The sequence below is a fragment of the Martelella sp. FLE1502 genome, from assembly GCF_053484255.1.
Genome location: NZ_JBAKFQ010000004.1, coordinates 228,554 through 273,850, shown reverse-complemented (window position 1 = coordinate 273,850; position 45,297 = coordinate 228,554). Strand labels below are relative to the sequence as shown.

At 62.1% G+C, this 45,297-nt stretch carries 44 protein-coding genes (1 of these 44 running past the window's edge); 17 read left to right on the top strand and 27 right to left on the bottom strand.

What is annotated here, in order from left to right:
• Nucleotides 1-149: 149 nt before the first annotated feature.
• The 3 genes from V6767_RS05955 to V6767_RS05945 are packed head-to-tail and all read right to left on the bottom strand — an operon-like array spanning nt 150 to nt 3,319.
• Nucleotides 150-1,355 carry an ABC transporter permease gene (locus V6767_RS05955; protein ID WP_448472604.1) on the bottom strand — a complete coding sequence of 402 codons (1,206 nt, stop codon included), beginning with the start codon at nt 1,353-1,355 and terminating at the stop codon, nt 150-152.
• Nucleotides 1,345-2,076 (bottom strand): ABC transporter ATP-binding protein, encoded by a 732-nt coding sequence (locus tag V6767_RS05950; protein WP_448472603.1) that lies wholly within the window; start codon nt 2,074-2,076, stop codon nt 1,345-1,347. Before V6767_RS05950 ends, V6767_RS05955 begins: the two co-directional genes overlap by 11 nt.
• 1 nt (nt 2,077) lies before the next feature.
• A complete protein-coding gene (locus V6767_RS05945; protein ID WP_448472602.1) occupies nt 2,078-3,319 on the bottom strand; it encodes an efflux RND transporter periplasmic adaptor subunit in 1,242 nt (413 codons plus the stop codon).
• Between the two features lie 226 nt (nt 3,320-3,545).
• Here V6767_RS05945 and V6767_RS05940 point away from each other — a divergent pair, with 226 nt between their 5' ends.
• Nucleotides 3,546-4,070 (top strand): invasion associated locus B family protein, encoded by a 525-nt coding sequence (locus V6767_RS05940; RefSeq protein ID WP_448472601.1) that lies wholly within the window; start codon nt 3,546-3,548, stop codon nt 4,068-4,070.
• Between the two features lie 482 nt (nt 4,071-4,552).
• On the opposite strand, the gene V6767_RS05935 is transcribed toward V6767_RS05940, so the two are convergent.
• The 6 genes from V6767_RS05935 to V6767_RS05910 all read right to left on the bottom strand — a co-directional run bounded on the left by V6767_RS05935 (nt 4,553) and on the right by V6767_RS05910 (nt 9,959).
• Nucleotides 4,553-5,560: a rolling circle replication-associated protein gene (locus tag V6767_RS05935; RefSeq protein WP_448472600.1), complete on the bottom strand. Its 1,008-nt coding sequence runs from the start codon at nt 5,558-5,560 to the stop codon at nt 4,553-4,555.
• A gap of 151 nt (nt 5,561-5,711) precedes the next feature.
• Nucleotides 5,712-6,206, bottom strand: coding sequence for a M15 family metallopeptidase (locus V6767_RS05930; protein ID WP_448472599.1), 495 nt, complete (start codon nt 6,204-6,206; stop codon nt 5,712-5,714).
• Complete coding sequence (locus V6767_RS05925; RefSeq protein WP_448472598.1) at nt 6,178-6,810, bottom strand: hypothetical protein; 633 nt, start codon at nt 6,808-6,810, stop codon at nt 6,178-6,180. The genes V6767_RS05930 and V6767_RS05925 overlap by 29 nt, the downstream gene beginning before the upstream one ends.
• A gap of 1 nt (nt 6,811) precedes the next feature.
• Nucleotides 6,812-8,296, bottom strand: a complete 1,485-nt coding sequence (locus V6767_RS05920; RefSeq protein ID WP_448472597.1) for a hypothetical protein — start codon at nt 8,294-8,296, stop codon at nt 6,812-6,814.
• A gap of 317 nt (nt 8,297-8,613) precedes the next feature.
• Entirely contained in the window at nt 8,614-9,771 is a 1,158-nt protein-coding gene (locus V6767_RS05915; protein WP_448472596.1) for a hypothetical protein, read from the bottom strand.
• Nucleotides 9,771-9,959, bottom strand: coding sequence for a hypothetical protein (locus V6767_RS05910; RefSeq protein WP_448472595.1), 189 nt, complete (start codon nt 9,957-9,959; stop codon nt 9,771-9,773). The genes V6767_RS05915 and V6767_RS05910 overlap by 1 nt, the downstream gene beginning before the upstream one ends.
• Before the next feature lie 148 nt (nt 9,960-10,107).
• Between V6767_RS05910 and V6767_RS05905 the strand changes: the two genes are divergently transcribed.
• On the top strand, nt 10,108-10,647 hold the full coding sequence (locus tag V6767_RS05905; protein WP_448472594.1) for an AAA family ATPase: 540 nt from the start codon (nt 10,108-10,110) through the stop codon (nt 10,645-10,647).
• On the opposite strand, the gene tgt is transcribed toward V6767_RS05905, so the two are convergent.
• The 6 genes from tgt to gyrA all read right to left on the bottom strand — a co-directional run bounded on the left by tgt (nt 10,640) and on the right by gyrA (nt 17,717).
• Nucleotides 10,640-11,773 carry a tRNA guanosine(34) transglycosylase Tgt gene (tgt, locus tag V6767_RS05900; RefSeq protein WP_448472593.1) on the bottom strand — a complete coding sequence of 378 codons (1,134 nt, stop codon included), beginning with the start codon at nt 11,771-11,773 and terminating at the stop codon, nt 10,640-10,642. The genes V6767_RS05905 and tgt overlap by 8 nt on opposite strands.
• Complete coding sequence (queA, locus tag V6767_RS05895) at nt 11,770-12,840, bottom strand: tRNA preQ1(34) S-adenosylmethionine ribosyltransferase-isomerase QueA (RefSeq protein WP_448472592.1); 1,071 nt, start codon at nt 12,838-12,840, stop codon at nt 11,770-11,772. Before queA ends, tgt begins: the two co-directional genes overlap by 4 nt.
• A 248-nt stretch (nt 12,841-13,088) precedes the next feature.
• Nucleotides 13,089-13,598, bottom strand: coding sequence for a peptidylprolyl isomerase (locus tag V6767_RS05890; protein ID WP_448472591.1), 510 nt, complete (start codon nt 13,596-13,598; stop codon nt 13,089-13,091).
• A gap of 57 nt (nt 13,599-13,655) precedes the next feature.
• Nucleotides 13,656-14,219, bottom strand: a complete 564-nt coding sequence (locus V6767_RS05885; RefSeq protein ID WP_448472590.1) for a peptidylprolyl isomerase — start codon at nt 14,217-14,219, stop codon at nt 13,656-13,658.
• A 33-nt stretch (nt 14,220-14,252) separates the two neighbouring features.
• Nucleotides 14,253-14,747 carry a pantetheine-phosphate adenylyltransferase gene (gene coaD / locus V6767_RS05880; protein WP_448472589.1) on the bottom strand — a complete coding sequence of 165 codons (495 nt, stop codon included), beginning with the start codon at nt 14,745-14,747 and terminating at the stop codon, nt 14,253-14,255.
• Between the two features lie 153 nt (nt 14,748-14,900).
• Nucleotides 14,901-17,717 (bottom strand): DNA gyrase subunit A, encoded by a 2,817-nt coding sequence (gyrA, locus tag V6767_RS05875; protein ID WP_448472588.1) that lies wholly within the window; start codon nt 17,715-17,717, stop codon nt 14,901-14,903.
• 227 nt (nt 17,718-17,944) lie between these two features.
• Here gyrA and V6767_RS05870 point away from each other — a divergent pair, with 227 nt between their 5' ends.
• Entirely contained in the window at nt 17,945-18,595 is a 651-nt protein-coding gene (locus V6767_RS05870) for a MarC family protein (RefSeq protein WP_448472587.1), read from the top strand.
• Nucleotides 18,596-18,662: 67 nt separating this feature from the next.
• Here the strand turns inward: V6767_RS05870 and V6767_RS05865 are convergent, their stop codons facing one another.
• The gene (locus V6767_RS05865; RefSeq protein ID WP_448472586.1) at nt 18,663-19,166 is read right to left on the bottom strand and encodes a single-stranded DNA-binding protein; all 504 of its coding nucleotides are present in this window, start codon (nt 19,164-19,166) and stop codon (nt 18,663-18,665) included.
• 252 nt (nt 19,167-19,418) lie between these two features.
• Here V6767_RS05865 and uvrA point away from each other — a divergent pair, with 252 nt between their 5' ends.
• Together uvrA and V6767_RS05855 are read left to right on the top strand one after the other, a co-directional pair.
• Nucleotides 19,419-22,340, top strand: coding sequence for an excinuclease ABC subunit UvrA (gene uvrA, locus V6767_RS05860; RefSeq protein ID WP_448472585.1), 2,922 nt, complete (start codon nt 19,419-19,421; stop codon nt 22,338-22,340).
• A gap of 10 nt (nt 22,341-22,350) precedes the next feature.
• Nucleotides 22,351-23,151 (top strand): DUF72 domain-containing protein, encoded by an 801-nt coding sequence (locus V6767_RS05855; RefSeq protein WP_448472584.1) that lies wholly within the window; start codon nt 22,351-22,353, stop codon nt 23,149-23,151.
• Nucleotides 23,152-23,192: 41 nt separating this feature from the next.
• Here the strand turns inward: V6767_RS05855 and V6767_RS05850 are convergent, their stop codons facing one another.
• On the bottom strand, nt 23,193-24,656 hold the full coding sequence (locus V6767_RS05850) for an NAD(P)H-hydrate dehydratase (protein ID WP_448472616.1): 1,464 nt from the start codon (nt 24,654-24,656) through the stop codon (nt 23,193-23,195).
• Nucleotides 24,657-25,017: 361 nt separating this feature from the next.
• Between V6767_RS05850 and V6767_RS05845 the strand changes: the two genes are divergently transcribed.
• The 3 genes from V6767_RS05845 (at nt 25,018) to hspQ (ending at nt 27,293) form a co-directional block, all read left to right on the top strand.
• Nucleotides 25,018-25,356: a P-II family nitrogen regulator gene (locus V6767_RS05845; protein WP_018063299.1), complete on the top strand. Its 339-nt coding sequence runs from the start codon at nt 25,018-25,020 to the stop codon at nt 25,354-25,356.
• Between the two features lie 69 nt (nt 25,357-25,425).
• Complete coding sequence (gene glnA / locus V6767_RS05840; RefSeq protein ID WP_448428826.1) at nt 25,426-26,835, top strand: type I glutamate--ammonia ligase; 1,410 nt, start codon at nt 25,426-25,428, stop codon at nt 26,833-26,835.
• A gap of 128 nt (nt 26,836-26,963) precedes the next feature.
• On the top strand, nt 26,964-27,293 hold the full coding sequence (gene hspQ / locus V6767_RS05835) for a heat shock protein HspQ (protein ID WP_448428824.1): 330 nt from the start codon (nt 26,964-26,966) through the stop codon (nt 27,291-27,293).
• 74 nt (nt 27,294-27,367) lie between these two features.
• Here the strand turns inward: hspQ and V6767_RS05830 are convergent, their stop codons facing one another.
• Nucleotides 27,368-28,015 carry an invasion associated locus B family protein gene (locus V6767_RS05830; protein ID WP_448472583.1) on the bottom strand — a complete coding sequence of 216 codons (648 nt, stop codon included), beginning with the start codon at nt 28,013-28,015 and terminating at the stop codon, nt 27,368-27,370.
• Between the two features lie 246 nt (nt 28,016-28,261).
• Between V6767_RS05830 and V6767_RS05825 the strand changes: the two genes are divergently transcribed.
• Entirely contained in the window at nt 28,262-30,079 is a 1,818-nt protein-coding gene (locus V6767_RS05825; RefSeq protein WP_448472582.1) for an extracellular solute-binding protein, read from the top strand.
• A 150-nt stretch (nt 30,080-30,229) separates the two neighbouring features.
• On the opposite strand, the gene V6767_RS05820 is transcribed toward V6767_RS05825, so the two are convergent.
• From V6767_RS05820 to miaA, 4 genes are all read right to left on the bottom strand, one after another.
• Complete coding sequence (locus V6767_RS05820; protein ID WP_448472581.1) at nt 30,230-31,180, bottom strand: mitochondrial fission ELM1 family protein; 951 nt, start codon at nt 31,178-31,180, stop codon at nt 30,230-30,232.
• A gap of 359 nt (nt 31,181-31,539) precedes the next feature.
• Nucleotides 31,540-32,112, bottom strand: a complete 573-nt coding sequence (gene ilvN, locus V6767_RS05815) for an acetolactate synthase small subunit (RefSeq protein ID WP_448472580.1) — start codon at nt 32,110-32,112, stop codon at nt 31,540-31,542.
• A 17-nt stretch (nt 32,113-32,129) separates the two neighbouring features.
• A complete protein-coding gene (locus tag V6767_RS05810; protein ID WP_448472579.1) occupies nt 32,130-33,902 on the bottom strand; it encodes an acetolactate synthase 3 large subunit in 1,773 nt (590 codons plus the stop codon).
• 268 nt (nt 33,903-34,170) lie between these two features.
• Nucleotides 34,171-35,076, bottom strand: coding sequence for a tRNA (adenosine(37)-N6)-dimethylallyltransferase MiaA (gene miaA / locus V6767_RS05805; protein WP_448472578.1), 906 nt, complete (start codon nt 35,074-35,076; stop codon nt 34,171-34,173).
• Between miaA and serB the strand changes: the two genes are divergently transcribed.
• Nucleotides 35,075-35,962 (top strand): phosphoserine phosphatase SerB, encoded by an 888-nt coding sequence (serB, locus tag V6767_RS05800; RefSeq protein WP_448472577.1) that lies wholly within the window; start codon nt 35,075-35,077, stop codon nt 35,960-35,962. The two genes, miaA and serB, sit on opposite strands and share 2 nt — an antisense overlap.
• Entirely contained in the window at nt 35,959-36,513 is a 555-nt protein-coding gene (locus tag V6767_RS05795) for a GNAT family N-acetyltransferase (RefSeq protein WP_448472576.1), read from the top strand. Before serB ends, V6767_RS05795 begins: the two co-directional genes overlap by 4 nt.
• A 3-nt stretch (nt 36,514-36,516) precedes the next feature.
• Here V6767_RS05795 and V6767_RS05790 read toward each other — a convergent pair whose 3' ends face one another.
• The 5 genes from V6767_RS05790 to V6767_RS05770 all read right to left on the bottom strand — a co-directional run bounded on the left by V6767_RS05790 (nt 36,517) and on the right by V6767_RS05770 (nt 41,060).
• Entirely contained in the window at nt 36,517-38,019 is a 1,503-nt protein-coding gene (locus tag V6767_RS05790; RefSeq protein ID WP_448472575.1) for a Do family serine endopeptidase, read from the bottom strand.
• A gap of 93 nt (nt 38,020-38,112) precedes the next feature.
• Nucleotides 38,113-38,298, bottom strand: a complete 186-nt coding sequence (locus V6767_RS05785) for a DUF2065 domain-containing protein (protein WP_448429853.1) — start codon at nt 38,296-38,298, stop codon at nt 38,113-38,115.
• 9 nt (nt 38,299-38,307) lie between these two features.
• Nucleotides 38,308-39,255 (bottom strand): protease modulator HflC, encoded by a 948-nt coding sequence (hflC, locus tag V6767_RS05780; RefSeq protein ID WP_448472574.1) that lies wholly within the window; start codon nt 39,253-39,255, stop codon nt 38,308-38,310.
• Nucleotides 39,255-40,400 carry an FtsH protease activity modulator HflK gene (hflK, locus tag V6767_RS05775; RefSeq protein WP_448472573.1) on the bottom strand — a complete coding sequence of 382 codons (1,146 nt, stop codon included), beginning with the start codon at nt 40,398-40,400 and terminating at the stop codon, nt 39,255-39,257. The genes hflC and hflK overlap by 1 nt, the downstream gene beginning before the upstream one ends.
• Before the next feature lie 144 nt (nt 40,401-40,544).
• Nucleotides 40,545-41,060 (bottom strand): dihydrofolate reductase, encoded by a 516-nt coding sequence (locus V6767_RS05770; protein WP_448472572.1) that lies wholly within the window; start codon nt 41,058-41,060, stop codon nt 40,545-40,547.
• A gap of 165 nt (nt 41,061-41,225) precedes the next feature.
• Between V6767_RS05770 and V6767_RS05765 the strand changes: the two genes are divergently transcribed.
• The 6 genes from V6767_RS05765 to V6767_RS05740 all read left to right on the top strand — a co-directional run.
• Nucleotides 41,226-41,507 (top strand): acylphosphatase, encoded by a 282-nt coding sequence (locus V6767_RS05765; protein WP_448472571.1) that lies wholly within the window; start codon nt 41,226-41,228, stop codon nt 41,505-41,507.
• Between the two features lie 166 nt (nt 41,508-41,673).
• A complete protein-coding gene (locus V6767_RS05760) occupies nt 41,674-42,321 on the top strand; it encodes a Rieske 2Fe-2S domain-containing protein (protein WP_448472570.1) in 648 nt (215 codons plus the stop codon).
• Nucleotides 42,318-43,151 carry an aromatic ring-hydroxylating dioxygenase subunit alpha gene (locus V6767_RS05755; protein ID WP_448472569.1) on the top strand — a complete coding sequence of 278 codons (834 nt, stop codon included), beginning with the start codon at nt 42,318-42,320 and terminating at the stop codon, nt 43,149-43,151. Before V6767_RS05760 ends, V6767_RS05755 begins: the two co-directional genes overlap by 4 nt.
• Complete coding sequence (locus tag V6767_RS05750; RefSeq protein ID WP_448429040.1) at nt 43,148-43,810, top strand: glutathione S-transferase family protein; 663 nt, start codon at nt 43,148-43,150, stop codon at nt 43,808-43,810. The genes V6767_RS05755 and V6767_RS05750 overlap by 4 nt, the downstream gene beginning before the upstream one ends.
• The gene (locus tag V6767_RS05745) at nt 43,811-45,190 is read left to right on the top strand and encodes an amidohydrolase (RefSeq protein WP_448472568.1); all 1,380 of its coding nucleotides are present in this window, start codon (nt 43,811-43,813) and stop codon (nt 45,188-45,190) included.
• A gap of 26 nt (nt 45,191-45,216) precedes the next feature.
• Nucleotides 45,217-45,297, top strand: the beginning of a protein-coding gene (locus tag V6767_RS05740; protein ID WP_448472567.1) for a BMP family ABC transporter substrate-binding protein. The gene runs 1,017 nt beyond the window's last position; the window shows 81 of its 1,098 coding nt (coding positions 1-81); it begins with the start codon at nt 45,217-45,219; its stop codon lies beyond the right edge, outside the window.

Below are 45,297 nucleotides of genomic sequence, written 5' to 3'. Positions count from 1 at the left end.
GGATGGGACGATGCCTTCCTAATCTCAATGATCGCTCATATGCGATAGCCCTGCCTCAAGGGGGGAGATTGTGGGCTGAGAGTCCGGCAAAAAGCCGCTCAGCAGAACTCAACTGCACCAAACTGACACCGCGCGACGCTGGTCCGCATTCACTCGAACCGCAACGCATCGATCGGGCTCAGCCTCGCTGCCCGTCTTGCCGGGAAATAGCCGAAGATCAGGCCGATCAGGGCCGAGAAGCCGAAGGCACCGGCGATCATCCATGGGTCAATGACGAAGGGCAGGGAGAGATACTGCACGGCCGCATAGGCAAGGCCGAGGCCGATGACGATGCCGGCCACGCCGCCCGATATCGACAGCACCAGCGCCTCGACGATGAATTGCAGCAGCACCTGCCGTTCGAGCGCGCCGACCGTGAGGCGCAGGCCGATCTCGCGGGTGCGCTCGGTGACTGACACCAGCATGATGTTCATGATGCCGATGCCGCCGACCAGCAGGCTGACGCCCGCGATCGCGGCCAGCATGCCCGTGAGGTGGCTTCTGGTGCCGGAGACGGCGTTGGTGATCTCGGTCATGTCGTTGACCTCGAAATCATCCGGCCGGCCCGGCAGGATGTTGCGGCGTTCGCGCAGCACATCGCCGACCTCGGCCTTCAGATCCTGTGTGGAAACGCCGTCTTTCGCGGCGAGCACGATGCTCTCGATGTAGCTGTCACCGCCGAGACGACGCTGGAAGGTGGCGATCGGCATCAGCACGATATCGTCCTGGTCGCGGCCCATGCCGGCCTCGCCCTTGGCGCCGAGCGTACCGATAACAGCACAGGAAATAGTGCCGACGCGGACATTCCGGCCGACGGGATCGTCATCGGCAAACAGCGTCTGCTTCACGGTCGCGCCGAGAATGCAGGCGGTGTCGCCCGGGGCCGCTTCGGCGCCGGCGAAATCGCTGCCGCTTTCGATGGTCCAGTCCTGGGCATCGAGAAACGCGTCGCTGGTGCCGATGACCACGGTCTTGCGGTTGTTGCCGCCGGCCACCACGGTCGCATCTGCGATGTTCTGAGGCGCGACCGCGCGTAGATCGGGTATCTGGTTGCGCAGCGCCGCGATATCGCGTTCGGTGAAGCCCTTGGCGGCCTCGGAGGCAGCACCCGGCGCGCGCTGGCCGGGCCGCACAAACAGGACATCTGTGCCAAGCCGGGCGATTTCGGTGCGCACCTGTTCGGCCGTACCGTTGGCCACCGTGACCATGACGATCACCGCCGAAACGCCGATGATGACGCCGAGCACGGTGAGGAACGAGCGCAGCAGATTGCGCCTGACGGCCCGCAGCGCGAGTTTCAGCATCTCAAGAAACATGGTCGTCCTCCCGCCGTTCGCCGCGGCCCGGCCGATAGCTGCCATCAACCCTGCCATCGAGGAAATGCATGCGCCGGCTGGCGTAGCGCGCCACATTCTCGTCATGGGTGACCATGACCACGGTGATGCCGATATCGACATTGAGGCTGGTGACCAGTTCCATGATTTCGTTGCTGGATTTGGTATCGAGATTGCCGGTGGGCTCGTCGGCGAGCAGAACGGCGGGTTCGGTGATCAGCGCGCGGGCAATTGCCACGCGCTGCTGCTGGCCGCCGGAAAGCTCCATGGTGCGCTGGTGCAGCCGGTCGCCGAGGCCCACCTGATCGAGCGCGTTTTCAGCCCGCTCGCGGCGCTCGGTGCGGCTGATGCCGCGATAGAGCAGCGGCAGTTCGACATTCTCGATCGCCGAGGCGCGCGGCAGAAGATTGTAGCGCTGGAACACGAAGGCGAGCAGATGACGGCGCAGCAGGGTCAGCTTGGGGCCGGGCAGTTCGGTCGTGTCGACGCCCTGGAAGAAGAACTGGCCGCTGGTCGGCCGATCAAGCCAGCCGAGAATGTTCATCGCCGTTGACTTGCCCGAGCCTGACGGGCCCATGATCGAGAGGAATTCGCCGGCCTCGATCGAGAAATCGACGCCGTTCAGGGCCGCGATTTCCGCTTCGCCGGAGCCGTAGATCCGCGAGACCTTGCGGAATTCGATGAGAGGAGGAGCCGCGTTCATATCATCGAACCTCCCGGCCATTACCCGTGATCACCATGTCGCCGGCGCGCAGGTCGCCATCCACGACGACGGTATAGCGGCCGTCGCTGGCCCCGACCGTGATCGGAACCGGCAGCGGCTCGCCATTGCGAAGCAGCCAAGCGGTACGCTCGTCGCCCGAAGAGGTCGGCGCATCGACGCCGGCCGGCATGAAGCGCAGCGCCGCTGTCGGGACCAGGATCACGTCCTCGGATTCGCTCACCAGAATATCGGCCGTGGCGGTCATGCCCTGGCGCAGCAGGCGCTCGGAATTGTCGACCAGAAGCACCGCCTTGTAGGTCACGACATCGCTGTTGAGCTCGGAGGCATAGCGGATCGAATCGATCTCGGCCGGAAAGCGCTTGTCGGGAAAGGCCTCGACGGTGAAGCTTGCCTTCTGTCCCGGCTCGACCTTGCCGACATCGGCCTCGTCGATATCGACGCGCAGCTCCATCTGGCCGAGATCGCCGGCGATGACGAAGAGAGTAGGGGCCTCCAGCGAGGTCGTGAAGGTCTGGCCGACATCGACATTGCGGTAAAGCACGACGCCGTCGATCGGCGAACGGATGGTCGCCTTGCTGAGCCGCAGTTCCGCCAGCGCCAGTTCGGCCTTGGCGACATCGAGCCGCGCCTCCGCGCTCTGGCGGTCGGCGACGGCGGCCGCATAGGCAAATTGCGCGTCCTCGAAATCCTGGCGCGGCGCGACGTTGCGCTTTACCAGGGTCTCTGTGCGATCCATCGTCGCCTTGGCGGATTCGACATCCGAGACGCTCGACGCGACATCGGCATTGGCGGCGGCAAGCTTGGCCTTGGCGCTCAATATATCGGCCGTCAATTCGTCGGTCTCGAGCTCCAGCAGCACGTCGCCGGCCTTGACCTCGCTGTTGAAATCCACAAGCACATCCTTCACCGTGCCGGAAAGCTCGCTCGAAATCTCGACACGGTTGATCGGCTCGATCGCGCCGGTGGCGCGCACGGTGATGTTCATCGGTCCGCGGATCACCTCGGCGGTCGCGTAGCCCGGCCGGGCCGCGACCAGTTGCAGGTCGCCACTCTGATAGAAGCGGTAGCCGCCATAACCTGCGGCAATAAGGACGATAACGAGCGCCAGCCAACCCCAGGGGAAGCGCCGGCGCGGCTTGTTCTCGCCGAGAATCGCCATGATATCGGGAACGGGCGGCCGCGCATGGCCTTCCTGTTCATCGCGCCTTCCGTGCGAGGACATCGGGAATTCTCCTGTCTGTACGCCTTACGATTTGCCGGCGACTATGGCGAGGAACCGGCGGCCATGCAAGCATTGCTGCGGATTAAACCGGGCGTCGCGGCATCGCCGCACACATCTTTGCGCGGAACCCGAAAACATGCGTATCGCGCCAGCGTGTTGCCGGTGTTGGCCTCCGGCGAATCATGCTAGTTTCACGCGAAAATCAGACGGATTTGGGAGATTCCTGGTGAAACCTCGTCACATTGCAGCCGGCATCGTTTCGGCTTTTCTTTTCGGCGCAGCCGCGAGCCCAGCCATTTCGGCCTTGCCGGAAGGCGCGAGCTCCATCAACGAGACCTATCAGGACTGGCGCGTCACCTGCATCTCCAACGAAGGCGTCGACCGTTGCGCGATGATCCACAATCAGGTGGCCAAGGACAGCGGCCAGCGGGTGATGACGGTCGAGCTGTCGGTGACGCCGGATGACAAGATCCAGGGCGTCGTCATCATGCCGTTCGGCCTGGCGCTGGCCCAGGGCGTGACGCTGACGATCGACGACGCCACCGAGGGCAAGACGTTCGGCTTCTCGACGTGTCTGCCGCAGGGCTGCCTCGTGCCCGTTGAATTCGACGCGGCGATGGCCGACCGGATGAAGAATGGCGGCGCGCTGAACATCATCGCCCAGCCGATCGATGGCAACGAGAAGTTCAGCATCGGCGCTTCACTGAAAGGTTTCACTGCTGCGCACAAGCGGCTGATGGAACTGCGTTAAGCGCCGTTCGTGAAAGCGAGAATGCGAGCACCGGCGACTGCACAATCAGGTCGTCGGTGGTATCCAGAAGTTCCATAATCCACATTATGCGATCCTACGTTAACCACGTTTTTCTGATTTGCCGCCCTTTGTCAACGGCTTTTTACGTTTATCCCCTCCCCTCTCACAGGGAGGTGTAAATAACCCGCATTTTGCGGGTCATCTATCACTTGCACCACGGGATATAACGCCTTGACGTTCCATTGCCTTTTTTAGGTTCCGGGCGTCGTTTGCAGTTCACACGTTCGCGCAACTTAGTTGACTGATTATGATCAGGCTTATTCTGTGTGCCTGCTTCAGCGGTGACTACCGCTTCTATACGCCGGTTAATCGGCTCGCGCCGTATTATGGAACTTTTAGCCGCTGGCAGAGCCATGCGGGCAGGCTTATTTCTTACAACCCGTGGTTTCGCCGTGTACACGGCGGGCCGCGTCGCGGGGAGGCTAAACGCCTGACCCCGAGCGACAGACGGCCTTAACGAAAAGCTCGTTTTCGGTTTCTGAGGTGTCACCGTACGTGATGACAGTATGGTCGCGACAGAGCGCGACCGCCTCACGTCCCGCGCCGCAAGATGGGAGGTATATTTTGATGCCTCCAAACGGCGCAGCTCTTTTTTCCAAGACGTCCTTTTTGAACGCTTCGACGATCGTTTCGCCATATCCCTTTTCCCTCATCCATTTTTCTTGCTCGAAATACTCCGCGTACCGCTTATCAATGAACTCCTCGACAAGCTCAGAGCCGGGCATGCGGGTATGGCCTTTGACGTGAACGAAATGGCGGCAATATTCCTGAAGGAAATTATCCGCCGTCACGCCTTGCATGTAGAACTCTTTTGCCTTGCCGTCCTTATGTCGGACATCGGCGAAACTGTAGTGCAGCGAGCGCGGAGCAAGCCCTTGCTCGACATGCTGCCGCGCCCATTCCTGAAACCATTCATGGCCGAGCGGCGGCTTTTTGGACATACGGAGCATAGCCTCGCCTTCATCATCGCCCTGGGGCTTTTGAAGGTACTTGCACACATAGAGAACAGACCTATAGGTCATCGGTTCCCAAAAGGTATGGCCATGCGGCCAATACACATGTTGATGATTTTTGTTCAACTCGACTTCAGGGGCCGGGCCATCCCAAAACAGGATGACATGCCAATGGGCGCGGCGCTTTTTGCTGCCATATTCCCCGGCGCAAAGGTACTTGAATTTAAAGCCCGCCCGGCGCAGCGATTTGAAATATTTCTGAACATCCGAGTAGACGAGAACAGCGGCGTGAACGTGATCCTCATTGCCGCTTTCGTCCCGTCCGTATGTCAGGGTGACACTGTGCGTAGTTGAGGCGTGGCGGCTTTCTGCGATGCAGCGCCCTACCCAATCATTGATGCGTACCCGCCTGCAACGTTCGCACTTGCGACACCAGATCGTGTTTCCGTCATGGTCGATAACTGGATTATTGCACATGCCGCCTCACGATCTGGTGTCACTAAATGTATTATTAATCAAGGATGGTGTGGCCGGCTTTCCCACAGGGGTTCTCTACAGCGCGTTGGGAAGCGCGTTCACCCCTGTGGAAAAGCCTACGCAGCCCCGGAGCACGGGGCTACGCATTTAGTTAGACGAGTTTCCGCCAGCCGGTGATTTCCCAATGGGCTGCATCCCAGCCCCAATCACCGCCCCACGTAACATCGACTTCAGCAGCCTTTGCCGCCTCTTTACCGAGCGCACCGACAAGCTGCCATGCGCGGGACACGTCCGGTTCATCCGGTCCGCGCGGCAACTCCCACCCATAAACCGAGTGGATCAAATCGACGGCATACCCATGTTGATGCGGGCTCTTACCGGGCGGCGCTTTACTACGCCCCGCCCGGAACCGCTCCAACTGCTCTTGCTCCGACCGCATAACGCAGTGGGCGAAGAACGGTATCCCAACTCGTTGCAATCGCCGGACAAATGCCCTTTCGAACTCAAGGATTTCCAGAGACGCGCCGACCCTATCGGCGCGAAGTTTCTGGTCCATCCATTTTTGAGTTGCGAAGTAGTCCGGACGGCGAAGTGCTTGACGGGCTTGGGAATAGGTATCAGCCCTTTGGCTGATTTCCGCTTCCATCGCCCTCGCCTCCCTTTGCTGCCTTTTCAGCGGGTGCCCCTCCGTCAGAGGCCGGTTTCTGTTTTCCGGCCTCGCCAGCATCGCCGCTATCGCCCTTTCGGCTATCGTCCTTCTTAGGCTGCTCACGGGGCTTTTCCTCCGCCTTCTTCAGAGCTCGCATCGCCGCATCGTGACTGCGGTTCTGAGTTTGCAGGATTTGCTGCATCTGCCGCATCATGGCGCGCTGATTGGCATTCGCGCGTTGCATGACCTCGGCGACCTCCGGCGAGACCACGCGCCGCTCGACGATCCGCGTGAAGCTTTCCGACGCCTTTGGCGGCTCAATGCGAACCCCGGCGTTCGTTTCGATAAACGCCTCACCATCCGGCGCTATCGCCATAGCAAACGGAGCGTGAAGCCGGATTTCATCCAGCCCTTCCACACGGGCGAGGAAATAGCCCTCGCCCCCATAGCTGCCGTCCGGCTTGACCAGCCAATAATAAAGGCCCACCGCCTTCGGCGCGTTGACACGAAGCGTCACGCGCCCCGACGCGGATCGCGGCACAAGCAGGTGCTGGCCTTTCTTCCAGTGTCCCCAGTCGGTCAATTGTCCAAGGTTTTGCATATCAGGCTTCCTGTTCGATCTGATCTTCGCGCCCGGGAATGCGCTCGTTGATTTTCTCGTAATCGTCCGCGCCCTCGATGAGCTCGCGACCGAATACGGTGTTGCCGGAAATAGCGAGTTCGAGCATCCCGGACGCTTCGAACGGCTCACGATTGGAATAGGCGAAAACGCCCTTGTCGATTTCCGAGCAAAGATACCAATCCTCGCCAAGGGCCGGATCGGCGGGGCTGGTGTCCCATATGCGGGCCCGGTCTTCATCGAACGACGTTTGAGGGACCGACTGGAAAAAGCCCGTCCCGATACGCGGGCCCTCGATACGCCATTTGTGATTAAGAGGCGTATAGCCGAACAGGCCGTCGGGATCGGTATGCGCGGTATCGATTTCCCAGTTCTTGACGAGATCGACTTTCTGCTCGTCGCCGTCGTCGCGGATGAACTGGGGATACTGATCGACGTCCGTGACCGTCAAAAACGGATCGGCCTGCCGCTCGAAAATCTGTTCAGGCTGAATTTCGGCCACGAACATAAGCACCCCACCGGGATTTACCCGAGGCGTTGCAATCTGCATTGAAAGCATGGCGGCACCGGAGACCGCCGCCTGATCGAGGTTCACGGCGTCCGTCGCGAAGCGCTTCGAGAACCCGAACCCGGCAAGCCTAGACCCGAGTTCAATGGGCTGCTCGAACATCTGATCCGGCATGCGAATACCGTCCATGAGCTTCGCAATGATCGCATCATCATCGAGGCCGGAATACCGCTTCCGCAACTGGGCAAAAAGCCGCATCTTTTTCGCCCGGTCGATAGACGCCAGCGAGAATTGCATTTCCGCGCCGTCCATCTTGGCGAACACCATCGGAAAGCCGTTCTCATCCGCACGGATGTCGAACGACCGATCCAACAAACTGTCATCGGTCGTAAAGAACTTATCCCAGTGCTCTATAGAGCCGTCCGACTGCCGCCAGTTGAAGGACGGATTAGCATCAATCGGGAAATCGCCGACGCCGCTTTCCTGATAGGGTCCGATGCCGACGACCGGAACAGCGTCCGCATTCAGCACATCGATACCAACAACGCCTTCCATCGCTGCCTCATCGAACGAGGGAACGATATTGCGATGGCGACCGCGTTCGCGGATCGCCTTCGCGAGCGAGGGATCAAGTCGGTCCCGCTCAGGAAGATCGAGCGAGACGTTTTTGTTGCGATAGTTGATGATGGCGTTATAGGCCTCGATATACATGCTCGAAACGTCCTGATCGGACGCCGCATGCAGGCCCAGAGCATCCATAACGGGCCAATCGCCCTCAACTCCGCGCGCCATAGTTTCGATGAAGGGGATAACGTCCGCCCCTTCCCTCACCGGCTTTTTCGAGTAGCTCGCCTCGAATTCATCGCGTCCGGCGAAGCGCTCGAATGCGAGCCACGGGACGAGATAGGCTGTCACCCGGAGCATCACCGGGTTCAGCAGGACTTCCGCCGTTTCGTCCATCTCGATTGAGACGTTGAGCCGCCCGGCCGTAACGGCGTCCTCACGATGGAGGCCCGCCGCTGCAATCGGCACGACATAGCCGGGGTCCATGCGAAGCAGGATCGGATTGCGATGCGGCCGCATCGTGCGCGGCACATTCAAGGCCGTCGTAGACTGCCTTTGCATGCGCATGTGCTGTTGAACTGCATTTCGATTTTTCATCGTATTTTGCTCCTCTTAGCTTTGATGAAACTACGGAGCTTCGCCGCGCGCCGGGCACAACCGGCACACTTGCGGACGCGTTTAAGCGCACGGCGAAGCTTATTCTTCGCCATGGCTTACCAGCCACCACCACCGCCACCGCTAACGCCAGCGGGACCAGGTGTCTTTGTTGCAGGGAGACCTAGCGGTCGTCCGTTACTGTCCAAGTATTGATGGGCATTGGTGTTCCGGTCGCCCAATTTACCAAGATAATGGTCGGCCCAATAACCAGCGGTGCCAATGAGATCAAAAGCGCCGCTACCAAGACCCAATACAGAAGACGCGATTTCGCCATACGCCTGTTCCCAGTTCTCCATGTCGCCGAACACCTGATACCGCCGCAGCCAGCTAGGCGCGGGGTTGGTAATAGTCGGCGTTTGGGGCTCATAGCCCCAGTCGGTCAGCCCATCCGACCCGTAGGAGTTACGATTACCAGTTCCCCACGTGGTGGACAAGTTGCCACCGGTGACAACGTTGGGAGAGGCAAAGCGCGTTACTCCCGTTCGCTGATTGCGCTGGATTTCCGACACGAGCAGCGCATTTTCAAGCTGCCGCCGTTCTTCGGCTTGCGCCATCACGGTGGGATTGTAACTCTGCGCGAAATTCGCGACGGCACCGCCCATGCCAGAGACGAACCCGCCGAGCCACTGACGGTTAGCGGTATCGTTCTCCCACTCGACCTGTCGAACGTTGTTCTGCCAGTTGTACTCGGCGCGCGCGTTCTCGTTTTCGGTATTGTAGGCATTAACGAGGTTCTGATTGGACCAATTATAACGGTCCATCTCGCCCTGCACGTACCAGTCATAGGTATCGCGCACATGCTGCGTATCCTGTGCATGCTGCGTCAGCGCGCCATTAAGGCGCGTTTCCCAATCGACATATTCCGGATTGGTCGCGAGAAACGGCGCGTTGGTGTACTGGTACCCCGCCGCTCCACCAGCGCGAAGAACGGTAAGCGGATTAAATCCCGCCGCCTCGCTCTCAGCGACAAGGCGCTTAAGGTCAATCGCCGAATACTGATTGACTGTCTTAATGACCGTAGGGTCAGGCGCGGCCCCGACCCCATCGATATAACCGGATATCGACGGCCCCTTAAACGGAGCCGCCAATGTCGGAGGTGCCGGAAGCACCAACGGCGAAGCCTTCGCAGGCGGCGGCGGCGTCGGCTGCTTCTTCGGCTTAGATATAAGCCCGCCGATAAGAGAGGCACCCAGACCGAGGAGCGCGCCAAACATTAGCGCCCTCCCCGGTTCATCCACGCCGAGACGGCAAAATCAACGCCGACCAATGCCAGCGCGACCAGCGACGTCTGGACGGTAACGGCGTCCTGATGCTCCATACCATTGGCAACAAGCCACGTCGCAGCGGCTGTTCCCAACCTGCTTACTGCGGGTTGCAATATCTGCTTGATTAAGGTATCCATGTCCTACCCCCTTTCAGAGCGAAAAGCGTAGGACCATCAGGCGGTTAGCATAATCCACATTATGTGATCTTTGTTGTAGTGAGGCCGCCCTGCGCTGTTCTCTGCGGGACACCTAGAAACAATCTGCAAAACAGAACTGCGTATACTCATGCTTGATCTCGATTCGCTCGGGACGCGGATCGTCGTCCTCGGCCCCTCCAATGCGGGTAAATCGACCCTGGCCGTCGCCTTGTCCAGAAAGCTGGATGTCGCGGCGATCCATCTTGATCAGTTCCAGCATCTGCCCAACACCGACTGGAAGCCGCGTCCCGAGGCCGAGTTCGCGAGACTGCACGATGACGCCATCATGGGCGAGCGCTGGGTCATGGATGGCAATTACAGCCGACTGATGCCGCAGCGCCTTGCCCGCGCGACCGGCGCGATCCTCATCACATCCAGCCGCTGGCGCCGGCTGGCGCGCTATATCAGACGAACAACGGTCAATCGCGCGGAACGCGCCGGCCACCTGGAAGGCGCGCAGGACAGCATAAAATGGGAGATGATCGACTGGATCCTGTTCAAGACCCGAAACAGCGCGACCAAATACGCCGAGGCCTTACGCCGCTCCGGCCTGCCGACGGTCGAATGCCACAGCGCGAAGGCGCTTGACGAGCTTTACCGGCGCTGGGAGTTGCCGCCGGTCAGATAGCGGCGACATCGCCCCTCGCCCAGCCTTCCTGGGTTTCCGCCACGAAATCGTCGTAGCGACCCTCGGCGATCGCCTTGCGAATGCCCTGCATGAGCATCTGGTAATAATGCAGGTTGTTCCAGGTCAGCAGCATGCCGCCCAGCGACTCGTTGGACCGCACCAGATGGTGCAGATAGGCCCTTGAGTAGTCGCGGGCCGCCGGGCAGTCGCTTTCCTCGTCCAGCGGGCGTAGGTCCTCGGCATGGCGGGCGTTCCTAAGGTTGGCCTTGCCGCGCCGTGTGAAGGCGAGGCCGTGGCGCCCTGCCCTTGTCGGCATCACGCAGTCGAACATGTCGATGCCGCGCGCCACCGATTTGAGGATATCGTCCGGCGTGCCCACGCCCATCAGATAGCGCGGCTTCTCAGTCGGCAGTTCGGGCAGCGTCGTCTCCAGCATCGCCAGCATCACCTCCTGTGGCTCGCCGACGGCAAGCCCGCCGACGGCATAGCCCTTGAGGTCGAGACCGGCGAGACCGCGCGCGGAGCGAATGCGCAGATCCGGAATATCACCGCCCTGCACAATGCCGAACATCGCCTTGCCCGGCTGATCACCAAAGGCTTCCCGGCAGCGCTCTGCCCAGGCAAGCGACATCTCGGTGGATTTCTCGATTTCGGCGCGCTCTGCGGGTAGCCGGACGCATTCATCGAGCTGCATCTGGATATCGGAGCCCAGCAGCCCCTGGATTTCGATCGAGCGTTCCGGGCTCATGTGATGGACGCTGCCGTCGATATGCGATTTGAACGCCACGCCCTTCTTCTCGTCGATCTCCCTGAGCGCTGCCAGCGACATCACCTGAAACCCGCCGGAATCCGTCAGGATCGGGTGCGGCCAGCGGATCAGCGAATGCAGGCCGCCAAGCCTTGCCACGCGTTCCGCGCCCGGGCGCAGCATCAGGTGGTAGGTGTTGCCGAGGATGATGTCGGCGCCGAGGTCGCGCACCTGGTCGAGATACATCGCCTTGACCGTGCCGGCGGTTCCAACGGGCATGAAGGCCGGCGTGCGGATCTCGCCGCGCGGCATGGTGATCGCGCCAAGCCGGGCATTGCCGTCGGTGGCCTTCAGGGTGAAACGGAAATCGTCGCTCATCTATCTTTCCTGAACAGCAGGCTGGAATCGCCGTAGGAATAAAAACGGTAGCCGGTTTCGATCGCATGGGCATATGCCGCGCGCATGGTCTCCAGACCGGAAAAGGCCGAAACCAGCATGAACAGCGTCGATTTCGGGAGGTGAAAATTGGTCATTAGCATGTCGACCGCGCGGAACCGATAGCCGGGGGTGATGAAGATGCCGGTCTCGCCCTCCCACGGCGCCATCTCGCCGTTTTCGCCAGCCGCGCTTTCGAGCAGTCGGAGCGAGGTGGTGCCGACGGAGACGATCCGCCCGCCCCGCGCCTTGACCGCGTTCAGCGCCGCCGCGGTTTCCGCCGAGACGATACCGCGTTCGAAATGCATCACGTGGTCGTCGGTGTCATCAGCCTTGACCGGCAGGAAGGTGCCGGCGCCGACATGGAGCGTGACGAAATGCTGCTCGATGCCGGCCTCTTCCAGCGCCTTCATAAGGCGCGGCGTGAAGTGCAGGCCGGCCGTGGGCGCGGCCACAGCGCCGTTTTCTCGGGCATAGATGGTCTGGTAGTCGTCGCGATCCTTGCCGTCCTCGGCGCGTTTGGAGGCAATATAGGGCGGCAACGGCACGTGGCCGACGCGCATCATTGCCTCGTCTAGAGCGCCGCCGCGCGCGTCGAAACTCAGCACGACCTCGCCGCCGTCGCGCTTTTCCTCCACCGTCGCCGAAAGCGTCGTCGCGCCATCGGCGGAAACGAAACACAGCTCATCGCCCGGCTTGATCCGCTTGCCCGGCCGGGCGAAGGCGTGCCAGACATTGTCTGCCTTCCTCAGATGCAGCGTCGCCGAAACCGGCACCTCTTCACCGCCCTCGCGCAGCCGAACGCCCTCAAGCTGGGCCGGGATCACTTTCGTGTCGTTGAACACCAGCGCATCGCCGGGCCGCAGAAAGGATGGCAGTTCGGAGACGACATGATCGGCGAGCCCCTCGCCCGGCCGCACCACCAGAAGCCGCGCGCTGTCGCGCGGGCTTGCGGGCCGCAAGGCGATATTTTCGTCCGGCAGGTCGAAATCGAAGAGGTCTACGCGCATTGTATCAGGACATTTCTCAAATTCGAAAACCCGCCGGCCTTGGCCGTACGGGTTTGTTGCTTAACGGCGTTGCGCCCAATAATCTCCCCCCTTGAGGGGGAGATGTCGCGAAAGCGACAGAGAGGGGTAAAGGGCGTAAGCCCTAAAAGCCGCAAACACTGTGCTCTCGGAGAGGTTTCACCCCTCTCTGCCCCTGCCGGGGCATCTCCCCCTCAAGGGGGGAGATTGAAGGGCGTTCCCCTTCGCCCTCAAACGTCCGCGGCGACCTTCATCGTGATGATGTGGTCGGGGTTGCGGACCGGCTCGCCCTTTTCGAACTTGTCGACGGCGTCCATGCCTTCGATCACCTGTCCCCACACCGAATACTGCTTGTCGAGCCAGGGGGCATCGGTGAAGCAGATGAAGAACTGCGAGTTGGCGGAGTTCGGGTTCTGCGAACGGGCCATGGAGCAGGTGCCGCGCACATGGCGGGTGGCGGAGAATTCGGCCGGAAGATCCGGCTTGTCGGAACCGCCCGTGCCGGCGCGGCCGGGGTTGAACGTGTCCGAGGTCTTCTTGCCGTGCTGGACGTCGCCGCCCTGGGCCATGAAATCGGCGATCACGCGGTGGAAGACGACGCCGTCATAGGCGCCCTCGCGCACCAGTTCGCGGATGCGATCGACATGTTTGGGGGCGACGTTCGGAAACGCTTCGATCACGACCTTGCCCTTGGTCGTTTCCATGATGAAGGTGTTTTCCGGGTCCTTGATTTCGGCCATCATTTTCTCCTGTGGCGGTTTGCCCGCCCCGCCGGTCCGGGAAGGCGGGCGCAATACTTATTGTCCGACGGTGACGTCCAGGATCCGGTCCGGATCGCTGACCTTGCCGTTCTGGGCCTGATCGCCCTTCTTGATCTTGTCGACATTGTCCATGCCGTCGACCACTTCGCCGATCACGGTGTACTGGCCGTTCAGGAACGGACCGTCTTCGAGCATGACGAAGAACTGCGAATTGGCCGAGTTCGGGTCCTGCGCGCGGGCCATGCCGACGACGCCGCGCTTGAACGGCACGTCGGAGAATTCGGCCGGCAGGTCCGGCATATCAGAACCGCCCATGCCGGCGCGGTTGAGGTCGTAGCCGTCCTCGGTATCGCCGAACTGAACGTCGCCGGTCTGCGCCATGAAGCCGTCGATCACGCGGTGGAACACCACGTTGTCATAGGCGCCGCTTTCGGCAAGCTCCTTGACGCGCGCGGCATTCTGCGGCGCCAGATCTTCGAAAAGCTCGATGGTGAAAGGGCCTTCGGTGGTGTTGAAGGTCAGCGTGTCGGCAGCCATGGCCGCACCCGCGAATGTCGAAATCAGCGTTGCCGCTGCCAGTCCCGCAATCATCTTGCGCATGTCGTTCTCCTTGAAAAAGGTTTCCTCATCGGGCTACCGCGAGTGCTTTGCTCTCAATGCCGCCGCCACATAATCCGGCACGAAGCGCGCCACATCGCCGCCCATGGCCGCGACCTGCCGCACCAATGTGGCCGATATCGGACGCGAGGCCGGTTTTGCCGGGACAAATACGGTCTGGATATCCGGCGCCATCTCGCCGTTCATGCCGGCCATCTGCATCTCGTAGTCGAAGTCCGTGCCATCGCGCAGTCCGCGAATGATCAGGCTGGCGCCTGCCTCGCGCGCGGCATCCACGGCAAGGCCGCTGAAAGCGATTACCTCGATGTCCCCTGCCCGCTCCGGCAGGTTTTCAGCCACGCCGCGCTTCAGAAAGTCGGCCCGCTCCTCGAAGGTGAACAATGGCGTCTTGCCGGCATTCACGCCGATGCCGATCACGAGCTTTTCCGCGACGTTCAGCGCCTGTAGCACGACGTCGAGATGCCCGTTGGTCATCGGGTCGAATGAGCCTGTGTAAAATGCCTTCGCCATATGCTTCGTCGCGTCCTCGGCCCCGTTTCCGGTCACGGCCTTTTGTCATGGAAAGTGCCGGGCTGCAAGCCGGTTCAGGCCGTAAACGAAGCGGTGAAACGAAGAAGCCGGGCGCGAGGCCCGGCTCCAGTCTTTATTCCCGTTTTTCGCCGATCAGGTCTCGTCGGTTCCGTCGTCAAGGGCGTCCGTCGCCTCGGCCGCGCCTTCGCTGCCGGCCTCGACATCGACACCGGCTTCGACAGCGTCCTCGATCACCTCATCGTCGTCCGGCTCGCTGATGACCTCGACCGAGACCACCTTCTCCTCGGCGCCGGTCTTGAACACGGTGACGCCCTTTGCGGTGCGGCTGGCGATGCGGATGTCGTAGACCGGCACCCGGATCAGCTGCCCGGCATTGGTGACCAGCATGATCTGGTCGCCGTCGAGAACCGGGAAGGCGGCAATCAGCTTGCCGATTTCGTCGGTCTTCGAGGTGTCGGTGGCGCGAATGCCCTTGCCGCCGCGTCCGGAGATGCGGAAGTCGTAGGACGACGACCGCTTGCCGAAACCCTTTTCGGTCACGGTCAGGATGAACTGCTCGCGGAACTTCAGCTCCTCGAAGCGGTCATCGCTGAGCACGCCCTCTTCCGCAACGTCCTCGCCGACAAGCGCGATATCCTCGCCCTCCCCGGTCTCGGTGCGGCGCTCGAGCGCTGCCCGCTTCAGATAGGCGGCGCGTTCCCACGGCTCGGCGTCAACATGGCTGACGATGGTCATCGAAATCACCTCGTCGCCCTCGGCAAGGCCGATGCCGCGCACGCCGATCGAGTTGCGGCCGGCGAAGACGCGGATGGCGGGAACCGGGAAGCGGATCGCCTGGCCCATGGCGGTCGTCAGCAGCACGTCGTCATCCGGCGTACAGGTCCAGACCGACAGGATGCGATCGTTCTCGTCGTCGAGCTTCATCGCGATCTTGCCGTTGCGGTTCACCTGCACGAAGTCCGAGAGCTTGTTGCGGCGCACGGTTCCGCGGGTGGTGGCGAACATCACGTCGAGTTCGGACCAGCTTTCCTCGTCCTCCGGCAGCGCCAGGATCGAGGTGATCGCCTCGCCCTGCTGCAAAGGCAGCATGTTGATCAGCGCCTTGCCGCGCGATTGCGGCGTGCCGATCGGGAGCCGCCAGACCTTTTCCTTGTAGACGATGCCGCGGGAGGAGAAGAACAGCACCGGCGTATGCGTGTTGGCCACGAACAGCCGGGTGACGAAATCCTCGTCGCGGATCGACATGCCCGAGCGGCCCTTGCCGCCGCGCCGCTGGGCCCGGTAGCTGGTGAGCGGCACGCGCTTGATATAGCCGTTGCGCGACACGGTGACGACCATGTCCTCGCGGGCGATCAGATCCTCGTCGTCCATGTCCGGACCGCCTTCGAGGATTTCGGTGCGCCGGGGCGTGCCGAACTCGTCGCGGACCGCGATCAGCTCTTCCTTGATGATCGCCTGGATCTTCATCCGCGATGACAGGATTTCGAGATAAGACTTTATTTCATCGCCGATTTTGTTCAACTCATCGCCGATCTCATCGCGACCGAGCGCGGTCAGACGCGACAGCCGCAGTTCGAGAATGGCGCGGGCCTGTTCCTCGGACAACTGATAGGTGCCGTCCTCGGAAATCTTGTGGCGCGGGTCGTCGATAAGGCGGATCAGCGCCTCGACATCCTGGGCCGGCCAGTGGCGCTCCATCAGCTGCTCGCGCGCCGTCTGCGGATCGGGCGCGCGGCGGATCAGGTTGATGATCTCGTCGATATTGGCAACGGCGATCGCGAGACCAACCAAGACATGGGCGCGCTCGCGGGCCTTCCTCAGCAGATATTTGGTCCGCCGGCTGACGACGCTTTCGCGGAAAGCGACGAAGGCCCGCAGGATATCGAGCAGGGTAAGCTGTTCCGGCTTGCCGCCATTGAGCGCCACCATGTTGCAGCCGAACGAGGTCTGCAGCGGGGTGTAACGATAAAGCTGGTTGAGGATGACCTCGGCATTGGCGTCGCGCTTGAGTTCGATGACGACGCGATAGCCTTCGCGGTCGCTTTCGTCGCGCAGATCGGAAATGCCCTCGATACGCTTGTCGCGCACCAGTTCGGCCATCTTCTCGATCATCGTCGCCTTGTTCACCTGATAGGGAATCTCGGTGATGATGATCTGCTCGCGGTCGCCGCGCATCGGTTCGATCGTGGCCCTGCCGCGCATGATCACCGAGCCGCGCCCGGTCTCATAGGCCGATTTGATGCCCGCGCGGCCAAGAATCTGCGCCCCGGTCGGGAAATCCGGCCCCGGAATAATCTGCATCAATTCCGGCAGTTCGATCGCGGGATTTTCCATCACCGCGATACAGCCGTCGATCACCTCGCCCAGATTGTGGGTCGGGATATTGGTGGCCATGCCGACGGCGATGCCGCCCGCGCCGTTGACCAGAAGATTCGGGAACTTCGCCGGCAGAACCGACGGCTCCGACAGCGTGCCGTCATAGTTCTCGCGGAAATCGACGGTCTCCTTGTCGAGATCATCGAGCAGCGTATGGGCGACCTTCTGCAGCCGGCACTCGGTATAGCGTTCGGCCGCTGGCGGGTCGCCGTCGACGGAGCCGAAATTGCCCTGCCCGTCGATCAGCGGCAGGCGCAGCGACCAGTCCTGCGCCATGCGCGCGAGCGCGTCATAGATCGCGGCGTTGCCGTGGGGGTGGTATTTACCCATGACATCGCCGGTGACGCGGGCGCATTTGACGTATTTCTTGTTCCAGTCCACGCCCATTTCGGACATGCCGTAGAGAATGCGCCTGTGCACCGGCTTCAGGCCGTCACGAACATCCGGCAGCGCGCGGCTGACGATCACGCTCATGGCGTAATCGAGATAGGAACGCTGCATTTCCTCCATGATGGAGATGGGCTCGATGCCCGGCGGCAGGCCGCCGCCCGAAGGTGTCGTTTGATCAGTCAATGTGAATCACGATCTCAAGCTAGAATCATCTGGTTTTTTATAGCCGAATCCGATGGCTGACGCCAATTGCGCAAGCCTCCTGACAGTGGACAGACGGCGGATTCCAAGTTTTTATTCGTGTCAGGTGGTGATCTTGTGGCAAGCTGGCAAGAGCACTGCGAATGCCACCTGCGGTTTGCCGCGGCGGCGTGGCCCATGAAGAAGAAAAAACAGGCGGAAACGGGCGGATGAACGAACTGGCAACGCTGATAAACGGCTTCACCACCTTGATGGTGACCATGGATCCGCCCGGCATGGTTCCGATCTTCCTGGCGCTGACCGTGGGCATGACTCAGGCGCAGCGCCGCAAGGTGGCGATCCGGGGCAGCCTGATTTCGTTCTTTCTTCTCCTGGCCTTTGCCCTGCTGGGCGATGACATCCTCAGCGCGCTCGGTATTTCCATGAGCGCGTTCCGTATCGCCGGGGGCATTCTTCTGTTCTGGATCGGCGTGGAAATGATCTTCGAAAAACGCGTCGAAAGAAAGGAGAAGACCACGGAAACCGCCATCACGAAGGATGGCCTGGCCAATCTCGCCGCCTTCCCGCTGGCCATGCCGCTGATCGCAGGCCCCGGCGCGATCTCCGCGACGATCCTGCTCGGCTCCAAGATGGAAACGGTGCTGGACAAGTTGGCGCTCGTTCTGGTGATCTTCGTCGCATCGCTGGTCGTGCTGCTGGCAATGCTCGCCGCCGGCCTGATCGACCGGCTTCTCGGCGAAACCGGTCGTAACATTCTCACCCGCATTCTCGGCATGATGCTGACGGCGCTGGCCGTGCAGTTCGTGATCGACGGCGTTACGACCGTGATGCACGCTCCGCCGCCCGCCGTCGCCGGGTGAAATCTATGCTCTGCCGCCGATGGCGGAAAACGGCCTCACCGCCCTCAAGAAGGGGATGCGCGGTTGATCAGAACGGAATGTCGTCGTCGAGATCCTGCGAGAAGCCGCCGCCGCTGCGACCGCCGCCGCCGGAAGACGGCTGCGAGCCGTAATCGTCATAGCCACCGCCGCCCTGGCTTCCGCCAAAGTTACCGCCCTGCCCGCCGCCGCCGCCTTCGCCGCGGCCGTCAAGCATGGTCAGCGTGGCGTTGAACCCCTGCAGCACAACCTCGGTCGAATAGCGCTCCTGGCCACCCTGGTCGGTCCATTTGCGGGTCTGCAACTGACCTTCGATATAGACCTTCGAGCCCTTGCGCAGATATTGTTCGGCGATCTTGCAGAGACCTTCCGAGAAAATCACCACGCGGTGCCATTCCGTGCGCTCCTTGCGCTCGCCGGAATTGCGGTCGCGCCAGCTTTCCGATGTGGCCACCCGCAGGTTGGCGATCGGCCGGCCATCCTGTGTACGCCGGATTTCCGGGTCCGCTCCGAGATTGCCGACGAGGATGACCTTGTTTACACTACCTGCCATGACTACCACCTGTATAACCGCGTTGCGGCGCTTTAGAGAATTTTCGGCAGCATAGACGATCTCTCCAAAAGCGATCAACCGATACGGGACAATCCACAATTAAAAATGTTCTTTATTTGTTCTATCGCTCTGCTATGATCGAGTCAAGCGATTCAACGTTGGACATTCAAGCTGTCTGTTTTGCTGCACCTCGACAGAGCCGCGGCGCGAACTACATAGGAAGCAAATTCCCTTCTCGAGAAGCCTGATCCCATGAGCGAACTGAAGAATATCTCCATCCGCGGTGCGCGCCAGCATAATCTCAAAGGCATTGACGTGGACCTGCCGCGCAACAGCCTGATCGTAATGACCGGGCTTTCGGGCTCGGGCAAATCCTCGCTGGCCTTCGATACGATCTATGCGGAGGGTCAGCGGCGCTATGTCGAGAGCCTTTCGGCCTATGCGCGCCAGTTCCTGGAGATGATGGAGAAGCCGGATGTCGACCGGATCGAGGGCCTGTCGCCCGCGATCTCGATCGAGCAGAAGACCACCTCGAAGAACCCGCGTTCCACCGTCGGCACGGTGACCGAGATCTACGACTATATGCGGCTTCTGTTCGCGCGCACCGGCGTGCCCTATTCGCCCGTGACCGGACTGCCGATCGAAAGCCAGACCGTGACGCAGATGGTCGACCGCATTCTGGCGTTTCCGGAGCGCACGCGGCTTTACATTCTCGCCCCGCTGGTGACCGGCCGCAAGGGCGAGTTCCGCAAGGAACTGGCGGAGCTGATGAAAAAGGGCTTCCAGCGCGTCAAGATCGACGGTGAATTCTACGAGATTGCCGAAGCGCCGAAGCTCGACAAGAAATACAAGCATGATATCGACGTGGTGGTCGACCGCGTTGCCGTGCGCGACGATCTGGCGACCCGGCTTGCCGACAGCCTGGAAACCTGCCTCGAGATCGCCGACGGGCTGGCGGTCGCCGAATTCGCCGACAAGCCGCTGCCGGAAAACGAGACGGCGGCCGGCGGCGCCAAGAACAAATCTCTCAACGAAACCCATGAGCGCGTTGTTTTTTCTGAGAAATTCGCTTGTCCGGTTTCGGGATTCACAATTCCGGAGATCGAGCCGCGGCTGTTCTCCTTCAACAATCCCGTCGGCGCCTGCCCGACCTGCGACGGTCTCGGCTTCCAGCAGAAGATCGATGAAGGTCTCGTCGTTCCCGACCGGGCGAAAAAACTGTCGGACGGCGCGATCGCGCCGTGGGCGAAATCCTCGTCGCCCTATTACAAGCAGACTCTGGAGGCGCTTGGCCGGCATTTCGGCTTCAAGATGACCGATCGCTGGGACAAGCTGCCGGAAAAGGCCACCAACGCGATCCTCAACGGGACCGATGACAAGATCGAGTTCCAGTATGCCGATGGCGCGCGCAGCTACAAGACGACCAAGAGCTTCGAGGGCATCATTCCCAATCTCGAGCGGCGCTGGAAGGAAACCGATTCCGCCTGGGCGCGCGAGGAGATGGAGCGCTATATGTCGGCCGCCCCCTGCCCGGCCTGCAACGGCTACCGACTGAAGCCCGAGGCGCTCGCCGTCAAGATCGACAAGCGCCATATCGGCGAGGTCAGCCAGCTTTCGATCCGCGCGGCGCGCGACTGGTTCGAGGACCTGCCGAAGCATTTTTCGCAGAAACAGAACGATATCGCGGTGCGCATCCTCAAGGAAATCAACGAGCGGCTGCGGTTCCTGAACGATGTCGGGCTGGAATATCTCACGCTGTCGCGCAATTCCGGCTCGCTTTCGGGCGGCGAGAGCCAGCGCATCCGGCTTGCCTCGCAGATCGGCTCGGGGCTCACCGGCGTGCTCTACGTGCTCGACGAGCCCTCGATCGGCCTGCATCAGCGCGACAATACGCGGCTGCTCGATACGCTGAAACATCTGCGCGATATCGGCAACACCGTCATCGTCGTCGAGCATGACGAGGACGCGATCCTGACCGCCGATTATGTGCTCGATATCGGCCCCGCCGCCGGCATTCACGGCGGCGAGGTGGTGGCCGAGGGCACGCCTCAAGCGATCATGGCCAATCCGAAATCGCTGACCGGGCAGTATCTGAGCGGCGCGCGCGCCGTTGCCGTGCCCGCCGAGCGCCGGAAGCAGAAGAAGGGCAAGGCGCTCAAGGTCGTCGGCGCGCGCGGCAACAATCTGAAGGATATCACCGCCTCGATCCCGCTCGGCCTGTTCACCGCCGTCACCGGCGTTTCCGGCGGCGGCAAATCCACCTTCCTGATCGAGACGCTCTACAAGGCGGCCGCGCGCCGCATCATGGGCGCGCGCGAAAACCCGGCGCCGCATGACCGTATCGAGGGTCTGGAATTCGTCGACAAGGTCATCGACATCGACCAGTCGCCGATCGGCCGCACGCCGCGCTCGAACCCCGCCACCTATATCGGCGCCTTTACGCCGATCCGCGAATGGTTCGCCGGCCTGCCGGAAGCCAAGGCGCGCGGCTACCAGCCGGGCCGGTTCTCGTTCAACGTCAAGGGCGGGCGCTGCGAGGCCTGCCAGGGTGACGGCCTGATCAAGATCGAGATGCACTTCCTGCCGGATGTCTACGTCACCTGTGACGTCTGCCACGGCCAGCGCTACAATCGCGAAACGCTGGAGGTTCAGTTCAAGGGCAAATCGATCGCCGATATCCTGGAGTTGACTGTGGAGGAAGGCGTCCAGTTCTTCTCTGCCGTGCCCTCGGTGCGCGACAAGCTGCAGACGCTTCAGGATGTCGGCCTCGGCTATATCAAGGTCGGCCAGCAGGCCAATACGCTTTCGGGCGGCGAGGCGCAGCGCGTCAAGCTCGCCAAGGAGCTGTCGCGTCGGTCCACCGGCAAGACGCTCTACATCCTCGACGAGCCGACCACCGGGCTTCATTTCCACGACGTCGCGAAGCTGCTGGAGGTGCTGCACCAGCTCGTCGAACAGGGCAATTCGGTGGTGGTGATCGAGCACAATCTCGAGGTCATCAAGACCGCCGACTGGGTGATCGATATCGGTCCCGAGGGCGGCGACGGCGGCGGCCGGATCGTCGCGACCGGGACGCCGGAAGATATCGTGAAGGAAAAGGCCTCCTACACCGGTCAATATCTTCAGGAGCTTCTGGAGCGTCGGCCGCCGAAGAAGACGGAAGCGGCGGAATAGGAGACGGGTCATGGCGGCAGGCGCAATTCGTGTGGGTATCGGCGGATGGACCTTTGATCCGTGGAACGAGAGTTTCTATCCAGACAAGCTGCCGAAGACGCGCCAGCTTGAATATGCCGGCGAGAAGCTGAAGGTGATCGAGGTCAACGGCACCTATTATTCGTCGCAGAAGCCCGCCACCTTCGCCAAATGGGCGGCGAGCGTGCCGGACGGGTTCATCTTTTCGCTGAAGGCGAGCCGGTTCTGCACCAACCGCAAGAAGCTCGCCGAGGCCGAGGGCTCGATCGACAAGTTTCTCGGCCAGGGCATCACCGAGCTTGGCGACAGGCTCGGGCCGATCCTGTGGCAGTTCATGCCGACGAAAAAATTCGAGGCGGAGGATTTCGAGGATTTCCTCAAGCTTCTGCCGAAAGAGCGGGACGGTATTGCCCTCAAACATGCGCTGGAAGTCCGCCACCCCTCTTTCCTCGACCCGGACTTTGTGGCGCTCACCCGAAAATACGGCGCGACCATCGTCTGCGCGGATCATCCCGAATACCCGATGATTGCCGATGTCACCGGTAATTTCGTCTATGCCCGCCTGCAAAAGGGCGAGGATGACAATCCGCATTGCTATCCCGACAAGGCGCTGAAGGAATGGGCGGACAAGCTGAAACTCTGGTCAAAGGGCGGCGCGCCCGACGATCTGCCGCGTCTTGCCGGCGATGCGCCTGAGGCAAAGCCGCGCGACGTCTATGCGTTCTTCATCACCGGCGGCAAGGTCCGCGCTCCGGCGGGGGCTCAAAAGCTGCAAAGCCTGGTCGACGAGTAAGGTTGGCCTAGGGCTTCCGACTCTTTCATCGGCAATGCGTCTCAGCGCCCGCCCTCGATAATCTCGTGGATGGAAGGCAGATGGGTCGGCAGGTCCTCCGCCGTCAGCCCCCCGCCTGCCCGGTTCCCCGCCTCGCCGTGGAACCATGCCCCGGCCGCCGCCGCCTCGAAGGCCGGCACGCCCTGCGCCAGCAGCCCGCCGATGATGCCGGAAAGCACATCGCCGGAGCCGGCGGTGGCAAGCCATGGCGGGGCGTTGGCATTGATCGCGATCCTGCCGTCCGGCGACGCGATCACGGTGTCGGCGCCCTTGTAGAGCACCACGGCATGGGCGCGTCGGGCCGCCTGCAACGCCTTTTCGGGTTTGCCGAGGTCGCCGTCCTCGGCGAGGTCGGGAAAGAGCCGCGCGAATTCGCCGGCATGGGGCGTCATGACGCAGGTTTCCGGGGCCGCGGCCAGCCGGTCGAACAGCGCCCGCGGCTGCTCCGCGAAGGCGGTCAGTCCGTCGGCGTCGAGCACCAGCGGGCGTCCGATCAGCGTCTCCACATAATCCCGCGTTTCCGCGCCGACCCCGAAACCGGGGCCGAGAACGAAGGCCGACAGCCGCTTGTCGGCGATCCAGTCTCTGAGCGCCGCGACATCCTCGATGCGTTTCAGCATGATCGCCGTCAGATGCGCGGCGTTGACGAGGATTGCCTGCGGCGCTGCCGCGATCGTGACCAGCCCGGCGCCCGCCTTCAGCCCCGCCATCGCTGAAAGCCGGGCCGCGCCCGTCGCCGAAGCGCCGCCGGAAAACACGCCGAGATGGCCGCGTTTGAACTTGTGCGAGTCGGCGCCTGCGCGCGGCAGGCGCTCGGCCCACAGCGCTGGCGTGTTGAGATGGTGGTCGCCGGCCGCTTGCGCCAGTATGCGGCGCGGAATGCCGATATTGAACACCTCCAGCCGGCCGCAATGCGCGCGGCCGGGCAGCAGGTAATGGCCCGGTTTGGCCGCCATGAAGGTCACGGTATGCGTGGCCTTGAAGGCAGCGCCAAGCACTTGGCCCGTGAGGCCGCTGATGCCGGACGGCAGGTCGACGGCCATCACCGGCAGCCCCTCCGCCCGCGCGACAACGGCGGCAATCTCATCGGAAAGCGGCCGGGCGAGACCGGCCCCGAAAAGCGCGTCGACAATGACATCGCCCTGCTCCGGCCGAAAGGTATCCAGTCGCTTGCTGTCCATGCCGCAATCCTGCCGGGCCCGAAGGGCATCGCCGGAGAGCCTGCCGGGATCACCGAGGTGAAACACCGCCACCTTCATGCCGGTTTCCGCAAGCGCGCGGGCCGCGACATAGCCATCGCCGCCATTGTTGCCGGGCCCGCACAGCACCACCGCGCGCCTCGCCGCCGGGTAGTGCCGCAGCAGGCAGGCCGCGACCGCCCGCCCCGCCCTGACCATCAGCGCGTAGCTGTCTATACCGCTCTCAGCGGCCAGCGCGTCCGCGCGCCCCATTTCCTCAGGTGTCATCAGCAAGGCCGGCACTCCTTTGTTGCGGGTGAATAGAGCGGAAAACCGCTTGCTGATGCAAGAGGCGACTTTCTTCTGGCTAGTTGGTAATCAATTGCCTATTAATTGAACACAGGTTGCTGCTCAAAAATCATGCGCCCTCGCCGTCAACGCCCTTGAAATGCCGCGCTATTGACCTGAAGGCGCCTTTTGGCGAACCTGATTTCGGTGCCACATGCGGAATGCTGCGGCAATCGCGAGGCCGCAATTTCATTTCGGTGGATTTGCACGAAGAACAATCGAACTTGGCATGCAATGTGCATTAGAAGTTCCGAGCGGGCTGACGCCTGCTTCAACGGGAGAAGCGGAGAGCAATTTTCTCATGAAAAAGATCGAAGCGATCATCAAGCCTTTCAAGCTCGACGAAGTGAAGGAAGCCCTTCAGGACGTCGGCCTGCAGGGCATCACTGTCACGGAAGCCAAAGGCTTCGGGCGCCAGAAGGGTCACACGGAGCTCTACCGGGGCGCTGAATACGTCGTCGACTTTCTTCCCAAGGTCAAAGTCGAGGTCGTTCTGGCAGACGAAAACGTGGACGCGGTCATCGAAGCCATCCGCAATGCCGCTCAAACCGGGCGTATCGGCGACGGCAAGATCTTCGTTTCCAATGTCGAGGGCGTCGTGCGCATCCGCACCGGCGAAACCGGCGTTGACGCCATCTGATCCATCCCTCCTCTTTTGACAAAGATGGGGCATCCCTATCGTCATCTTCTTATGCAAGGAAAACGTTAAATGACGACAGCTTCTGAAATTATGAAACAAATCAAAGACAACGACGTCAAGTTCGTGGATCTGCGCTTTACCGACCCCAAGGGCAAGCTGCAGCACGTGACGATGGACATTTCCGCTGTCGATGAAGATTTGTTTGCCGACGGCATCATGTTCGACGGTTCGTCGATCGCCGGCTGGAAGGCCATCAACGAGTCCGACATGGTGCTGATGCCCGACACGGCAACCGCCCATATGGACCCCTTCTTCGCCCAGTCGACCCTGGTCGTGTTCTGCGACATTCTTGAGCCGCTCACCGGCGAAGCCTATAACCGCGACCCGCGCACCACGGCCAAGAAGGCGGAAGCCTATCTGAAGTCGACCGGCATCGGCGACACCACCTATTTCGGTCCCGAGCCGGAATTCTTCGTGTTCGACGACGTGCGCTTCAACGCCGAGCCCTACAACACCGGTTTCCAGCTCGACAGCATCGAACTGCCGTCGAACGCCTTCACCGAATATGAAACCGGCAACATGGCCCACCGTCCGCGCACCAAGGGCGGCTATTTCCCGGTTCCGCCGGTCGACAGCATTCAGGACATGCGTTCGGAAATGCTCACGGTTCTCGCCGAAATGGGCATCACCGTCGAAAAGCACCACCACGAAGTGGCTTCGGCCCAGCACGAACTGTGCATGGTGTTCGACACCCTGACCCGCATGGCCGACAAGACCCAGATCTACAAGTATGGCGTCCACCAGGTTGCCCATGCCTATGGCAAGACGGCCACCTTCATGCCGAAGCCGGTCTTCGGCGACAACGGCTCGGGCATGCACGTGCACCAGTCGATCTGGAAGGACGGCAAGCCGACGTTTGCCGGCGACGGCTATGCCGGCCTGTCGGAAACCTGCCTCTATTACATCGGCGGCATCATCAAGCACGCCAAGGCGATCAACGCCTTCACCAACCCGCTGACCAACTCCTACAAGCGTCTGGTGCCCGGCTACGAAGCGCCGGTTCTGCTCGCCTATTCGGCCCGCAACCGTTCGGCCTCGTGCCGTATCCCGTTCGGCTCCTCGCCGAAGGCCAAGCGCGTTGAAGTTCGCTTCCCCGATCCGGGCGCGAACCCCTACCTCGCCTTCGCCGCGCTGATGATGGCCGGCCTCGACGGCATCAAGAACAAGATCCATCCTGGCGATGCCATGGACAAGGACCTGTACGACCTGCCGGCCGAAGAGCTGAAGGAAATCCCGACCGTCTGCGGCTCGCTGCGCGAAGCGCTGGAAAGCCTGGACAAGGATCGCGAGTTCCTGACCGCCGGCGGCGTTTTCGACGACGACCAGATCGATGCCTATATCGCTCTGAAGATGGAAGAAGTCATGCGTTTCGAAATGACCCCGCATCCGGTCGAATTCGACATGTACTACTCGGTCTGATCACCGACCGTTGTGACGATGAGCCGGCTGCCTTCGGGCGGCCGGTTTTTTTGTGCCTGATGCCCCGCGGACACACCCCTTGCACCTGGCAAAACGCATTTCCATATAGAATACGAAAGGAAATGCTCATGAAAATACGCGAAGCGAAATACAATATCGGCGATATCGTCCGCCATAGCGCGCTTCCCTTTCGGGGCGTGGTATTCGATGTCGATGCGGAGTTCTCCCGCTCCGAAGAATGGTATAACTCCATCCCGCCGGAAATCCGGCCCAGCAAGGATCAGCCGTTCTACCATCTCGTGGCCGAGAACGAAGAAAAGGGTTATGTCGCCTATGTCTCCGAGGGTAATCTCGAGCTGGACATGAGCGGCGAGCCGTTGCGCAACCCGCAGGTCGGCGAAATATTCATGGTAACCGACAGCGGCCATCTCGCGCCGCGCTTTGCCAGCACGCATTGAGCGGATGCAAACAGCAAAAAGGCCCGGCTGAGATTTTCAGCCGGGCCTTTTTAAGGTCGAAACGACAGTGGCTATCAGTTGCCCGTCGTGGCGTTCTGCTGGGCTTCCTCGATCTTCTTGCGGCGATCGACGGCCATTTTCTTGATCGACTCGTCCAGATTGCGCTGGCTTTCGACCAGGTCGGGCTGGCTGATCGGGTCGCCGTCAAAGGCGGCGGTAAAGCCGGAAAGCGTCAGGTCGACCGGGTTCGGCTGCTGGCGCATGTTGACCGAGGTGAAGGTCACCTTGCCGCCGCGCTTCATGGCGTTGACCAGCGTATCGTTGAGCGGCGCCTGGGCAATGCACTGTTCATTGGTGCAGATGGCGTAGTCGAGCTTCTGCGGCGCGGATGTATCGATCTGCATCTGCACGCCGGCCGGGATCAGGCGGAAGGTCGGCACGGTCACCTGAAGCATGGCCTGGCCGTTGCTGCCCTGCGGCTGGATCAGGCCGACGGCGGTCAGCACTTGGCCGTTTTCGGCGCGGGCATAGTTCTGCACGATGCAGACGCCGCCATTGCCGTTGTCGTTGCAGGTCTTGAACCAGCCCTGCGTGGGAGCCGCGCCAGCCTGGGGCTGCTGGGCCTGCTGTTGTTCCTGAGCCGAAGCGCCGGCGGCCGAAAGGCCCGCAATCGTGAAGGCGCAAACCGCGACACGCTTGATAATACTGGCGCGTGAAAGCATCAAAATCTCTCCTGGTTCATCTGCGTAAGGTCCGGGGACCCTGCATCGCTATTGTTACCGAAATGCGGCAAAGCCTCCCTGTTTCGGGCCTCAACCGCCAGTGTTTCCTCTGATATCGCCACATTGGACGCCAATCTACCCCCTCGGCGCCCAAAATTTGCGCCTGAAGCGATTTCGCGGCCTATTTCAGCTTTGTCAGCGGCCATGATACCATTCTTCCACGAATGGATACGACAGGGCGAATCGATGCGCTTTCTTGCTACTCTCCTCCTCTCCGCGGCGCTTTCGGGCGCGGCCGCAGCCGAACCCGTTCACGGCATCGCCATGCATGGCGAACCTGCGCTCCCCGCAGATTACCAGCATTTCAGCTACGTCAATCCCGATGTCAAGAAGGGCGGCGCGATCACCTATGGCGTTGTCGGCTCGTTCGACGCGCTGAACCCCTTCGTGCTGAAGGGCATGCGTTCGTCGGCCAGGGGGCTGTGGGACGAGGTGCTGGGCAATCTCGTGTTCGAGCCGCTGATGCAGCGCTCGCGCGACGAGCCGTTCACGCTCTACGGCCTGCTTGCCGAAAGCGTGGAGTGGGACGATGACCGCAGCTACGTCCAGTTCAACATGAACCCGGACGCCAAATGGTCGGACGGCGAACCGGTGACCGCCGACGACGTGATCTTCACCTTCAACCTTTTGAAGGAGAAGGGACGCCCGCCCTATAATCGCCGGCTTGCGCTGGTCGAGACGATGGAAAAGGTCGGCGACAATAGCGTGAAATTCACCTTCAATGCCGACGCCAATCGGGAAACGCCGCTGATTTTCGCGCTGATGCCGGTGCTTCCGGAACACGCGATTGATCCGGAAACCTTCGACACGGATACGATGACGACGCCGGTCGGCTCCGGGCCCTACTCGATCGCCAGGGTCGAGCCCGGTCAGCGCATCGTCTACGAGCGCCGCGACGATTACTGGGGCAAGGATGCGCCCTCGATGGTCGGCTTTGCCAATTACGACACGGTCACGATCGACTACTACCTTCAGGATTCGACCCTGTTCGAAGCCTTCAAGAAGGGCGCTGTCGATGTCTATCTCGATGATGACCCCAGCCATTGGGCCCGCGCCTATGATTTCCCCGCGGCCAGTGACGGCAAGGTGGTGAAGGACGTGTTCCACCCGAAGACGCCGACCGGCATGCAGGGCTTCGTGTTCAACACCCGCCGGCCGAAATTCGAGGATGCCCGGGTGCGCAAGGCGCTGTCGGATGTGTTCGATTTTGAATGGGTCAACAGGACGCTGTTCAACAATGCCTATCAGCGCACGCAGAGCTACTGGCAGAATTCCGCGCTCGGCGCCTATGGCAATCCCGCGAGCGCAGCCGAGCGCGAGCTGCTGGGCGATGCGATCGACGTGATCGACCCCGCGATTCTAGCGGGCGACTACGCCATGCCCGTGACCGACGGCTCCGGGGCCGACCGCAAGGTGCTGGGCGCCGCCGTGAAGCTGCTCGGTGAGGCCGGTTACAGGATCGCGAACGGCAAGATGACCGGGCCGGACGGCAAGCCGCTTGCCTTCGAGATCATGACCACGAATGAGGGCCAGGAGAAGCTGGCGCTTGCCTACCAGCACACGCTGAACCTGATCGGCGTTGCTCTCTCTATCCGCACGGTTGACGACGCCCAGTACCAGAAACGGCTCAACACCTTCGATTACGATATGATCGTGCTCCTGGCGCCGGGCTTCTGGTACCAGTCCTCGCTGTCGCCGGGCGCGGAACAGATCTGGCGCTGGGACAGCCGCTCGCGCGATGTCGAGGGCACGTTCAACTTCGCCGGCGTCGCCAGCGCCGATGTCGACCGGATGATCAACGACATGCTGGAAGCCCGCTCGACCCAGCATTTCACCGATTCCGTCCGCGCCTTCGATCGCCTTCTGGTCAACGGCCACTACATGCTGCCGCTCTATCACCGCGAAGGCCAGTGGGTGGCGCGCTGGGCGACGATTGAACATCCGGCCGAAACACCAATCTACGGCTATCAGTTGCCCACCTGGTGGGATCAGACCGCGCAGTGAGGCCTTTAGGTTGCCTGCGAGTGCGCGCCAGATAAACGAATAGGGTTTATGACGGAAGTGCCCGCGGCGGGCCCTGACAACAAACAGGTCTCACGGCGGTAGAAGTCCGCCTTCTTGCCGCGGCATATGCAGAAAACGCGCCTTCTGCACTCACCTGTCGCGCGTTGCAAGCGCCCTCCGGATCGCTTCCGCGATTTCTTCCGTCGCATCGACCGGTACATAGTCGTAGCGCTGCAACGCCCCCTCGAATGGTCTCGTCTGGCCCGCCGCATCCAACCGGTCGATGAAACCGGCGAGCTTGGGGTTGAGCCGGTAGGGGCGCATCGGGAAGACCGGTTTGCCGGTGGAAAGCGCCTCGCTCATCATGTTGTGCGAATCCGCCGTCACCGCCAGCATGTCGACAAAACCGAGCATTGCGCGATAGGGGTTGTCGGTCTCGGGCGACCAGATCCAGTGCGGGAAGCCGTCGAGCCGCTTGCGCAAAGCCGCCATCACCGGTTCGGGCGTGCGGCGCGACTGGGTGACGATGATGCTGCCGACCTCTGCCTTGGCGTGATCGATCTGCCGCATGAAATGATCCAGCGCCGCCGCCTGATCGCGCGTGCCGGAAACCGGATTGCCGATCAGTATGCCAAGCCGCGGCGACGGCAGCCGCTCCCATTCGGCCGGCCGCGCTTTGATCGCTTCCGCAATCGCCGCCGCCGTCAGCGGGTGCGGTCCGGTATCGGTGACCAGCACATTGTCGGCGCGAAACCGGTCGTGGCGCGGCATCCAGATCAGATCGGCGGCCGATTTGCCGATCCTCGGGTCCTTCAGGAAAACGGTCAATGTCCGGCCGCCCGAAGCGGCCTTCACGGCCTTGAGATAAGGCACCATGCGCCGGCCGCTCGCAATCGCGACATCGGGAAACGGCGGCGCGATCGGGCTGCCCGGCCTGCCGGGGCGATGTTTCGGCGGCACTGGCCCACGCGGCATCAGCCATTCCCATGGCTTGCCCGGCGCGATCACCTTTTCCTCGGCCACCTCGCCGAGCCGTGACACCACGCCCAGGCACTGCACCCGGTCCCCGATCTTGCCGTCCGTGAGTATCCAGATATGCAATGGAGAAGGCCTTTCCCGTGAACAGCGACATCCGCTTGTGGCGCCTCGCGACACAGACGTCAACAGCCGGACGTCCCGGACGGAGCGCAGAAAGACAAGGCGGCGAAGGCCGCTCAGCCCCGCCGCAAAGCCCCCCAATCTTCTCGCCCCGGAGGGGAGAGATGTCGCGAAAGCGACAGTGAGGGGGGAGCCTATCCCCTCGAACGCTCTCACAATTGGATACGCCGCGCCACCCTCACTGCCCCTTTCGGGGCATCTCTCCCGCGAGCGGGAGAGAGTATTGGGAGTAACCCGCCAAGGCATCTTCAGCTTGTCGGCAGCGGGCCTGCGAGTTACTCACACATATGCCAATGGCTCGCCTACATCCCCTCGGGGCCGCGGTTCATCGAGGCGGGGCCGGTGCGGCAGATTTCGACGAGGCCGAGCGGCTTCATGATGGCGATGAACTGGTCGACCTTCGAGACCTTCCCGGTAATCTCGAACAGGAAATGCTCCACGGTCGCGTCGACCACCTTGGCCTCGAAGGCATCGGCGAGCCGGAGCGCCTCCTGTCGCTGATCGCCATTGCCGACGACCTTGACCAGCGCGACCTCGCGCTCGACCGGCGGGGCCTGGCCCAGTTCGCGGGCGCGCACCGAAAGATCGACAACCTTGTGAACCGGCACCATCCGGTCGAGCTGAGCCTTGATCTGCTCCAGCACGTCGGGCGTGCCCTTGGTGACGATGGTGATGCGCGACAGATGCGCCTCGTGCTCGGTCTCTGAAACGGTGAGACTTTCGATGTTGTAGCCGCGCCCCGAGAACAGGCCGATGACCCGGGCGAGAACGCCCGGTTCGTTGGCGACGACGACCGAAAGGGTATGGCGCTCGGGCGCTGCGGTCTGGCTCGAAATGAAATAGGCCGAACCGGTGGGCTGTAGTTTCGCGTTCATTGTCTGACCTCTTTCACTTAAACGAGCTGACGGCCCTTGGCGTCGATGGCGGTGGCGACGGCCTCGTCATTGGCCTCGTCCGGCAACAGCATGTCGTTATGCGCCCTGCCCGACGGGATCATCGGGAAGCAATTGGCGAGATTAGCGACGCGGCAATCGAAGATCACCGGTTTCGGGCTGTCGATCATCCGCTGGATCGCCTCGTCGAGATCATCCGGATTGTCGCAGTAGATGCCCTCGGCGCCATAGGCTTCCGCCAGCTTGACGAAATCGGGCATCGCCTCGGTATAGGAATGCGACAGGCGGTTGCCGTGGAGCAACTGCTGCCACTGGCGCACCATGCCCATATACTGGTTGTTCAGGATGAAGATCTTGATCGGTGCATTGTGCTGGATCGCCGCCGCCATTTCCTGAATGCACATCTGGATCGAGGCATCGCCCGCGACATCGATGACCAGCGCTTCCGGATGGGCGATCTGGACGCCGAGTGCGGCCGGCAGGCCATAGCCCATCGTACCGAGCCCGCCCGATGTCATCCACCGCTTCGGCTCCTCGAAATCAATGAACTGCGCGGCCCACATCTGATGCTGACCGACCTCGGTGGTGATATAGGCGTCGCGACCCTTGATCGCCGCGTTCAGCCGCTCCAGCGCATATTGCGGCATGATCACGTCCTTGTTCGGCATATAGGCGAAGCAGTCGCGGCCGCGCCAGCGGTCGATATTCTGCCACCAGTCGTCGAGCGACGGCTTTTCGGCCGGCAGCGCCCGCCACAGCCGCACCATGTCCTCCAGAACATGGGCAACATCGCCGAGGATCGGGATATCGACGCGGATGTTCTTGTTGATCGAGGACGGGTCGATATCGATGTGGATCTTCTTCGAATTCGGCGAGAAGGCATCGACCCGGCCGGTAATGCGGTCGTCGAAGCGCGCGCCGATACAGACCATGACGTCACAGTCATGCATCGCCATATTGGCTTCGTATGAGCCGTGCATGCCCAGCATGCCCAGCCAGTTCTTGCCCGAAGCCGGATAGGCGCCAAGCCCCATCAACGTCGAGGTGATCGGGAAATCGGTCAGTTCGACCAGTTCGCGCAGCAGGCGCGAGGCCTCGTCGCCGGAGTTGATGACGCCGCCGCCGGTGTAGAGAACCGGGCGCTTGGCATGGGCCATCAGCTCGACCGCCGCCTGGATCGCCTCGGCATTGCCCTGGACCTTGGGCTGGTAGCTTTCGCGGATCATGTGTTCGGCAAGCGGCGTATAGCGGCCGGTTGCGAACTGAATGTCCTTCGGGACATCGACGACGACCGGGCCCGGCCGGCCGGTCTGGGCGATACGGAACGCCTCATGTATGACATCAGCCAGTTCGTTTACGTCCTTGACCAGCCAGTTATATTTCGTGCAGGGCCGGGTGATGCCGACGGTATCGCATTCCTGAAACGCGTCGGAGCCGATCAGCGCTGTGGGAACCTGGCCGGAAATGCAGACCAGCGGAATGGAGTCCATCAGCGCATCCTGCAGCGGGGTTACCGCATTGGTGGCGCCGGGGCCGGAGGTGACGAGCAGGACGCCGACCTTGCCGGTGGACCGGGCATAACCTTCGGCGGCATGGCCGGCACCCTGTTCGTGGCGGACAAGCACATGCTCGATTTCGTCCTGCTGAAAGATTTCATCATAGATCGGCAGCACGGCGCCGCCGGGGTATCCGAAAATGTGTTCGACCCCGTTTTCCTTCAACGCCTGCAAAACGATTTCGGCGCCTGTCATCATGTTGTCCGCTGCGGTCATCTCATTTTTCCGTTTGATGGTCCTGGGTTTCCTCGGGCATAAAAAAAGGCCCCTTCAAGGAGCCTGTCGTCGCGCATGGGTGGCTGCTGCCGGATGGTTACACCATCCTGCCCATGCGCGATCCCACCACAATAAGAAGTTCTTTCTTAGCCATGCTTGGCCTGATAGCCCGTCTTTCCGGTTCAGTCAACGCGCAACTGCAAGAAAAATGCCGTGAAACCCAGGCGCGCGCAATAAAATTAGCCGGCCTGAATGGGCATCCCTCGCCCTAACCCTTTGCCGGATCGAGCCTTTTCCATTCAGGCCCCATCTGGTTGCGAAACCAAGTCATCTGCCGCTTGGCGTATTGCCGCGTGGCGGCACTTGCCTTTTCGATCACCTCGGCGCGGCTCATCTCGCCGGAAAGCATGGCCGCGATCTCCTTCACGCCGATGGCGCGCATCACCGGCGCCGCGGGTTCGAGACCGAGCGCCAGCAGCGCCTCGACCTCCTCAATCGCGCCCGCCTCCAGCATCGTCTCGAAGCGGCGGTTGATGCGGTCATGGAGAACCGGCCTCTCCGGCAGCACCACGATCTTGTCCGCGCGCGCCGTATTGAGCAGCGGCGGCGGGTTCTCGGCCTGAAAATCGGCAATCGACCGGCCGCTGGCGTCAAACACCTCGAGAGCGCGGACGATCCGCTGACCATCGTTTGGCAAAAGACGCCTGCCCATGATCGGATCGATCGCCAGAAGCTGTCCGTGAAGCGCTGAAGCGCCCTCCTCATCCAGCGCCTGCCGCCATTTGGATCGGATATCGGCGGGCACCGGCGGCATTGCGGCAAGGCCCTCGGTCAGCGCCTTGAAATAAAGCCCCGTGCCACCGACGATCACCGGCACCCGCCCCTCGGCTTCAAGCTGCTTCAGCAACACATCCATGTCGCGCAGCCATGCGCCGGTCGAGTAATCACCGCCCGCCGGGACATGGCCGTAAAGATAATGCGGTATGCCCTGCGTATCCTCGACGGAAGGCCGCGCCGTCAGCACGCGCAGGGTGTCGTAGACCTGCATGCTGTCGGCGTTGATCACCACGCCGCCGACAGCTTCCGCCCGCGCGATCGCATAAGCGGACTTGCCGCTCGCCGTCGGCCCCGTTATCAGAACGGCACGCCAATGTTCACCTGAGGAAATCGCCATGGCTCTCGTTGCCACGCTTGTCGCCAATCCGTCAAACCCTGTCGTGACCGAGGACCTCGTTTCCCGGCTTTCCGACGCCGTGCGGACGGACAGGACGAACTGGCTGGCAACCGGCATCGCGGCGGATCTCATGCTATCCGAAAGCGCGGAGGTAGCGGCGGCGGAGAGCGCGCTCAGAACCGCAATCGGCGCGCTGCCGGTCGACGTGGTGGTGCAGGATGCCGCGACGCGTCGCAAGAAGGCGCTGCTGGCGGATATGGATTCCACCATGATCGGCCAGGAATGCATTGACGAGCTTGCCGCCGAAGTCGGCCTCAAGGACAAGGTCGCCGCCATCACCGCCCGCGCCATGAATGGCGAGATCGAATTCGAGCCGGCGGTACGCGAGCGGGTGGCGCTGCTCAAGGGCCTTTCGATCGGTATCGTCGACGAGATCATCGAAAAGCGCATCACGCTGACGCCGGGTGGCAAAGCGCTGATCGCGACGATGAAGGCAAATGGCGGCTATGCGGCGCTGGTTTCCGGCGGCTTTACCGTGTTCACTAGCCGGATCGCGGCCATGCTGGGCTTTGACGAAAACCGCGCCAATATCCTGCTGGAAGACGGCGGGAAGCTTACCGGCCATGTTGCCGATCCCATCCTCGGGCGCGAGGCCAAGGTCGAGGCGCTGCATGATGTCGCGGCCAAGCGCGGCATTTCCGTGGCCGATGTCATGGCCGTCGGCGACGGCGCCAACGATCTCGGCATGATCAAGCTCGCCGGCAGCGGCGTGGCGCTCCATGCCAAGCCGAAGGTCGCCGCCGAGGCCTCGATCCGCATCGACCACGGCGACTTGACGGCGTTGCTCTATATTCAGGGTTACCGCCAGGAGGATTTCGCGCCATGAAGCTCGCTGAAACCGAACGCCTGATCATCCGCAACTGGGAAAACCGCGACCGCGACCTGTTCCACGAGATCAATTCCGACGACACGGTGATGGCGTTCTTCCCGATGCGGCGCAGCAGGGCGGAGAGCGACGAACTCTTCGACATGATCCGCGCGATGATCGCCGAGACCGGCTATGGCTTCCCGGCCGTCGAACTGAAGGAAAACGGTGAGGTGATCGGCTTCACGGGCCTCAACAAGGTCTACAGCGCCGACATCAAACCGGACGGCGCGCCCGAGATCGGATGGCGGATGACGACGGTCCACTGGGGTAAGGGCTATGCCACGGAGGCCGCCCGCGCCATGATCGCGCTCGCCTTCGACGAACGCGGCCACGACCAGCTCGTCTCATTCGCGGTCGCCGACAATCATCGTTCGACCGCAGTTATGGAGCGGCTCGGCATGAAGCGCGATATCGATGGCGATTTCGACCATCCTTCGGTTCCGGACAGCCATCGGCACCTGAAACGCCACGTGCTCTACCGTCTCCACAAGGCGGACTGGCGGGGCTGAGACCTATTCCAGCACCAGGCTGACGATACTTAGCGCGCCGTCGGGGGCCGCAACCATCAGCGACACGCTGCGGCGGCCCTCGGAGATCAGCTTGACGATGCTTGAGCGCACCTCCTGCGGCGTCGAAACCGCATCCTGCTCGACCTCCACGATCACCATGCCGGGCTCCAGCCCCTCGTCGGCGCCGGCGCTGTCCGGCTCAACCTCGGTGATCAACACGCCCTCGACATCGCCGTCGATCTGGTAGAGCGCGCGGCCATTGTCGTCGAGATCGCCGAGCGTGAGGCCGTAAAGCGACACCGGGAGGCCGGGCTGGTCTGGCACGCCATCCTCCGGCAGGGCTTCATCGGCCAATGCCGGCTCGCTTTCCGCCAGCTCGGGCTCTTCCAGCAATTGCGGCGTCACCTGAACCGTCATCCGTTCGCCGTCGCGCACGATCTCGACATCTGCCGGCACCCCGATCCGGCTTTCGGCGACAAAGCGCGGCAGGTCGCGGGGGCTTTCGATCGGATGGCCGTCGAAACTGAGGATGATATCGCCTTCCTCGAGGGGGCCGTCGGCGCTCGGGCCGTCCTCGATGATCGAGCCGACCGCGACGCCCGATGGATCGTCCGAACCCAGCGAAGCCGCAAGGTCATCGCTGACCTCCAGCACGCGAATGCCGATCCATCCGCGCCGGGTCTGGCCGAATTCGACAAGCTGGTCGACGATATTCTCCGCCAGTTCGCTTGGCACGGCGAAGCCGATGCCGATCGAGCCGCCCGAGGGCGACAGGATCGCGGTATTGATGCCGATCACCTCGCCATACATGTTGAACAGCGGGCCGCCGGAATTGCCCTTGTTGATTGCCGCATCGGTCTGGATGAAATTGTCGTAGGGCCCGTCGAGCTCGCGCCCGCGCGCCGAGACGATGCCGAGCGTCACCGAGCCGCCGAGACCGAAGGGGTTGCCGATCGCCACCACCCATTCGCCGATCCGGACGGTGCGCGAATCGCCGAATTGCACGGCCGGCAGCGGCTCTTCGGGTTCCACCTTGAGGACCGCGAGATCGGTCTTGTCATCGACGCCCAGCAGCGTCGCGTCGAGCGTTTCGCCATCGGCGAGCGTCACGGAAATCGTGTCCGCGTTTTCGATAACATGGTTATTGGTGACGATGATGCCATCCGGATCGATGATGAAGCCGGAACCGAGCGATGACACCGGCCGGCTGCCGGGTCCGCCTTCGCCGTCGAAGAAGTCCTCGAAGAATTCCTCGAAAGGCTGGCCTTCCGGCACCTTCGGCACGGGCCGGTCGCCGGCATCGCCATCGCCTTCCTGCGAGATCGAGATATTGACCACGGAGGGCAACAGCCTTTCGGCCATGTCGGCGATCGAGACGTCGGAGAGGGTTTCCGCCTCCGCCCGACCGAGCGGACCCGCGAGCGGCGTCGAAGCGGCCAGAGCGACAGCAAGCCCGAGACCGGCAAGGCGGCGGCGGACAAAGAGGGAATCGACTGTCTTCGACATGAAGCCTCCGTCATTGATGATCAGATCATAGGGCATTCCCAGCGAAGATCGAGACCGGCCCCTCCGAAAATGAAGGCCCCGCCTCTCACGGCCTCAGCCGTGCACCAGAAACACCAGCAGCACGCCCAGCGCCACGGCGACAACGCCCGTCAATCTCAATGCGCCTTCCGAAATGGTCGGCAGCAGCCTTGCCATGGAGACAAGAAACGAAGGGGCCAGTGCATAGACCAGCCCCTCGATGATCAGAAAGAATGCGAATCCGATCAGGATATCCTGCATCAGCATGGATCAGTTGCTCCCGGCGGGAACTTCCGTCGTATCCTCTTCCACGTCCGGCACGAATGGCGCGGGTGCATCGTCGCTGCCGCTGGAGCCGAAATACTGAAAGAACTCAGAATTCGGCGACAGCACCATGGTCGCATTGTCGTTGATGACGTCCTTGTAGGCGTTCATCGAACGATAGAAGGCGAAGAAGGCAGGATCGCGGCCATAGGCATCGCCCAGGATGCGGTTGCGTTCGCCATCGCCCTCACCGCGCAGGATCTCGGCTTCCTTTTCCGCCTGCGAGGTGATCTCGACGACCTGGCGATCGGCCACGGCCCGCCGGGTTTCCGCCTGTTCGCGACCGTTCGCCCGGATCGCCTCGGCTTCCGCAAGACGCTCCGACTTCATCCGCGAATAGGTATCTTCCGATACCTCGGGGGTCAGGTCGGTGCGCAGAACGCGGACGTCGACGATCTTGATGCCGAGTTTTTCGGCGTCGTTGCGCAACAGTTCCTGAACTTCCTCCATCATCGAAGCGCGTTCGAAGGAGAGCGCCGCCTGAAAACCGCGCAGGCCATAGACCCGACGCAGGGCCGAATCGAGCAGCGAGCGCAGCTGCCCCTCGGCCTCCGTCCGGTCGCCCGAGACGGCCTCGCGGAAGCGTTCCGGATCATCGATGTTGTACACCGCGAAAGCGTCGACGATGTAGAACTTGCCGTCGGCGACCTGGATGCGCAGATCGCTGAGGTCGAAGCGGAGATCCTGCTTCGAGACATACTGAACGCGATCGGCATCGATAAAGGAGAAGGGAAGCTTGAAATAGATTCCCGGCTCCGATTCCACGCGCTGGATCTCACCGAAGCGGATGACGATCGCCTGCTGGCGCGGATTGACCACGAAGAACGAGCCGTAAAGCACGACGAGAATGACGCCGATGGCGACAAGGGTAGCGAGAAGACGATTGGATGACATTACTGGCTCGCTCCCTGGGTCTGGTTCTGCGTCGAGGACGATGCGGGAAGCGTCCGCTGCGTCCGCTGGGCCGCATCACGGTCGATCTGATCGAGCGGCAGATAGGGAACGACCCCCTGCCCTTCATCATCGACGATGACGTTCTTGGACTGCGACAGCGCGCCCTGCATGGTCTCGAGATAGAGACGCTTGCGGGTAACGTCAGGCGCGGTGCGATAGGAATCATAGATCGAGATGAAGCGCTCGGCCTCACCCTCTGCTTCCTTGACGACGCGGTCCTTGTAGGCCGCCGCCGCCTCGCGGACCACGGCCGCGTTACCGCGGGCTGCACCCAGTTCCTTGTTGGCATACTGGTTGGCTTCCTGCTGGAAGCGGTCCGCATCCTGACCGGCGCGCTGCACCTCGTCAAAGGCATCGGCCACCTGCTGCGGCGGCGACGCATCCTGGAAGGACACGGCGTTGACGGTGATGCCGGCGCCGTATTCGTTCATCGTTTCCTGAATGATCGACTTCACGTTGACGGCGATCGCCTCGCGCTGCTCACGATAGACGTCGTTGGCAGGCCTGCGGCCGACAACTTCGCGCATGGCGCTTTCCGATACCTGATTGAGCGTCTCGATGGGCGATTCCACGTCAAACAGGAAGCTCTTCGGATCGGTCACATTGTAGATCACCGAGAAGCTGAGATCGACGATGTTCTGGTCGCCGGTCAGCATGATGCCCTCGGGGTCGCCGCGGCCGCCGCCAAGGCTCATGCGGCGTTCGGTGATGTCGACCTTTTCGACGGTCTCGAACGGCCAGAACATGAAGTGCAGACCCGGCTGGGCGACGTCCGTCTTGGGCTTGCCGAAGCGCAGCTCCACGCCGCGCTGGTCGGGCTGGATGGTGTAGACCGACTGCATGACCCAGAACACCGCCAACACCAGAACGATGATCGCGATCAGGCCGGCGCTGAAACCGCCGGGGAACATGCCCTTGAACTGATCCTGGCCCTTACGGAAGAAATCCTCGATATCGGGCGGGCCGCCGTTTCCGTTGCCGCCATTGCCGCCGCCGGAGGGACGCTTCGGCCCCTGGCCCCAGGGCCCCTGATTATCGCCGCCGCCTCCCCAGGGACCGCCGCCATTCTGATTGCTCCAGGGCATCCACACCTCTTACCTGTTTGTTTCCTCTGGACCGCCATGCGCGGCCCCGTTGACGCGCAAGGCGTTTGCCCCGTTATAAGGATGCGGACGACCGCTTTCAACGCGATCCGTGATAACGAAAAGGTTTTCTCGGTAAATTCCTGTTCAACGACGGCGTTCATAGACCCTGTAGCAGGTCGGATAGTCATCCTTCTCGCCGGCGGGAAGCCTTTCCTCTTCGACGACCTCCCAAGTCGCGGGATCGATTTTGGGAAACACCGTATCGCCCGCAAGCGTGGTCTCGACACGGGTGATGCGCAGCCGGTCGGCCAGTGCTATCGCCTGCCGGTAAATCTCGCCGCCGCCCTGAATGCAGATCTCGTCCACGCCCTTTTCCACGGCATCCTTTCTGGCGAGCTCCAGCGCCTCCTCCAGCGAGGTCGCCATCAGGCATCCCTCGATCACGAGACCGGGATCGCGCGACACGACGATATTGGTGCGGCCGGGAAGCGGCTTGCCGATCGATTCGAAAGTCTTGCGGCCCATGATCTGCGGCTTGCCCTTTGTGATCGCGCGAAAGCGCTTGAAATCGGAGCCCAGATGCCAGGGCATGTCGCCGGCCCGGCCGATCACCCCGTTTTCGGCCACGGCCGCGACCAGCACGATATCGATTTTTTCCATGATTGGGCTCCTCAAAAGCGGGTCGCCGCTTCATGCCATACCCTTTTCGCAAGGTCCAACGCCAGACCGGATTGTCCACCAGAGGGCTGGACGGATATTGCGCGACTGCATAATCTGGCAGAAAGCCTCCGGCAGGCCCGCGACGACCCTTTCAGAGAACCGCCTTTGCCCCAGATCGACCAGACACAGAAATTCATCATGCGCGGCCGTTTCGGCGCCGACAGCTTCATCCCGTGGATGGACCGCCACGCCCGCAAGCTCGGACTGGAGAAGCGAATCATCGCCGCCTCGCCCGAACGCATCGAAATGGCGGTCAAAGGCCCGCCGGCTCTCATCGATGCCATGGAGATGGCCTGCTCGCTGGGGCCGATCGATATCTGGGTCGAAGACATCGAATGCCTGCCGCTCAATTCCATGCCGAAATCCGATGAGCCGCTCAGCCATTGACGGCGCGGCATATGGCCCCGACGCCCGCACCATGAATTACCTTTGCATCAAAATTGTTCATTCTTGCCAATGCATATTTGCTGTGCAAATTTAGACGCCGTCGACGTGTCCGCCTGTTGAAAGGGCGCGCCGGCCGATGAAAAATCAAGATTTGGAAAGCCCCGAAATGCACCCCCAGACAACGGGCAGATGGACGCCGGCGGCGCTCTCGGCCGACCTGGCCGCGGGCACGGCGATGCCGGCCAATCTCGCGGATAGGGCCATCGCCCTGTGGCGCAGCGCCTCCGGCCGCCTGACCGCCTACGACGATCGCTGTCCCCACAGGGGCATGCGCCTTTCCCACGGTTTCGTGCGCGGCGAGGCGCTGTCGTGCATCTATCATGGCTGGCGCTATGGCCAGGACGGCCAGTGTCTGCGCATCCCGGCCCATCCGGACCTCACCCCGCCAAAGACCATCCGCGTGGAAACCTACCCGGTGGTCGAACAGGACGGCATTATCTGGATCGCGAATGGCGAGGACGCCGGCGCGCCGCCCGCTCTGGACTGGCTGACGCCGCTTCGCTCGCTGAATGTCAGCGCCGGCATTGCCGCCATCGAACTGGCCGCCGAAGCAAAAGCCGATGCCGACGGCGTGCTGAAATCGTCCGATGACGCCTTCTGTCTTCTGCTCGCACCGCAGGGCGAAGCCGCAACGACAATGCATGTGCTGGTTCCCGCCGATGCGACGCCAGCGCAGCGGCTCGCCGCCTCGCGGCAGGCGGAAACGCTGCGTCGCAAGGCGGAAGTCGCCAGCACCCAGGGAGCCGGATCATGAATGCCATGAAAGACGAATGGTATCCGGTCGCGCTGTTCAGCCAGCTCGATCGCCGCGACACCATGCTGATGGGCGAAGACATCACTGTCGCGCGCTTTGGCGACGACGAGGCGAAGGTGACCGCCGCGGATGGCCGCGCCCTTCCCGTGCGGCTGCGCTACGGCCACGTCTGGACCTCGCTCGGCACGCCGGACCACGAACTGTTCGATATCCCGGAAGCCGACGATCCCGAACGCCGCCTTGTCGATGTCGGGATCGTCAGGGTTCAATGCTCGCCGCTCAGGGCCGTGGAGAATTTTCTCGACATCGCTCATTTCCCCTTCGTCCATACCGATATTCTGGGTGCCGAACCGCACACGGAAGTCTTCAACTATAAGGTTGAAATCCGCGAGGAAGAGGACGAGGTCTGGGCGACCCAGGTGAAGTTCTACCAGCCGCAGGCGGCCAAATCGGCAAGCGGGGGCATCGATACCGACTATATGTACCGCGTCCCCGCCCCCACCTGTTCAGTGCTCTACAAATCCTGCCCGCCGCGCCCCGGCGAGTGGGATGTGATCGCGCTGTTCGTGCAGCCGCTGACGGAGGAAACCTGCGAAGTATGGCCGTGGATGGCGCTGTTCGACGACACGTCCTCGATGACCGACCTGATCCAGTTCCAGCAGATGATCTTCCTGCAGGACCGTTCGATCCTCGAAAATCAGATCCCCGCGCGGCTGCCGCTTGACCCCGGCAAGGAAATCCCGACGCGGGCCGACATGACATCCATCGCCTACAGACGCTGGCTGAAGCGCCACAACTATACCTATGGCGCGCAATTGGTGGCCCAATGAAACTCTACGACTACATCCTTTCTCCAAGCTGTTACAAGGTCCGCCTGATGGCCGCCCTTGCCGGCGTCACGCTCGAAACCCGCGCGGTCGACTTTCACCCCGGCAGGGAACATCGCGGCCCGGAAATGCTGCAGCTCAACCCGGCCGGAACGCTCCCGATCCTGACGGATGGCGATCTCGTGCTGACCGAATCCTCGGCCATGCTCGCCTACATCGCGGCCGGTTCGGCGCCCTCCTGGCTGGGCCGGACCGACGACCCCGTGGAGATCGCCCTCGTGCAGCAATGGCTTGCCTTCTCGCCCAGGCTGACGGCGAGCCTTGGCGGCGCACGGCTGCATCAGATGCTCAACATGCCGGGCGATATCGATGCCTTGTCGGCCGCGGGCGTTGCGGCGCTCAGGGAGCTGGAAATGGGGCTTTTCGAGCAGCGCGAGCGCGGCATGCGCTATCTTGCCGCCGACCGGCCGACGATTGCCGATATCGCCTGCTTCCCCTATGTGGCTCTTGCACCCGATGGCAATATCCTGCTCGATTCCTACCCGACGATCCGCCTGTGGCTGCGGGCCATGCGCTCGCTCGACGGCTTCATCGAAATGCCGGGAATCCACCGGCTGCATGAACTGAAGCCGGAACCGGAACACGCGGCGGAGGAAAGCTGAGTGGCCAGTTATCTGCTCAGGAACTGCGCGGCCGTTGTGGTCGATGACGGCAACGGCCCCACCGTGCTGCGCAATGTCGATCTCCTCACCGAAGGCCCGGCGATCAAAGCCATCGGCACGGGTCTTGCGGACGGGGAGATGTCGGAAGGCGCGACGGAGATCGATGCCGATGGATGGTTCGTCTATCCCGGCCTCGTCAACACGCACCACCACTTCTTCCAGTGCTTCGTGCGCAACCGGGCCGATCTGGACTGGACCAAGCTCTCGGTAATCGAATGGCTGGACCGGATCTATCCGGTGTTCGCGCGCCTTGACGAGGACTGCTTCTATCATTCCTCGGTTACGGCCATGGCCGAGCTGATCAAGCATGGCTGCACCACCGCCTTCGACCATCAGTACAATTTCCCCCGCCATGCCGGCAAACGGCTGATCGACCGCCAGTTCGAGGCCGCCGATCTGTTCGGCATGCGTTTCCACGCCGGGCGCGGCGGCAACAGCCTGCCGAAATCCGAGGGTTCGACCATACCCGACGAGATGCTGGAGACCACCGACGAATTCATCGGCGACTGCGCGCGGCTGATCGACGCCTATCATGACGGCGAGCCGTTCAGCATGCGTCAGGTCGTCGTCTCGCCCTGCCAACCGGTCAACAGCTACCGCGAAACCTTCGTGGAATCGGTCCGTCTGGCCCGCGATCGCGGCGTGTTCCTTCACACCCATGTCGGCGAGGGCGAAAGCCCGGTAATGGAGGCCCGCCACGGCAAGCGCACCGTCGACTATCTGGAGGAGATGGGCTTTGCCGGCCCCGATACCTTCTACGCCCATTGCTGGGAACTGACCCATGACGAGCTCCGCCGGATGGCGGCAAACGGCACCGGCGTCTCTCATTGCCCGGAACCGGTCTATCTGGTCGGCGCAGAGGTGACCGACATTCCGGCGATGTCCGCCTTCGGTCTGCGCGTCGGCCTCGGCTGCGATGGCGCGGCCTCCAACGACAATTCCAACCTGATGCACTGCCTGCATTCCGGCTATATGCTGCAGTGCCTTGTTTCATCCACCCGCAAGCACCCCGTGCCCCCGCCCGCCGATTTCCTGGCTTACGCCACCACTGGCGGCGCAAGCCTGCTCGGGCGCAACGATATCGGCCGGCTCGCACCCGGCATGGCCGCCGACCTGTTCGCGATCGACACCCGGCGCATGGATTATGTCGGCACGCGTCACGATCCGCTGAGCCTGATCCCGCGCGTCGGCATCGGCAGCACGACCGACATGACCATGATCAACGGACGGATCGTCTGGCAGGACGGCGAATTTGCCGGGCTCGACGAACAGAAACTCTTCGCGGACGCCGAACAGGCGCTCGCCGGCATTGCAATGTGAAAACCAACCTCCAGGGAACCGAGAACATGACCAAGATTACCCGCAGAACCTTGATCCAGGCCGCAGCCGCCACCGGCCTTGCCGGCGCGATGGGCGCAAGGCACGCC

Bases quoted from the DNA above. Each gene is read 5' to 3' on its own strand.
- V6767_RS05925 (WP_448472598.1), bottom strand. From the start codon at position 6,810: ATGCAAAACCTTGGACAATTGACCGACTGGGGACACTGGAAGAAAGGC.
- V6767_RS05890 (WP_448472591.1), bottom strand. From the start codon at position 13,598: ATGGCCGAAATCAAGGACCCGGAAAACACCTTCATCATGGAAACGACC.
- serB (WP_448472577.1), top strand. From the start codon at position 35,075: ATGGCTCTCGTTGCCACGCTTGTCGCCAATCCGTCAAACCCTGTCGTG.
- V6767_RS05905 (WP_448472594.1), top strand. From the start codon at position 10,108: ATGCTTGATCTCGATTCGCTCGGGACGCGGATCGTCGTCCTCGGCCCC.
- glnA (WP_448428826.1), top strand. From the start codon at position 25,426: ATGACGACAGCTTCTGAAATTATGAAACAAATCAAAGACAACGACGTC.
- V6767_RS05885 (WP_448472590.1), bottom strand. From the start codon at position 14,219: ATGCGCAAGATGATTGCGGGACTGGCAGCGGCAACGCTGATTTCGACA.
- hflC (WP_448472574.1), bottom strand. From the start codon at position 39,255: ATGTCATCCAATCGTCTTCTCGCTACCCTTGTCGCCATCGGCGTCATT.
- V6767_RS05845 (WP_018063299.1), top strand. From the start codon at position 25,018: ATGAAAAAGATCGAAGCGATCATCAAGCCTTTCAAGCTCGACGAAGTG.
- V6767_RS05770 (WP_448472572.1), bottom strand. From the start codon at position 41,060: ATGGAAAAAATCGATATCGTGCTGGTCGCGGCCGTGGCCGAAAACGGG.
- coaD (WP_448472589.1), bottom strand. From the start codon at position 14,747: ATGGCGAAGGCATTTTACACAGGCTCATTCGACCCGATGACCAACGGG.
- V6767_RS05755 (WP_448472569.1), top strand. From the start codon at position 42,318: ATGAATGCCATGAAAGACGAATGGTATCCGGTCGCGCTGTTCAGCCAG.
- uvrA (WP_448472585.1), top strand. From the start codon at position 19,419: ATGAGCGAACTGAAGAATATCTCCATCCGCGGTGCGCGCCAGCATAAT.
- hflK (WP_448472573.1), bottom strand. From the start codon at position 40,400: ATGCCCTGGAGCAATCAGAATGGCGGCGGTCCCTGGGGAGGCGGCGGC.
- V6767_RS05955 (WP_448472604.1), bottom strand. From the start codon at position 1,355: ATGTTTCTTGAGATGCTGAAACTCGCGCTGCGGGCCGTCAGGCGCAAT.
- V6767_RS05865 (WP_448472586.1), bottom strand. From the start codon at position 19,166: ATGGCAGGTAGTGTAAACAAGGTCATCCTCGTCGGCAATCTCGGAGCG.
- V6767_RS05930 (WP_448472599.1), bottom strand. From the start codon at position 6,206: ATGGAAGCGGAAATCAGCCAAAGGGCTGATACCTATTCCCAAGCCCGT.
- V6767_RS05785 (WP_448429853.1), bottom strand. From the start codon at position 38,298: ATGCAGGATATCCTGATCGGATTCGCATTCTTTCTGATCATCGAGGGG.
- V6767_RS05830 (WP_448472583.1), bottom strand. From the start codon at position 28,015: ATGCTTTCACGCGCCAGTATTATCAAGCGTGTCGCGGTTTGCGCCTTC.
- V6767_RS05825 (WP_448472582.1), top strand. From the start codon at position 28,262: ATGCGCTTTCTTGCTACTCTCCTCCTCTCCGCGGCGCTTTCGGGCGCG.
- V6767_RS05915 (WP_448472596.1), bottom strand. From the start codon at position 9,771: ATGTTTGGCGCGCTCCTCGGTCTGGGTGCCTCTCTTATCGGCGGGCTT.
- V6767_RS05910 (WP_448472595.1), bottom strand. From the start codon at position 9,959: ATGGATACCTTAATCAAGCAGATATTGCAACCCGCAGTAAGCAGGTTG.
- tgt (WP_448472593.1), bottom strand. From the start codon at position 11,773: ATGAGCGACGATTTCCGTTTCACCCTGAAGGCCACCGACGGCAATGCC.
- V6767_RS05945 (WP_448472602.1), bottom strand. From the start codon at position 3,319: ATGTCCTCGCACGGAAGGCGCGATGAACAGGAAGGCCATGCGCGGCCG.
- hspQ (WP_448428824.1), top strand. From the start codon at position 26,964: ATGAAAATACGCGAAGCGAAATACAATATCGGCGATATCGTCCGCCAT.
- V6767_RS05850 (WP_448472616.1), bottom strand. From the start codon at position 24,656: ATGACACCTGAGGAAATGGGGCGCGCGGACGCGCTGGCCGCTGAGAGC.
- miaA (WP_448472578.1), bottom strand. From the start codon at position 35,076: ATGGCGATTTCCTCAGGTGAACATTGGCGTGCCGTTCTGATAACGGGG.
- V6767_RS05795 (WP_448472576.1), top strand. From the start codon at position 35,959: ATGAAGCTCGCTGAAACCGAACGCCTGATCATCCGCAACTGGGAAAAC.
- V6767_RS05760 (WP_448472570.1), top strand. From the start codon at position 41,674: ATGCACCCCCAGACAACGGGCAGATGGACGCCGGCGGCGCTCTCGGCC.
- queA (WP_448472592.1), bottom strand. From the start codon at position 12,840: ATGCGCGTAGACCTCTTCGATTTCGACCTGCCGGACGAAAATATCGCC.
- V6767_RS05750 (WP_448429040.1), top strand. From the start codon at position 43,148: ATGAAACTCTACGACTACATCCTTTCTCCAAGCTGTTACAAGGTCCGC.
- V6767_RS05920 (WP_448472597.1), bottom strand. From the start codon at position 8,296: ATGGACGAAACGGCGGAAGTCCTGCTGAACCCGGTGATGCTCCGGGTG.
- V6767_RS05810 (WP_448472579.1), bottom strand. From the start codon at position 33,902: ATGACCGCAGCGGACAACATGATGACAGGCGCCGAAATCGTTTTGCAG.
- V6767_RS05935 (WP_448472600.1), bottom strand. From the start codon at position 5,560: ATGTGCAATAATCCAGTTATCGACCATGACGGAAACACGATCTGGTGT.
- V6767_RS05870 (WP_448472587.1), top strand. From the start codon at position 17,945: ATGAACGAACTGGCAACGCTGATAAACGGCTTCACCACCTTGATGGTG.
- V6767_RS05790 (WP_448472575.1), bottom strand. From the start codon at position 38,019: ATGTCGAAGACAGTCGATTCCCTCTTTGTCCGCCGCCGCCTTGCCGGT.
- V6767_RS05855 (WP_448472584.1), top strand. From the start codon at position 22,351: ATGGCGGCAGGCGCAATTCGTGTGGGTATCGGCGGATGGACCTTTGAT.
- ilvN (WP_448472580.1), bottom strand. From the start codon at position 32,112: ATGAACGCGAAACTACAGCCCACCGGTTCGGCCTATTTCATTTCGAGC.
- V6767_RS05950 (WP_448472603.1), bottom strand. From the start codon at position 2,076: ATGAACGCGGCTCCTCCTCTCATCGAATTCCGCAAGGTCTCGCGGATC.